The following is a 48,711-nucleotide window of genomic DNA, read 5'->3' as shown; positions in this document are numbered from 1 at the left end:
AGCTGGGAGAGCGCTTGCATGGCATGCAAGAGGTCGACGGTTCGATCCCGTCTAGCTCCACCAATTTACACTTCAAGGCCTGGCCACACCGGCCTTGAAGTTGTAGGAGCCGGCTTGCTGGCGATGATATCGATACGGTGTTCTGTTGAGCCGCGTCGCCTGGGTCGCCAGTAAGCTGGCTCCTACAGTTGTATAGAAGGGTTTGCGTCCCCTTCGTCTAGTGGCCTAGGACACCGCCCTTTCACGGCGGTAACAGGGGTTCGAGTCCCCTAGGGGACGCCAGTTTTACAGAAGCGATGTTGCAGGTTGATGTCGTTCCGCCTCCGAGGCGAAAAATCCGGGGCTATAGCTCAGCTGGGAGAGCGCTTGCATGGCATGCAAGAGGTCGACGGTTCGATCCCGTCTAGCTCCACCAATTTACACTTCAAGGTCTGGCCACACCGGCCTTGAAGTTGTAGGAACCGGCTTGCTGGCGATGATATCGATACGGTGTTCTATTGAACCGCGTCGTCTGGATCGCCAGCAAGCTGGCTCCTACAGTTGTATAGAAGGGTTTGTGTCCCCTTCGTCTAGTGGCCTAGGACACCGCCCTTTCACGGCGGTAACAGGGGTTCGAGTCCCCTAGGGGACGCCACGATTGCCCGCTCTGCGGGATTTTATAAGGGTCATTCAATTATTGAATGACCCTTTTGTTTGTCTGGCGTTTGACCCTTTTCCCGGCCATCCATTTTTAATACCCATGCTTTGATAGCCAGGGCTCGGACCAGCGGTCAAAATAAAGCCTTGCGGAAAAATATTATGCGAATAATATTTTCTGTGTGATGTCTGGAGGTGGCAATGAACGACAAGAAAGCGCAAACCCGCGAGCGCATCCTGCAGGCGGCGAGTAACGCGCTGATCCAGCGCGGCCCGGTCGAGCCGAGTGTCAGTGAGGTGATGGGCGCCGCCGGGTTGACCGTGGGCGGTTTCTACGCGCACTTCGAGAGCAAGGACGCGCTGATGCTGGAGGCGTTCAAGCAATTGCTCGCCCAGCGTCGGACGAAGATGAGCGAGGTCGACAGCCAGTTGCCGGGTGAGGAGCGGCGGGCCCTGTTCGCGGCCTTCTATTTGTCGCGCAAGCATCGTGATGCGGTCCAGCAGGCCTGTCCGATCCCGTCGATCGTCGGGGAAATGTGCAACTTGCCGGAGTGCTTTCGCGAAGCTCTGAACGAGCATGTGGAACTGATGGTGGTGCAGCTGGCGTCGAGCCCCGAGGACACCGACAAAGCCCTGGCCGATATCGCCCTGATGGTCGGCGGCCTGGCCGTGGCCCGGGCGCTGGGTCCCGGCGAATTGTCCGACCGGCTCCTGCGGGCGGCCAAAACGGCGGTCATCTGAGGGTTGTTCCGTTACACTGCCCGGGTCTTTGATTTGACCGGGAGCGGTACATGAGTTGGGATCTGGCGACACCCTTCATCCTCGATTTGCAGGTGGCCGACGAGGATATCGACGGTCTCGGGCATGCCAACAACGCGGTGTATGTCAGTTGGCTGGAGCGTTGCGCCTGGCGTCACTCGCAGCGCCTGGGCCTCGACCTTAGCGAATATCGACGCCTGGACCGGGCCATGGCGGTGGTCCGCCATGAGATCGACTATCTGGCCGCCGCCTATGAAGGCGACGAATTGCAGTTGGCGACCTGGATCGTCGACTGGGACCAGCGCCTGAAGATGACCCGGCGTTTCCAGCTGGTCCGTCCCAGCGACAACCTGACCCTGTTGCGCGCGCAAACCACCTTTGTCTGTATCGAGCTGTCCAGCGGCAAGCCCAAGCGCATGCCGGCGGAGTTTCTCGAGGGTTACGGGCCGGCGCTGCAGTCGGTCTGAGGGCGTACCGGTTTGCGCCGGAACCCCGTAAACTGCCGCACTTTTTCGTTCGATGGTCGCTTTTTTCGATGACCGCTTTTTTCTATGAGAGTACCCATGCAAATTGCCCTGGCACCCATGGAGGGGTTGGTCGACAACATCCTGCGTGATGTGCTGACCCGAGTCGGCGGTATCGACTGGTGCGTCACCGAGTTTATCCGGATCAATGACTCGCTGTTGACGCCGGCCTACTACCACAAGTTCGCCCCCGAACTGCTGACCGACGCCCGCACGGCCGCCGGTGTACCGCTGCGGGTGCAACTATTGGGCTCCGACCCGGTGTGCCTGGCGGAAAACGCGGCGCTGGCCTGTGAGCTGGGTTCGCAGGTGATCGACTTGAATTTCGGTTGCCCGGCCAAGACCGTGAACAAGTCCCGGGGCGGGGCGGTGCTGCTCAAGGAGCCGGAGTTGCTCAACGCCATTGTCGAGCAGGTCCGTCGCGCGGTGCCGGCGCATATCCCGGTGACGGCGAAGATGCGCTTGGGTTTCGACAGTCCGGACGGGGCACTGGTCTGTGGTACGGCCTTGGCTGAAGGTGGTGCCTCGCAAATCGTCGTACACGCCCGGACCAAGGTCGACGGTTACAAACCGCCGGCCCATTGGGAGTGGGTGGCGCGGGTGCAGGAAGTGGTCAAGGTGCCGGTGTTCGCCAACGGCGATATCTGGTCCGTGGACGACTGGCGGCGCTGTCGCGAGATCAGCGGCGCCGAGGACATCATGCTCGGTCGCGGGCTGGTGTCGCGCCCGGACCTGGCCCGGCAGATCGCCGCGGCGCGGGCTGGCGAAGAGGTGGTGGAGATGACCTGGGCCGAGCTGCAACCGCTGCTGCGCGATTTCTGGGCGCAGGCGGTGGCGCAACTGACGCCACGCCAGGCGCCGGGCCGTTTGAAGCAATGGCTGGCGATGTTGACGCGCAATTATCCGCAGGCCGTGGAGCTGTTCACTCACCTGCGCCGCGAGACCGATTGCGACGCGGTCGGGCGCCTGCTGAATGGACCGTTGTCTGAAGCGGCCTAAAAATTTCACGGCAATCTCTTGAAATGCGTGGGCGAGTTCCTATCTAGGGAGTACGCGATGCCGAATTCGGGTCGCGGACTAAATCACTCGCTGAATCTCAGGAGATTGACATGACTACCGCATTTTCGCTGGCGCCGCTGTTCCGTTCTTCCGTCGGTTTCGATCGTTTCAACGATCTGTTCGAAACCGCACTGCGCAATGAACCGGGCAGCAGCTATCCCCCCTACAACGTTGAAAAACATGGCGACGACCAGTACCGCATCGTCGTGGCCGCGGCCGGTTTCCAGGAAGAAGACCTGGAGCTGCAGGTCGAGAAAGGCGTGTTGACCGTCAGTGGCGGCAAGCGCGAACCCAAGGCCGAGAACGTCAGCTATCTGCACCAGGGCATTGCTCAGCGCGGGTTCAAGCTGTCCTTCCGCCTGGCCGACCATATCGAGGTCAAGGCCGCGGGCCTGAGTAACGGCCTGTTGAATATCGACCTGCTGCGGGTCGTACCGGAAGAGGCCAAGCCAAAGCGCATTGCCATTAATGCCGGGCAAAAGCCGGCGCTGCAGCACTGATCTGACGCTGCATCAACTGAAAACCCCGCCTTCGAGGCGGGGCTTTTCGTTGTGGCGCGGCCTCGGGCGTTTACTCAGCCGCCTGACTGACACCGAGCCTGTAGGAGCCGCGCAACCCCAGCCTGTCGGCTGATCGCCAGCAAGCCGGCTCCTACAGGTCGGTGGTGTGTTCAGTCGTGGGTGATTCCAAGAGCTTTTTGAACTCTTCCAAAGGCAACGGCCGACTGTGCAGATAGCCCTGGTACAGATGGCAGCCCAAGCCCTCCAGGAATACCAGCTGCTCCGGCAACTCCACCCCCTCGGCAATCACCGTCAGCCCCAGGCTGCGGGCCATGGCGACAATGGCGCGGATGATTTCCGCGTCGTTGGGGTCGTGGGTCGCATCGCGCACGAACGACTGGTCGATCTTCAAGGCGTCCACCGGCAGGCGCTTGAGGTAGGTCAGCGACGAATAGCCGGTGCCGAAATCGTCCATGGCGAAACTGACGCCGAGTTTGTTCAGGCGGCGCATCTTGCTGATGGTGTCCTCCAGGTTCTGGATCACGATGCCTTCGGTGATTTCCAGTTTCAGCATCGAGGACGGGACGTTGTAGCGAATCAGCGTGCGTTCCACCCGTTCGACGAAATCGATCTGGCGGAATTGCCGCGGACTGATATTCACGCACAAGCTGAAGGCATGGCTGATCAAACCGTCGCCGAGCAGGATGCCGAAGGCCTCGCAGGCATGGTCGAGGATCCAGGTGCCGACCTCGAGGATCAGCCCGCTGTCTTCCAGGACCTTGATGAACTCGGTCGGCGATTGCGCGCCGAGTTCCGGGTGGTGCCAGCGCACCAAGGCTTCGGCACCGATGATGCTGTTGTCGCGGGCGTCCACCTGGGGCTGGAAGTGCAGGCTGAATTCGCCGCGGGAAAGCGCCTGGCGCAAGTCGTTTTCCATGCGCAGGCGTTCGCTGGCGGCTTTCTGCATGGTGCTGTGGAACAGCTGGGTGATGTTGCGCCCGGAATCCTTGGCCCGGTACAGCGCGATATCGGCGCGCTTGAGCAGGTCGGCGGGGGTGGTGCCGTGGTCGGGAATCAGTGCCACGCCGATGCTCGGGGTCACCTGCAGGCGCTGGCCGTCGAGGAACATGGGTTCGGCCAGCAGTTCGCGAATGGTGTCCGCCAGTTCGCGGACTTTGTGCGTGACCTCGCTGCGTGAACCGTCCAGGCCGCTGAGCAGCACCACGAACTCGTCGCCACCCAGGCGCGCCACGGTGTCCTCGGTGCGCACACTGGCTTCCAGGCGGGCGGTCACCACCTTGAGCACGGTGTCGCCCACCGGGTGGCCGAGGGAGTCGTTGATGTGCTTGAAGTGATCGAGATCGAGGAACAGCAGGGCGCCGCGCAGGTTGTGGCGCTTGAGCAGGGCGATCTGCTGGCTCAGGCGGTCCATCAGCAGGGCGCGGTTGGGCAGGTTGGTCAGCGGGTCGTGATAGGCCAGGTGGCGGATCTGCGCCTGGGCGTTCTTCAATTGGCTGATATCCCGGGCGGTGAGCAGCAGGCACGCGGTTTCATTGAGGATGATCGGTTCGACCGATACCTCGACGGTGAGCACATCGCCGCGTTTGTTGCGCCCGAGCATGTCGCGGTGTGGGACATGGCCCTTTTCCTTCAGCTCCGCCAGCAGTGCGCTGCGCTGTTTGTGATCGGCCCAGACGCCGATTTCATACACCGTGCGGCCGATGACTTCGCTGCTGGTGTAGCCGGTCAGCCGGCAGAAGCCGTCGTTGACCTCCAGGTAGCGCCCGCTGTCGCGCTCGGTGATGGTGATGGCGTCGGGGCTGGAGTGGAACGCCTTGGCGAATTTTTCCTCGCTGGCCTTGAGCGCGGCCTCGGCCCGTTGTTGCTGGGTGATGTCACGCAAGGTGGTGACGATGCAGGGCTGCTCCTCGACCACGATCTGCCGGCTGGTAATCACGCAGGTCAGGGCATGGCCGCGCTTGTGATGCACGATCACCGCCACATTGTTCAGGGCCTGGTCGCGGATCACCTGCTGAATACGCTGCAAGCGCTTGGCCGTGTCGTCCCACAGGCCGATCTGCTCGGCACTGCGATTACGCACCTCGTCGATGCTCCAGCCAAACACCTGGGTAAAGGCCGGGTTGATCTCGATGAATTGCCCGGTGTCGTAGCGGGTGACGCAGATCGGGTCGGGACTGGCCTGGAACAGGCTGGCGAATTTCTCTTCCGAGGCCACCAGGCGTTGTTCGCGCTCCACCTGCTCGGTGATATCCAGCAGGGTGCCGGCCATGCGCAGCGGATTGCCCTGTTCGTCGCGGTAGAGGCGGGCACGGCTTTCCAGGTAGCGCGAGATGCCGTTTTCCAGCTGCACCCGATAGGTCAGTTGATAGTTGCCTTCGGGGCCTTCGCGCAGGCTGCGGTAGGCGTGACGCATGCTTTCGCGCTCGCTGGTGGGCACACCGTCGAAAAAGGCCTCGAACGACTCATGGAAGGGTTGCGGCTCGAGGCCGTGCAACTGCGCGGCCCGCGCCGAGCCATAGAGCATGCCGCTGGGGATATGCCAGTCCCAGGTGCCCAGTTGCGCCGAGTCCAGGGCCAGGTCGAGGCGTTCCTGGCTGTCCTTGAGGGCCAGCTCGGCATGCTTGCGTTCGGTGGTGTCGAGAAAGGTGCTCAGCAGATAGGCCTGGCCTTCCAGTTCGACCCGCTGGGCGCTGAGGATGCCGACACGAATTTGCTCGTTGCTGGCCCGTAGTTGCACCTCCTGGCTGACCGATTCGCCCTTGGGTCCCAGGGCGTCGATCAATCGCCTGCGCTCCTGCGGGTCGACCCATAGACCCAGTTCCAGGGTGGTGCGCCCTATTACCTGGAGGGCCGGCCAACCGAACAGACTTTCGAAGCACTGATTGGCCTCGCTGATCAAACCGTCTTCCTCGCGGGTCAGCAGGACCATGTTGGGAGACAGGTGAAACAGCGTGGCAAAGCGTTTTTCCGAGCTGCTGAGGGCATGCTCGCGCTGGCGCTGGTGGGTGATTTCGCGAATGACGCCGATCATCCGTGGCTTGCCATTTTTGTCCGGCAACAGACTGCCATTGATTTCCAGCCAGTGCAGGCTGCCGTCGGGCCAGCGGATGCGGTGATGCATGGCCTGTTCGACGGGCTCACCTTCCAGTACCGCATGAAAGGCTCGCAGGGTGCGCGCACGGTCCTCGACCGGTAGCAGGTCAAAGTAGTCGATGTCCTTGGGCAGTGGCTGGTATGGATCGAAGCCGAACAGCGCCTGGGTCCCCCGGGACCAACTGACCTGCCCGCTTTCGATATCCCAGCACCAGGCCCCCAGGCGCGCGCCATTGAGGGCGGCAAGCAGTTGCGTGGCACTTTCCCAGCTCTGTTCCGACGCATGGGGATCAAGTGCGTGAATGCGTGGCAGGGGTGGAATACGGCTGGCGTGCTTGGGCATTTACAGCTGTCCTTGGGATGAAAGGAACGTTGTGCCGCAAAAAGCTGTTTGGAATAAAGCAGGCTTGACTTATGTCGTCAATACCGCTCTATCGCTCTGTGCATCCAGTAAAGCCATGAAAGCTCGCGCGGCATTCGACAGTGTCCGTTCGGTATGCAGGATATAGCCTAGCTGGCGAGTCAGTTGTATGCCCGGTAAAGGAATGCGTGCCACCTGCTCATCGAGCATGGTTCGCGGCAGAACGCTCCAGGCCAGGCCGATGGAGACCATCATCTTGATGGTTTCCAGATAATTGGTACTCATGGCGATGTTCGGCGTCAGCCCCTGGGCTTCGAACAGGCGCTGGACGATATGGTGGGTAAAGGTGTTGCCACCCGGAAAGACCGCCGGGTGATGGGCGATGTCCTTGAGGCTGACCGGGCCGTGGCTGACCAACGGATGCTCGAGGGCGACGACGAAATCCAGCGGGTCGTCCCACACCGGCACGGCGCGTACCAGACCGTGGGGCTCCGGCGCCAGGGTGATCACCGCCAGCTCGGCGCGACCGTGGAGGATTTCCTCATAGGCGACTTCCGAGTCGAGGAACTGGATATCCAGCGCCACCTGCGGATAACGCCGGGTAAAGGCACGCAATAGCGGTGGCAGGCGGTGCAGGCCGATGTGATGGCTGGTGGCCAGAGTCAGCCGGCCGCTGACTTCGCCGGTGAGATTGGTCAGCGCCCGGCGGGTGTCGTCCAGCACGTTGAGAATCTGGTAGGCGCGTGGCAGCAGGGCCCGGCCGGCCTCGGTCAGGCCGATTTCGCGGCCCAGGCGGTCGAACAGGCGGACATTGAGTTGCTGCTCGAGTCCAGCGATACGTTTGCTGATCGCCGGCTGCGTCAGGTGCAGGCGTTCCCCGGCGGCGGAAAAACTGCCGGTCTCGGCGATGGCAATAAAAGCATTGAGGTTAGCCAGATCCATGCGCTGTATTCCAGATGGTTATCCAAAGCATAAAAAATATGAATTTGAGTTATTCACTCTAACGCCATAGCATCGACCTCACAAGCCAAGGGGTTATTGAGAACAGTCATCAATAATCCGGGGCATAGAAACAAGCTGATGAGGAAACGTCTGATGGCCGGCAAAACGCTTTACGACAAGCTCTGGGAATCTCATGAAGTGAAACGGCGCGATGATGGGTCGTCGCTGATCTATATCGACCGTCACATCATCCATGAAGTGACTTCGCCCCAGGCTTTCGAAGGCCTGCGCCTGGCCGGGCGCAAGCCTTGGCGTGTTGACTCGATCATCGCCACCCCGGACCACAACGTACCGACCACCCCGGAGCGCAAGGGTGGGATCGAAGCGATTGTTGACCAGGTGTCGCGTTTGCAGGTGCAGACCCTCGACGATTACTGCGATGAATATGGCATCACCGAATTCAAGATGAATGACGTGCGTCAAGGTATCGTGCACGTGATCGGCCCGGAGCAGGGGGCGACCTTGCCGGGCATGACCGTGGTCTGTGGTGACTCCCATACTTCGACCCACGGTGCCTTCGGTGCCTTGGCCCACGGTATCGGCACCTCCGAGGTCGAGCACGTGTTCGCCACCCAGTGTCTGGTGGCCAAGAAGATGAAGAATATGCTGGTGCGGGTCGAGGGCACCTTGCCGTTTGGCGTGACCGCCAAGGACATCGTCCTGGCCGTGATCGGCAAGATCGGCACCGCCGGCGGCAACGGCCATGCCATCGAGTTCGCCGGTAGCGCGATTCGTGCCCTGTCGGTCGAAGGCCGCATGACCATCTGCAATATGTCCATCGAAGCCGGTGCCCGCGTGGGCCTGGTGGCTGCCGATGAAAAAACCGTGGCCTACGTCAAGGGCCGTCCTTTTGCACCGAAAGGCGCGGAGTGGGACCTGGCCGTCGAGGCCTGGAAAGACCTGGTGTCCGATGCCGATGCGCAGTTCGACCGCGTGGTCGAGCTGGATGCCGCGCAGATCAAGCCGCAGGTCAGTTGGGGCACCTCGCCGGAAATGGTCCTGGCGGTTGATCAGAACGTGCCGGACCCGGCCCGCGAGACCGACCTGGTCAAGCGCGGCTCGATCGAGCGTGCCTTGAAGTACATGGGGCTGACCGCCAACCAGGCGATCACCGACATCCAGTTGGACCGGGTCTTTATCGGTTCCTGCACCAACTCGCGGATCGAAGACCTGCGTGCCGCGGCGGTGATCGCCAAGGGCCGCAAGGTCGCCTCGACCATCAAGCAGGCGATTGTCGTGCCGGGTTCGGGCCTGGTGAAAGCCCAGGCCGAAGCCGAAGGCCTGGACAAGATCTTCCTCGAAGCCGGTTTCGAATGGCGCGAGCCGGGTTGCTCGATGTGTCTGGCGATGAACCCGGACCGCCTGGAAAGCGGCGAGCATTGCGCCTCGACGTCCAACCGTAACTTCGAAGGACGCCAGGGTGCCGGTGGTCGTACCCACCTGGTGAGCCCGGCCATGGCCGCCGCCGCCGCCGTGAGCGGTCGTTTTGTCGACGTTCGTGAATTGATCTGAGGAGCGCAGCATGAAAGCCTTTACCCAGCACACCGGTCTTGTCGCGCCTCTGGATCGTGCCAATGTCGACACCGACCAGATCATTCCCAAGCAGTTCTTGAAGTCGATCAAGCGCACCGGTTTCGGTCCCAACCTGTTCGACGAATGGCGCTACCTGGACGTGGGTTATGCCTACCAGGACAACTCCAAGCGACCGTTGAACAAGGACTTCGTGTTGAACGCCGAGCGTTACCAGGGTGCCAGTGTGTTGCTGGCCCGGGAAAACTTCGGTTGTGGTTCCAGTCGTGAACATGCGCCATGGGCTCTGGAGGAGTACGGCTTCCGCAGCATCATTGCGCCGAGCTTTGCCGATATCTTCTTCAACAACAGCTTCAAGAACGGCCTGTTGCCGATCATTCTCGACGACAGCGAAGTCGACGAGCTGTTCCAGCAGGTCGAGGCCACCCCGGGTTATCAGTTGACGGTCGATCTGCAAGCACAGACCGTGACCCGTCCGGACGGCAAGGTCTACCACTTCGAAGTCGATGCGTTCCGCAAGCATTGCCTGCTCAACGGCCTGGACGATATCGGTCTGACCCTGCAGGACGGCGAGGCGATTGCCGCGTTCGAAGCCAAGCACCGGGCCAGCCAGCCATGGTTGTTTCGCGACGTTTGATTTGAGGTAGGCAGGGAGGGCCTCTTCGCGGGCAAGCTCCGCTCCCACAGGTTTTTGAGCGTACACAAAAATGTGGCTCGACTCGGTCCTGTGGGAGCGGAGCTTGTCGGGGCGCCGCATCGCCGCGAAGACGGCCAATTCAGCGACACAGAACTCTCGGCAAAAAGGAAATCCCCATGACCGGCAAGGCTCATACCGCAGTCGTTCAAAAGCAATTCGGCGAACAGGCCAGCGCTTATCTGAGCAGCACCGTGCACGCCCAGGGCACCGAATTCGCCCTGCTCCAGGCCGAACTGGCCGGGAAGACCGACGCCCGGGTCCTGGACCTGGGGTGCGGTGCCGGTCACGTAAGCTTTCATGTCGCCCCGCTGGTCAAGAAAGTGGCCGCCTACGACCTCTCGCAGCAGATGCTCGACGTGGTCGCGGCGGCCGCTACCGAGCGCGGCCTGAACAATATCACCACAGTGTGTGGCGCGGCCGAGCGCCTGCCGTTCGCCGATGGAGAGTTCGACTACGTCTTCAGCCGTTACTCGGCGCACCACTGGAGTGACCTGGGGCAGGCCTTGCGGGAAGTGCGCCGGGTCCTCAAGCCCGGTGGCGTGGCGGCCTTCATCGACGTCATGTCCCCCGGCAGCCCGTTGTTCGACACTTACCTGCAAAGCGTCGAGGTTTTGCGCGATACCAGTCATGTCCGCGATTATTCGGCAGGCGAGTGGCTGCGTCAGGTCAACGAGGCCGGGCTGAGCGTGCGCAGTACCCAGCGTCAGCGCCTGCGCCTGGAGTTTGGCTCCTGGGTCGAGCGCATGCGCACCCCGCAACCGCTGCGGGTGGCCATTCGCGATTTGCAGCAGGCAATGGGCGCGGAAGTGCGAGAATATTTTGAGATTGAGGCCGATGGCTCGTTCAGTACCGATGTCCTGGTGCTGTGGGCCGAGCGATAGACTTTTTCCAGGCGCGCCCGTGACCACGGGCGCACCGACAGATGACATGAGGAAAGCATGAGCAAGCAGATTCTGATTCTTCCAGGCGATGGTATTGGTCCGGAAATCATGGCCGAGGCGGTCAAGGTGCTGGAACTGGCCAACGACAAGTACAGCCTCGGTTTCGAGCTGAGCCACGACGTGATCGGTGGCGCGGCCATTGACAAGCACGGCGTGCCCCTGGCTGACGAGACCCTGGACCGCGCCCGCGCCGCCGATGCCGTGCTGCTGGGCGCTGTCGGTGGGCCGAAGTGGGACAAGATCGAGCGGGATATCCGTCCTGAGCGTGGCCTGCTGAAAATCCGCGCGCAACTGGGCCTGTTCGGCAACCTGCGTCCGGCGATCCTCTACCCGCAACTGGCCGACGCTTCCAGCCTGAAGCCGGAAATTGTCGCCGGCCTGGATATCCTGATCGTCCGCGAACTGACCGGCGGCATCTACTTCGGCGCGCCGCGTGGCACCCGCGAGTTGGAAAATGGCGAGCGCCAGTCCTACGATACCCTGCCGTACAGCGAAAGCGAGATCCGTCGCATTGCCCGGGTCGGCTTCGACATGGCGCGGGTCCGCGGCAAGAAGCTCTGCTCGGTGGACAAGGCCAACGTCCTGGCCTCCAGCCAGTTGTGGCGTGAAGTGGTTGAGCAGGTCGCCCTGGATTACCCGGACATCGAGCTGAGCCACATGTACGTTGACAACGCCGCCATGCAACTGGTGCGGGCGCCGAAGCAGTTCGACGTGATCGTCACCGACAATATGTTCGGCGATATCCTCTCCGACGAAGCCTCGATGCTCACCGGCTCCATCGGCATGCTGCCGTCGGCCTCGCTGGATGCCAACAACAAAGGCATGTACGAGCCGTGCCACGGCTCTGCGCCGGACATTGCCGGGCAGGGCATCGCCAACCCGCTGGCGACGATCCTGTCGGTGTCGATGATGCTGCGTTACAGCTTCAATCTGCACGACGCGGCGCAGGCGATCGAGACCGCGGTCAGCCGTGTGCTGGACCAGGGCTTGCGCACCGGCGACATCTGGTCGGCCGGTTGCACTAAAGTCGGTACGCAGGAAATGGGCGACGCAGTAGTCGCCGCGCTGCGGAATCTGTAATCTCTCGGGCCCACCGCCTCTTCCATCCCTGGAGGCGGTGACCCACTTTTGTAAAAGGTGTAGTTGCGATGAAACGTGTAGGTCTGATCGGTTGGCGCGGTATGGTCGGTTCCGTGCTCATGCAGCGGATGCTGGAAGAGCAAGATTTCGACCTGATTGAGCCGGTGTTTTTCACCACTTCCAATGTTGGTGGCCAAGGCCCGTCCGTGGGCAAGGATATTGCTCCGCTGAAGGACGCCTACAGCATTGAAGAGCTCAAGACCCTCGACGTGATCCTGACCTGCCAGGGCGGCGACTACACCAGCGAGGTTTTCCCCAAGCTGCGCGAAGCCGGCTGGCAGGGTTACTGGATCGATGCTGCTTCCAGCCTGCGTATGCAGGATGACGCGGTGATCGTCCTCGATCCGGTCAACCGCAAGGTCATCGACCAGCAGCTGGACGCCGGGACCAAGAACTACATCGGCGGCAACTGCACCGTCAGTCTGATGCTGATGGGCCTGGGTGGCCTGTTCGAGGCTGGCCTGGTGGAATGGATGAGCGCCATGACCTATCAGGCGGCCTCGGGTGCCGGCGCGCAGAACATGCGCGAGTTGATCAAGCAAATGGGCGCGACCCACGCCGCTGTCGCCGATCAACTGGCCGACCCTGCCAGTGCCATCCTTGACATCGACCGCCGTGTCGCCGAAGCCATGCGCAGCGATGCCTACCCGACCGAGAACTTCGGCGTGCCGCTGGCCGGCAGCCTGATCCCGTGGATCGACAAGGAATTGCCGAACGGCCAGAGCCGGGAAGAGTGGAAGGCCCAGGCCGAGACCAACAAGATCCTCGGTCGCTTCAAGAGCCCGATCCCGGTGGACGGTATCTGCGTGCGCATTGGCGCCATGCGTTGCCACAGCCAGGCGCTGACCATCAAGCTGAACAAGGACGTGCCGATCGCCGATATCGAAGGGCTGATCAGCCAGCACAACCCCTGGGTCAAGCTGGTGCCGAACCAGAAAGAGATCAGCATGCAGGAACTGAGTCCGACCAAGGTCACCGGCACGCTGAATATCCCGGTGGGCCGTCTGCGCAAGCTGAACATGGGTTCGCAGTTCCTCGGTGCCTTCACCGTGGGCGACCAACTGCTGTGGGGGGCGGCCGAGCCGTTGCGGCGCATGCTGCGTATCCTGCTGGAGCGTTGATCCGCTGAGACTTTGAAAAAACCCGCGTCTCGTCAGATTCGCGGTTTTTTTTTTGGTTTTCAGAGAGTTGCCGGATTACTTTGTGGGAGCGGAGCTTGCCCGCGAAGAGGGCCTTGAGATCGCTGAAAGCTTCGCGGGCAAGCTCCGCTCCCACATTAGGGGGGGAGGGCGGCCTTCAGTGGAGCAAACGGCGATAAATTGCCTGACCGCCGCGTCACGGGTAAAGTGCCGCTCCCCCCCCGTTCCGCCTGAGGTCATCCCATGAGCCAGTCCTTTGATATTGCCGTGATCGGCGCCACCGGCACCGTCGGCGAGACACTGGTGCAGATCCTCGAAGAGCGCGATTTCCCGGTGGCCAACCTGCACCTGCTGGCCAGTAGCGAGTCGGCGGGGCACTCGGTGCCATTTCGGGGCAAGAACGTGCGGGTGCGCGAAGTCGACGAATTCGACTTCGGCAAAGTCCAGCTGGTGTTCTTCGCCGCCGGTCCCGCGGTGACCATCAGCTTTGCCCCGCGCGCGACGGCGGCGGGTTGCACGGTGATCGACCTGTCCGGTGCCTTGCCCGTGCCCCATGTGGTGCCGGAGGCCAATCCCGAGGTGCTGGCGACCCTGGGCAAGCCGGTACAGGTCAGCAGCCCCAGCGCCGCGGCCACTGCATTGGCGGTGGTGCTGGCGCCGCTCAAGGGCCTGGACATCCAGCGGGTCACGCTGACCGCTTGCCTGGCGGTATCGAGCCAGGGGCGCGAGGCGGTGACCGAACTGGCCCGACAAACGGCGGAGTTGCTGAATGTTCGCCCGCTGGAGCCGCGCTTTTTCGACCGGCAGATGGCCTTTAACCTGTTGGCCCAGGTCGGTAAGCCGGATGCCCAGGGGCATGTGTCGCTGGAAAAACGCCTGGTCAGTGAACTACGTGAGTTGCTCGCGGCACCTTTGTTAAAAATTTCAGTGACTTGCATTCAAGCCCCGGTGTTTTTCGGCGATAGCTATAGTGTCTCTCTGCAAACCGCCACCGAAGTTGATCTGGCCGCTGTGAACGCTACGCTGGATGCGGCGCAGGGGATCGAGCTGGTAGAAGCGGGCGACTACCCGACGGCGGTGGGTGACGCGGTGGGGCAGGATGTGGTTTATGTCGGACGGGTGCGTCGCGGTGTGGACGACCCGTGCGAGCTGAATCTGTGGCTGACAGCCGACAATGTGCGCAAAGGTGCGGCATTGAACGCTGTGCAACTGGCAGAGCTGTTGATAAAAGACCTGCTGTAAAAGATACTTGGCGGCAATTTGCAGAATGATTCTAGCCTGACGCTATGCTCAGGCTGGTTGCTGGAGGTGAACCTGTCCTCGGGCATTTGCAAGGGCGTCGGCTGAAACCGCGCGCTGCGGCGATGATTTCAAGGGCGCGCACACTGCCGCAAGGCGGGCGACACCACCTTCTCGCTAGCCGAGGAATGCACAAACAAAGGAAGAGGCTATGGTTCAAGTTCGCAAACTGGTGTTAGCAATAGCGGCCGCTTCGGCGCTGTCTTCCGGTATGGCACACGCGCTTGGGCTTGGGGAAGTGACCCTCAAGTCAACTCTGAACCAGCCGTTGCTGGCGGAAATCGAATTGCAGGATGTCAGTGGCCTCAGCGCCTCGGATATCGTTCCGAGCCTTGCCTCGCCCCAGGCCTTCGCCGACGCCGGGGTCAGTCGCCAGGACTTTCTCAACGACCTGACCTTCACACCGGTGATCAACCCCAGCGGTCGCAGCGTGGTGCGGGTCACCTCGAGCAAGCCGCTGTCCGAAGCCTATGTGCGCTTCCTGGTGCAGGTGCAGTGGCCCAACGGTCGGCTGATGCGCGACTACAGCGTGCTGCTCGATCCGTCGAAATACACGCCGTCCGCCGATGCCGCCAAGCCCGCCGCCGCTGCCGCAAATGCGCCGGCCACGCCTGTCGCGCCGGTCACCGCGCCGACCAAGGCCAAGCAATACACCACCGGCCCCAAGGACACCTTGTGGGACATCGCCTTGAAGGAGAGCAACGGCGCTTCCGTGCAGCAGACCATGCTGGCGATCCAGGCGTTGAATCCGGGGGCTTTCCTTGACGGCAACATCAACCGCCTGAAGACCGGCCAGGTGCTGCGCCTGCCTGATCGCGTCGAAAGCCGCGCGTTGGCGCAGCCCAAGGCGATTGCCGAAGTGGCCGCGCAGAATGCCGCCTGGCGTGCGGGACGGCGCTCGGTGCATGCTGGCAAGCAACAGATCGATGCCACTCGGCACAAGGGCGCCGAGGGGGGGCCGGCCAAGGCCGCTGGCAAGGATAATTTGAGCCTGGTCTCCGCCGAGTCCGGGAAGAAACACGGCAAAGGCGCCGCTGGTGACAACAAGGCCTTGAACAACAAGCTGGCGGTGACCCAGGAAAGCCTGGACAGTACTCGTCGCGACAACGCCGAACTGAAAAGCCGGATGGAAGACCTGCAAAGCCAGCTGGACAAATTGCAGCGCCTGATTCAGCTGAAGAACGACCAGTTGGCCAAGCTGCAGGCCGAAGGCTCGACTGCCGCGCCAGCGGCCGGGCAACCGGCCAATGCCATGTCGGCCCAGCTCGCCGCCAAGCCGGAGGCAGTACCTGCCGCGCCTGTGGTGGCGCCGGCCGCCGATGCGGCCAAGCCACCGGTTGCAACGCCGATCCAGCCTGACACCGCCGTGCAAGAGCGCAAGCTCGATGATCTTCTGGCCAGTCCGATCCTGATGGGGCTGTTGGCCGGTTCCGTGGTGCTGGTGTTCCTCCTGCTCCTGCTGTTCCTGGCGCGTCGCCGCAAGGCCAAGCTGGAAGCGGAAAAGCACCTGCGTATGGCCCGGGCGTTAAACGAGGAAAGCGGCTTTTCCGAAGAGCTGGATATGCCTGAAAGCAGTTTCGAGGGTCTGGAGGTCCCTCCGCCCAGCGTAAAGCTGGCACCCGCTCCGGCCCCGGTCCCGGCCGCTGAGCGTCCTACCGATGTACTGGACCAGGCTAACCTGCATATCCAGCGCGGTCACCTGAATCAGGCGGCCGGCTTGCTCGAAGAAGCGGTGAAGTACGAGCCGCAGCGTACCGATGTGCGCCTGAAACTGATGGAAGTCTACGGCCAGCAGGGCGATCGTGATGCCTTCATCGCCCAGGAGCGGCAGTTGCCTGCCGGTCAGCACCTGGCCGAGGTCGAGCAGCTCAAGAGTCGCTTTCCGTCGATGATCGCCGTTGCCGCGGTGGCGGGTCTCGGGGCGGCGGCCGTAGCGGCTGAGTTGAGCGAGGACTATGTCAAGGAGTTGCTGGCCGATGAACCGCCGGCTCCAGCTCCAGCTCCAGCTCCAGTGCCAGCACCCGTGCCCGCTCCGGTTGCGGCGCCGGCACCCGTGGTGGCGGCGGATGATCTCTTCGACAGCGATTTCGACCTGAGCCTGGATGATCTCGAAGCGGTCTCGCCGACGGTGGTTGAGCTGACCAAGGTGGAGCTGGATGACCTGCAACTGGACGACGACCTGAGTTTCGAGTCGATTCTGGGGCAGCAGGCCGGGGCCACGCCGACCCTGGATGACGATTTGAGTTTCGAGTCGGTCCTGGAACAGCAGGCACCGGCCAAGCCGGTCCTTGACGATCTGTCGGATTTCGATCTGGACCTGGATGGGGAAGCACCGCTGTCGACTTCGGCGGACGAGGACTTCCTGTTGAGCCTGACCGAAGACCTGAAGGACTCCGATGCCGAGGTCCCGACCTTGGGCGCGGGCGGCCTGGACGATCTGGACCTGCCGGCGGATTTCGATCTGGCGCTGGCGGACGAATTGGAGGCACACTCCGGCCCGAATGCCTTCACTGACGAACTGGATGACGTCAATGCCGAGCTGGATCGTCTGTCCCAGAGCCTGGAGCAGCCGCCACTGGCGACGCCAAGCCTGGCGGCTGACGAATTGCCCGAGGACGAGTCGTTCGACTTCCTGTCGGGTACCGACGAAGCGGCCACCAAGCTCGACCTGGCCCAGGCTTACATGGACATGGACGACAGCGACGGTGCGCGGGATATCCTCGCCGAAGTGCTGAGCGAAGGCAGTGAAGCGCAGAAAGCCGAAGCGCGGGAGATGCTCAAGCGTCTGGCTTGATCGACGCCTCAACAAAAAACGGCAGCCCCAGGGCTGTCGTTTTTGTTTGTGCTCAACGCGGTCGTTGTGGGAGCTGGCTTGCCGGCGATGGCGTCCGTAAGGTCAATGCAAGACTCGCCGGCCTTATCGCCGGCAAGCCGGCGCCTACAGGGGGCGCTTCAGGCCAGCAGGTCCTCGTAAAAAGCGCCGAACGGTCGGGTCGGGTGGGCGATCTGGATTTCCAGGATCCACAGCCCGACATTTGGGCACGCCTCGAAATTACCCAGGTCGCCAGCCCGGTAGATCGCATGGGGAAATCGCTGACCCGATGGCCCTTGATCTCCAGGTTCAGCACCCAGCCCAGGGCCTCGGATTCACGCATGCCGGGCTTGATGCGACGGGCCATTTCCTCGACGGTCTGCCAGGTCATGTGGCGGGCGTGCAGCATGCCTTCCAGGCTATAGGCCTGGCCGACGGCTTCCTTGTGGATCGCGTTCATTCATCAGGTCTCGGTAGAGAGGTTGTCGTTATTTACTTTTCTATATAGCGATAACCGGTCAGTCAGAGAATATCCGCCCGTGGGGTGAACTAAAAGTCCCTTGCGCATGGCGTCTCGGCTGGCTGGCCTTATAATGCCCGCCTTTGCGTCAACCAGCAGGCTGTGAGTTCTTGGCAAATATAGATAACCCGGCCGCCGAAATGGCGGCCGATGGCTTTTTCAGGATCGCCCTGGGCGTCGAGTACAAAGGTTCCCGCTATTGCGGCTGGCAGCGTCAGGCGTCCGGTGTGCTGACGGTGCAGCAGACCCTGGAAGAAGCTTTGTCGAAAGTGGCGGACTCGCCGGTTTCGCTGATGTGCGCCGGGCGCACCGATGCCGGCGTGCATGCCTGTGGCCAGGTGGTGCACTTCGATACCCGCGCCGAACGCTCGCTGAAGGCCTGGGTCATGGGCGCCAATATCAATCTGCCCCATGACGTCAGCGTCAGTTGGGCACAGGTGATGCCGGCGCATTTCCATGCGCGTTTCAAGGCGATCGCCCGGCGATATCGCTACGTGATCTACAACGACCAGATCCGTCCGGCCCATTTGAACCAGGAGATCACCTGGAACCACCGCCCGCTGGATGTCGAGCGCATGGCCGAGGCCGCCCGCCACCTGATCGGCACCCATGACTTCAGTGCGTTCCGTGCCGGCCAGTGCCAGGCCAAGTCACCGATCAAGGAAGTGCACCACCTGCGGGTCACCCGCCACGGCAAGATGATCGTCATCGATATCCGAGCCGGGGCCTTCCTGCATCACATGGTGCGCAATATCGCCGGGGTGCTGATGACCATCGGTGCCGGCGAGCGGCCGGTGGAGTGGGCCAGGGATGTCCTGGAAAGTCGGGTCAGGCGCACCGGCGGCGTCACCGCGCATCCATTCGGCCTGTATCTGGTGCAGGTGGAGTACCGCGACGAGTTCGCGCTGCCGCAGCGTTACATCGGGCCGCACTTTCTCACCGGCTTCTCGGAACTTGACGGCTGACGCCTGGAAAAGCATTTGTTACCATCCGGGACTTTCTCGGAAAACACCTGGGGTTGTTTACGACATGTCCGCCGTTCGCAGCAAAATCTGCGGGATTACCCGCATTGAAGATGCGTTGGCCGCCGTCGACGCCGGGGCCGACGCCATTGGCTTGGTGTTTTACGCCAAAAGCCCGCGGGCGGTGACGATCCAGCAGGCGCGGGCGATTATTGCCGCCTTGCCACCCTTCGTGACCACCGTCGGCCTGTTCGTCAATGCCAGCCGCTGCGAGTTGGGGGAGATCCTCGATGCGGTGCCGCTAGACCTGTTGCAGTTCCATGGCGATGAAACCCGCGAGCAATGCGAAGGTTATCACCGTCCCTATATCAAGGCGTTGCGGGTCAAGGCTGGTGATGATATCGCCGCGGCCTGCGCGGCTTACCCGAGTGCCAGCGGGATTCTCCTCGATACCTATGTGGAAGGAGTTCCCGGGGGAACTGGCGCGGCATTCGACTGGTCTCTGGTACCACCGGGCCTGGGCAAGCCGATCATTCTCGCCGGCGGCTTGACCGCCGACAACGTGGCCGAGGCCATCGCCCGGGTCAAACCCTATGCCGTGGATGTCAGCGGCGGGGTGGAGCAGGGCAAGGGCATCAAGGATCGTACAAAGATCGAGGCGTTCATGCGGGCCGTACGCGGTTGCGCGGCGCCAATGTGACGGCTGGCAGCCTGCCGCCGTCCATGCATACCGCCGCAGAAAACAGGCGGGCCCGGTTGTCCGACGGGCCGAAAACGAATTGGAGAAAGAAAGCATGAGCAACTGGTTAGTAGACAAACTGATCCCTTCGATCATGCGTTCCGAGGTGAAGAAAAGCTCGGTGCCTGAAGGTCTGTGGCACAAGTGCCCATCGTGCGATGCGGTGCTCTATCGTCCGGAGCTGGAAAAGACCCTGGACGTCTGCCCCAAGTGCAACCACCACATGCGCATTGGCGCCCGTGCCCGTATCGATATCTTCCTCGACGCCGAAGGCCGCGTCGAGCTGGGTGCGGACCTGGAGCCGGTGGACCGCCTGAAGTTCCGTGACGGCAAGAAGTACAAGGACCGCCTGAGCGCGGCCCAGAAGCAGACCGGCGAAAAAGACGCCCTGGTCTCCATGAGCGGCACCCTGCTGGGTATGCCGGTGGTGGTTTCCGCCTTTGAATTCTCGTTCATGGGTGGCTCCATGGGGGCCATCGTCGGCGAGCGTTTCGTACGTGCCGCCAACTACGCCCTGGAAAACCGTTGCCCGATGATCTGCTTCGCCGCTTCCGGTGGTGCGCGGATGCAGGAAGCGCTGATTTCCCTGATGCAGATGGCCAAGACTTCGGCCGTGCTGGCGCGCTTGCGTGAAGAAGGCCTGCCGTTCATCTCGGTGTTGACCGACCCGGTCTACGGCGGTGTTTCCGCGAGTCTGGCGATGCTTGGCGATGTGATCGTCGGCGAACCCAAGGCGTTGATCGGCTTCGCCGGCCCGCGCGTGATCGAGCAGACCGTGCGCGAGAAGCTGCCGGAAGGCTTCCAGCGCAGCGAGTTCCTGCTGGAACACGGTGCCATCGACATGATCATTGCCCGCCAGGAGCTGCGTCCACGCCTGGGCAATTTGCTCGCCCAGATGATGGGCCTGCCGACGCCCGAGTACATCGCCCTGCCTGTTGAGCCTGTCATTGTCCCGCCGGTGCCTGCAAGCCTATGACCGAACGTACCCTGGGCGAGTGGCTCGCCTACCTGGAGCAATTGCACCCATCGGCTATCGACATGGGGCTGGAGCGCTCGCAAGAGGTAGCGAACCGCATGGGGCTGGGCAAGCCGGCGCCTCGGGTAGTGACCGTGACCGGGACCAATGGCAAGGGTTCGACCTGCGCCTTTGTCGCTTCGTTGCTGCAAGCGCAGGGGCTCAAGGTCGGCGTCTATAGCTCGCCGCACCTGCTGCGCTACAACGAGCGTGTGCAGATCAACGGGGTCGAGGCGACGGACGCGCAGCTGTGCGCGGCCTTCGCTGCGCTTGACGCCGGACGTGGCGAGACTTCCCTGACCTATTTCGAGATGGGCACTCTGGCCGCGCTCTGGCTGTTCGAGCGCTCGGGCCTGGATGTGGTGGTGCTGGAAGTCGGCCTGGGCGGACGCCTGGACACGGTCAACGTGGTCGATGCCGACCTGGCGCTGGTGACCAGCATCGGTGTGGATCATGCTGACTACCTGGGTAACACCCGTGAGTCGGTGGCCTTCGAAAAGGCCGGGATCTTCCGTCCGGGCGCGCCTGCGCTGTGTGGTGACCTGAGCCCGCCGCAACCGCTGCTGGACAAGGCCCGCGAGCTGGGCAGCCCGTTCTTCCTGCGCGGTCGGGATTTCGATCTCGGCCTGACCGATGCAAACTGGCAGTGGCGTGGCGTTGATCGTCAGGGCCAGGTCGTCGAGCTGCGCGATTTGCCGCTGCTTGACCTGCCCATGGAAAACGCCGCCCTGGCCCTGCAGGCCTACCTGCTGATGGATCTGCCCTGGCAGCCGGAGCGGATTGCCCAGGCGCTGCAAGACACCCGTATGGTCGGTCGGCTGGATCGGCGTAAGCTGACCTGGCAAGGCAAGTCCCTCAGCCTGATGCTGGACGTGGGGCATAATCCCCATGCCGCGGAATACCTGGCCGAGCGTCTGGCGCGCAGTCCCCTGAAGGGGCGGCGCCTGGCGGTGTTCGGGCTGTTGTCGGACAAGGACCTTGAGGGTGTGGTTGCACCGCTTGAGCGACATGTCCAGCATTGGGCGGTGACGCCGTTGCAGACTCCGCGCAGTCGCCCGGCCATTGACCTGCAGGCCGCCTTGGCGGCCCGTGGTGCGTCGCTGAACGTTTACGAGAGTGTCGCCGCTGCGCTGGAGGGGCAATGTGCCCAGGCCACGGCCGATGACGAGATTCTGTTGTTCGGATCGTTTTTTTGTGTTGCCGAGGCGCTGGAGTGGCTGGCCCGGCGCGCCACGGAGGAGGCTGCCAATGGCAATGCTGGATAAAGCGTACAAGCAACGGATGGTCGGCGCGCTGGTGCTGGTGGCGTTGGCGGTGATCTTCCTGCCGATGCTGTTTTCCCGCCAGGACGAGCAGCGCCAGGTTCGCGTCGAGGCACCGACGGCTCCCCAGCTCTCGGCGTTACCGCAGGTCAAGGTCGAGCCGGTGCCGGTTCCCGAGCCACAGGCATTGCCCCAGGAACCGGTTCCGGGCGATGACGAGGAGACCCCGGTGCCTGTCGCACCAGCACCGGCAGCCAAGTCCGTCGCTCCAGTCGCGGTGGCCAAGCCCGCGCCTGCCCCCGCTGCTGTCGCCAAGCCAGCTCCGGCACCGACGCAAACGCCGGCCCAGGTGGTCGCGGTGGCGCCGTCCAAGCTCGATACCACGCAAAATCGCGTGGATCCCAACGGCCTGCCGATCAGTTGGTCGGTGCAGTTGGCCAGCTTGTCCAGTCGCGACAGTGCCGAAAGCCTGCAAAAGACCCTGCGCAGCCAGGGCTACAACGCCTATATCCGTTCTTCCGATGGCAAGAACCGGGTCTTTGTCGGTCCGCTGATCGAGCGTGCCGAGGCCGATCGGCTGCGTGATCTGCTGGGCCGTCAGCAGAATCTGAAGGGTTTTGTCGTGCGTTTCCAACCAGAACGCGGTTAAGTCCGCGGCTTTGTATCGAAATGCTCTGACAATCGCCTTACCAGTGGGGCGGCGCTCTGCTAAAATGCGCCGCCTTATCCGTCTGTAGGCTGCACTGTGCCATTTACCTGGGTTGACTGGGCGATTATTGCGATAATCGTCGTTTCTGCGTTGATCAGCTTGAGCCGTGGTTTCGTCAAGGAAGCCCTGTCCCTGCTCACCTGGATCATTGCCGGCGCGGTCGCCTGGATGTTCGGTGGCTCGTTGTCCGTGTACCTGACCGACTATATCCAGACACCTTCGGCGCGCGTGATCGCGGGCTGTGCAATCATGTTCGTTGCCACCCTGCTGGTGGGTGCCATGATCAACTACCTTATCGGCGAACTGGTTCGCGTCACCGGCCTGTCCGGGACCGATCGCTTCCTCGGCATGGCCTTCGGCGCCGCGCGTGGCGCGCTGCTGGTGGTGGTGGCCGTCGGGCTGCTGAGCCTGGGGCCGGTCCAGCAGGATTCGTGGTGGCGCAGCTCGCAGCTCGTGCCAAAATTTCTATTGGTCGCCGACTGGTCCAAGAACCTCATCCTGGGGTGGAGCAGTCAGTGGCTAGCCAGCGGAATCAGCGTACCCGCTGACCTTCCGTTCAAGGAACATCTCTTGCCGGCCAAAACGCCTCAGTAAGGGCTGTTCAGTTCAGATTCATTAAGTAGGGGTTGCGTCGCATGTGTGGCATCGTCGGTATCGTCGGTAAGTCGAACGTCAATCAGGCGCTGTATGACGCGCTAACCGTGCTCCAGCACCGCGGCCAGGACGCTGCCGGTATCGTGACCAGCCATGACGGCCGGTTATTCCTGCGCAAGGACAACGGCCTGGTCCGCGATGTATTCCATCAGCGGCACATGCAGCGCCTGGTCGGACACATGGGTATCGGCCACGTGCGCTACCCGACAGCCGGCAGCTCGACCTCGGCTGAAGCTCAGCCGTTTTATGTCAACTCGCCGTATGGCATCACCCTGGCGCACAACGGCAACCTGACCAACGTCGAACAGTTGGCCAAGGAAATCTACGAGTCCGATCTGCGCCACGTCAACACCAACTCCGACTCGGAAGTGTTGCTCAACGTGTTCGCCCACGAGTTGGCCCAGCGCGGCAAGCTGCAACCGACCGAAGAGGATGTGTTCGCCGCAGTGACTGACGTGCACAACCGTTGCGTTGGCGGCTATGCGGTGGTGGCGATGGTGACCGGCTACGGTATCGTCGGTTTCCGCGACCCCCATGGCATCCGTCCGATCGTGTTCGGTCAGCGTCACACCGACGAAGGCGTCGAATACATGATCGCCTCCGAGAGCGTGTCCCTGGACGTACTCGGCTTCACCCTGATCCGCGACCTGGCACCGGGCGAAGCGGTCTACATCACCGAAGACGGCAAGCTGCACACCCGTCAGTGCGCGACCAACCCGTCGCTGACCCCGTGCATCTTCGAACACGTCTACCTGGCGCGTCCGGACTCGATCATCGACGGCGTGTCGGTGTACAAGGCGCGTCTGCGCATGGGCGAGAAGCTGGCGGAGAAGATCCTGCGCGAGCGTCCGCAGCACGACATCGACGTGGTCATCCCGATCCCGGACACCAGCCGTACCTCGGCCCTGGAACTGGCGAACCATCTGGGCGTGAAGTTCCGCGAAGGCTTTGTGAAGAACCGCTATATCGGTCGGACCTTCATCATGCCGGGCCAGGCCGCGCGGAAGAAATCCGTGCGCCAGAAGCTCAATGCCATCGAGCTTGAATTCCGTGGCAAGAACGTCATGCTGGTGGACGACTCCATCGTTCGCGGCACCACCTGCAAGCAGATCATCCAGATGGCCCGCGAAGCCGGCGCGAAGAACGTCTACTTCTGCTCGGCGGCCCCGGCGGTGCGTTATCCGAACGTCTACGGCATCGATATGCCGAGTGCCCACGAATTGATCGCGCACAACCGCACAACCCAGGATGTGGCTGATCTGATCGGCGCCGACTGGCTGATCTACCAGGACCTGCCGGACCTGATCGAGGCCGTCGGTGGCGGCAAGGTCAAGATCGAAAATTTCGATTGCGCGGTGTTTGACGGCAAGTACGTCACCGGCGACATCGACGAGCATTACCTGGCCAAGATCGAGCAGGCGCGTAACGATGCGTCCAAGGTCAAGACCCAGGCGGTCAGTGCGATCATCGACCTGTACAACAACTGAGTGAAAGCCAGCTCCGGGGTTGGAATGCGCTCCTGATAACACTGCAACCCGTGTAGGAGCCGGCTTGCCGGCGATGGCGATGCAGGATTCAGCACCGCTATCGCTGGCAAGCCAGCTCCTACAGGACCTCATCGCCCCCCCGGCGGTTTTGTATCCTCCAAAAAATCGAACAAGGAGTGGCAGCATGAGTCAGGAATGGGATGCCGGTCGGCTGGACAGCGATCTCGAAGGCGTGGCCTTCGACACCCTGGCCGTCCGTGCCGGTCAGCACCGCACGCCGGAAGGCGAGCACGGCGACCCGATGTTCTTCACTTCCAGCTACGTGTTCCGCACCGCTGCCGATGCGGCGGCGCGTTTCGCCGGGGAAGTGCCGGGCAACGTCTATTCGCGCTACACCAACCCCACCGTGCGTTCGTTCGAAGAGCGTATCGCGGCCCTGGAAGGGGCTGAGCAAGCAGTTGCCACCGCCACCGGCATGGCCGCCATCATGGCCGTGGTCATGAGCCTGTGCAGTGCTGGCGACCATGTGTTGGTCTCGCGCAGTGTGTTCGGCTCCACCATCAGTTTGTTCGAGAAGTACTTCAAGCGCTTCGGCGTTGAAGTCGACTACGTGCCATTGGCCGAGCTGTCCGGCTGGGACGCGGCGATCCGGCCGAATACCAGGCTGCTGTTCGTCGAGTCGCCGTCCAATCCGTTGGCCGAGCTGGTGGACATCGCCGCCTTGGCCGAAATCGCCCACGCCAAGGGGGCGATGCTGGTGGTCGACAACTGCTTCTGCACGCCGGCCCTGCAACAGCCGTTGAAGCTGGGCGCGGACATCGTCGTGCATTCGGCGACCAAGTTTATCGACGGCCAGGGCCGTTGCATGGGTGGCGTGGTCGCCGGGCGTGGCGAGCAGATGAAGGAAGTCGTCGGTTTCCTGCGCACCGCCGGGCCGACCCTCAGCCCGTTCAACGCCTGGATCTTCCTCAAGGGCCTGGAAACTCTGAACCTGCGTATGCGCGCCCACTGTGCCAATGCCCAGGCTTTGGCCGAGTGGCTGGAGCAGCAGGACGGCATCGAGAAGGTCCATTACGCCGGTCTCAAGAGCCATCCACAGCACGAACTCGCCCAGCGTCAGCAACGCGGCTTCGGTGCGGTGGTGAGTTTCGAGGTCAAGGGCGGTAAAGAGGGCGCCTGGCGCTTTATCGACGCCACTCGACTGATCTCGATCACCGCCAACCTGGGGGACAGCAAGACCACCATCACTCACCCGAGCACCACCTCCCACGGCCGTCTGGCGCCGCAGGAGCGTGAAGCCGCGGGGATTCGCGACAGCCTGATCCGTGTCGCCGTCGGCCTTGAAGATGTAGCCGACCTGCAAGCCGACCTGGCCCGCGGGTTGGCGGCCTTGTGATCGAGTGGTCCCTGGACGCGGCCGTTGCCAACAACGGCCGCGTCGCCCTGGTCACGGGCGCGGCGCGCGGCATCGGCCTGGGGATTGCGGCCTGGTTGATCAGTGAAGGCTGGCAGGTGGTGCTCACCGATCTCGATCGTGGTCGTGGCGCCAAGGTCGCCCGGGTCCTGGGTGAGAATGCCCGTTTCATTGGCATGGACGTGGCTGACGAAGCCCAGGTGATCCAGGGGGTCGCCGAAGTACTGGGGCGTTTCGGCCGGATCGATGCCCTGGTGTGCAACGCGGCGATTGCCGATCCGCACAACATCACCCTGGAAAGCCTCGACCTGGCGCACTGGAATCGTGTGCTGGCGGTCAATCTCAGTGGGCCGATGTTGCTGGCCAAGCACTGTGCGCCTTATCTGCGTGCCCACTGCGGTGCGATCGTCAACCTGGCCTCTACCCGTGCGGCACAGTCGGAGCCCGACAGCGAAGCCTATGCCGCGAGCAAGGGTGGCCTGTTGGCCCTGACCCATGCCCTGGCCATCAGCCTCGGCCCGGAGATTCGCGTCAATGCGGTCAGCCCGGGCTGGATCGATGCGCGTGATCCTTCGCGGCGTCGGGCCGAGCCGTTGAGCGACGCCGATCATGCCCAGCATCCGGCAGGCCGGGTCGGGACGGTCGAGGATGTGGCGGCGCTGGTGGCGTGGCTGTTGTCGAGGAGTGCGGGGTTTGTCACCGGCCAGGAATTTGTGGTCGACGGCGGCATGAGCCGCAAGATGGTCTACCGCTAGGAGCGAGCGTGCTCGCGATGGACGTCAACGATAACGCGGGAAGTCTGCTAGCCCGCAGTGTTTGGGCTACCATCGCGAGCAAGCTCGCTCCTACAGAGAGCAGGGCTTGATGGCCTTGGCTGTGACACGAATCGGTCTTTTTATGAAAAACTTCAAGCAGGCTATTGACTTAGGTCCGCTATCTGCGTAAATTTCGCGGCCTCAACGAAGCAAAGGGTGATTAGCTCAGCTGGGAGAGCATCTGCCTTACAAGCAGAGGGTCGGCGGTTCGATCCCGTCATCACCCACCAATCGTTGAGCTTCTCGCAAGAGATGCGGATGTTCCGCAAGGAGCTTCCAACCGACGCGCAGCGGTAGTTCAGTCGGTTAGAATACCGGCCTGTCACGCCGGGGGTCGCGGGTTCGAGTCCCGTCCGCTGCGCCATATTCGATGATCTGGACCACTGAACGCCAGGTCATCACAGAAAGCCCGCCTTGTGCGGGCTTTTTGCTGTGCGGCTGTTCGAGAAATCGATGCGCTGAAAAAAGATTATTTAAATCAGTGCGTTATGAATTTTTTGTGGCATAATGCGCCCGCACCGAAACGAAAGGGTGATTAGCTCAGCTGGGAGAGCATCTGCCTTACAAGCAGAGGGTCGGCGGTTCGATCCCGTCATCACCCACCATTTCGCTTCAACGCTACGCGCAGCGGTAGTTCAGTCGGTTAGAATACCGGCCTGTCACGCCGGGGGTCGCGGGTTCGAGTCCCGTCCGCTGCGCCATCTTCAAATGATCTGGACCGCTGAACGCCAGGTCATCACAGAAAGCCCGCCTTGTGCGGGCTTTTTGTCGTCTGGGGTTTATTGAGCCGTGCCAGTGATGGCGGTGGTGAATCTCACATCGCTATCGCCGGCAAGCCGGCTCCTACAGGTTTTTTGTCGTCCCCAAGATTTGTGTTCGATGCGGACCACTGTGGGAGCCGGCTTGCCGGCGATGGCGCCCGAGTGGACGCCACAAGACTCAGGCTTTGACGCTATTGCTCGGCGTTGCGGCTATGCCGGTAATCGCTGACCGCGTCATACACCGCCTTGCGCAACCGGTTGATTCCCCCAATCGGCCGGTGCGCCTCCAATCCGTGCCAGGGGCTGAACGACTGGTTGTCACAGGCGATGTTTTGCTCCAGCGTATCGAAATCCTGGGCCGGAATCCGAATCCGCGCCACGGTCTGGAACGGCGCATCGCTCTCCTTCCACTCGATGCTGGTGTCTTCGATCGGCATATACAGATGGGCGTTCTGCCGCTGGATCTGCAAGACAAAACAGGCCGGGACGCGGTCTGTGGATAACTGTTGGCCGAGGGCGCCGCGGAGGAAGTTCGGCAGGTCCTCATTCTGCTTCGGCAAGGCATATTCCGGGCAACTCTGCGGATCGGGAGCCACGCGGAACTTGGCGTTGTCATTGCCGAACTTGTACGGCGAGACCGAGAAGTAAGTGGTCTGCGTCGGACTGATCGGCGCCGGCGCCAAGGTCGCCAGGGCAATAAACAGATGGCGCACCTGCCAACGGGTCGGATTCCAACTCGGGAAAAACGCCAGCACCTGCTTGCCGTCCGCCTGGGCCCCGATGTTCTGCTGGTACTCGGCAACGTCACTGACGAAAAAGTTCGGGTGGCTGAACATCACGAAATCCTGCTCATTGCGCCCCTGCTGTCCCGGTAGCAGTTGCTTGCCCGGTACATCGAGCAACTTCAGCGCCATGCCACGGGCATCGCGAATACTGTCGAACTGCGGATACGCGTTGCCGTTGGACAGGCGTATCAGCGCCTGCCAGGTCTTGCCCGGTTCGGCAAAGACACCCTGGCGCAACTCACTGCTCAGGTCGGCAGGCACCTGGACTTCGGCCTTCACGCAACCATGGGCCTTGGCATGGGCATCACGCAGGTAGCGCGTGCCCTCGCGGTGCTGGTCGACGATCCGCACGGCGGTCTGGATGATGTCCTGGGTCATGGCCGATTCGTCGGCTGGAATCTGTTCCTCGGCGGACACCGGGCCACTGTGGCGCCAGGCGTACCAGCCGCTGGCCAGAGCCCAGGCGACCAGGCCGAGGCCGATCAGGATCAACAGGCTCTTGCCCAGAAAGGCGCCGAGGCGCAGCCAGAGTCGGGTCAGCATGTAGACATCCTTTTAAGGTGAACGCGAAGGGGAGGGGTCATGGCAGTTGCGACTCCAGCGGGCCGCCCAGTACTTTCAGGTATTCGAGCAGGGCCCAGCGTTCCTCGGGCTGCAGCAAACGACCGATCACACCATTGCCACGCTTGCCGGCACGGAATTCGTGGCCACTGTTGTGGTTGCCGCTGATCCGGGTGTCATACAGGAAACCATCGGGGAAGGCTTCCGGGCGATAGCCCAGATGACGCGGATCGTATTCGAAGGTACCGCGATAGAAGCTGCTGGCGCGCTCATCCTGGGGCGAGAGCAGTTGGTACAGCGATGGCACCGAGCCGTTGTGCAGGAACGGCGGGGTGGCCCACACGCCGGCCAGCGGCCGGGCCTTGTAGGCGCGTTGTTCGAGTACGCCGATGGGCAGGCCGAAACCATCCATCGCCGGGCGTTCTTCAGGCGTGACCTTGGCTTCACGATAGGCGCGCTCTTCGACGAAGGCGGTGACGTAGGCCAGGCCCTTGGCCACCGACAGTTGCGTCATGTCCAGCGGCGCATCGGGCGTCGGGTGTAGATGCACCGGCAGCTTCGCCAACTCGGCCGGGTTCCATTGCAGCGCACTCAGGTCGTAACGATTGTCGGCGATGTTGTTGGCGGTGTTCGGGTCGGTGCCAATCGTCGCGAGCGGAATGGAAACCAGATGTTTCACCGGGCGCCCGTTTTCCATGGTCACCGGCGGCACATGGCAGCCGGCGCAGTTTTCCGCGAACAGCCCGCGCCCTTTGGCGGCCAACGGCAGGTCGACCTTGCCGAACAGATCCTCCGGCCAGTGGGGCGGCTGCAGGCGTTTGAGGGTTTCCTCGATGCGTTGCAGGTCACGCACCCGTACGCCGGAAGGGTAGCGATCCGCGCCTTGTAGCGGCTGGCTGTTGCTGTCGAAGAAGTTCAGGGTCGCGCCGACCCCCAGCGCTTCGCCGATATTGCGCGCCATGGGTTGCTGGGCCGAGGCGGTCCACTGCACCCAGTCGAAGGTCCAGATATCCCAGAGTTGTGGGTAATCCACGGGGGCATTGGCGATGCGGTAGTTCTTTTCGGAAATGGCATCGCCGAAGCTGGCGTTGGCGATGCGGCCGAAGGCGTCGGTGCGGCCCGGACCTTCCTGGGTCGGATAGAGGCCGCGATGGGTGTCGTTCCAGGCCGTCTTCAGGAAGATCTCCAGCGACTGCTTGAAGTCCCCGCGCAACTGCTCGTACTGGGCGTCATAGTTATCGCCGAGGACCTTGTGGGCAAAACGCTTGAACTTCCAGGGGTTGTAATAGGTGGCGGCCAGGCTTGCCACCATGGCCTGACCGAAACTGCCACCGCGCACCGTCGGGACGCTGGAGGGCAGCACATGCTGGGCCGAGCCGCCGTCGATCCGCAGCGCCTGGCCTTTATAGCGCAACTCACCGGTATGGCAGGCGGCACAGGTGATGTCCAGGTACTGCTCGTTGCTGCCGGGATTCTGATGACGGGCGAAACCCACCGGTAGATTGCCGGGGTTGTTCGCGCTGGCCGGCTGCCTTGGATCGGTCAGAAAGCCGAAGCGCGCCAGATACGCGGGCTCGGCAAAGCGTTGTTCGGAAAACGGTAACTCCAGGGCCGTGAACCACTCATAACGCAGGCCTTTGACCTGGGTCCCCTGCGGTGTGTAGTAATAGGTCTGGCGGTCGGCCTCGCTCCATTGCTCCAGATAGCGCACCTGGGCCGGTACGTAAGTCGGCAATTTTGGATTGATGACGTAGTACAGGATCACCGCGATGCCGAGGCAAAGCAGAAGAAATGCTGCCAGTAATACACGGTAAAAAATGCGCAAGATAACCCTCCTTGTCGAGTCGTTTCCTTCTTATGCCTGAGCGGTTGCCTGGCATCAAGTAGCCATGATGGCCGTGACTACTGGCTCGTGGTGCTCCGGTCGTGTCCGTGCAGACGTAAGCAGACTGTCAGGGTTTTGTAAAATGCCGCAAACACCTGAACTTATTGGCTGTTTGCCCCTCTCATGCCGGTAGCCATTGGTCGTGGCGGCCTGATAAGCTCGCGGCTTTATACGATTGCCCTTTAGGCGCATGAACAAGGAAATAGCATGAAACAGCATCGGTTGGCGGCGGCGGTGGCCCTGGTAGGCCTGGTACTCGCGGGTTGCGACTCGCATTCCAGCGTAGAGCTGAAAACCCCGGCGCAAAAAGCTTCCTACGGTATCGGTCTGAACATGGGCAAGAGCCTGGCTCAGGAAGGTATGGACGACCTGGACTCCAAGGCCGTGGCCCAGGGTATCGAAGATGCCGTCGGCAAAAAGCCGCAGAAGCTCAAGGACGACGAACTGGTCGAAGCCTTTGCTGCCCTGCAGAAACGCGCTGAAGAGCGCATGGCCAAGTTGAGCGAAGAGTCGGCGGCTGCCGGCAAGAAATTCCTCGAAGAAAACGCCAAGAAGCCGGGTGTCGTGACGACCGCTTCGGGCCTGCAGTATGAAATCGTTAAAAAAGCCGACGGTCCTCAGCCCAAGCCGACCGACGTGGTGACCGTTCACTACACCGGCAAACTGACCAATGGCACCACCTTCGACAGCTCCGTGGAGCGTGGCAGCCCGATCGACCTGCCGGTCAGCGGTGTGATTCCGGGTTGGGTCGAAGGCCTGCAACTGATGCACGTCGGCGAGAAGTACAAGCTGTACATCCCAAGCGACCTGGCTTACGGCGCACAAAGCCCAAGCCCGGCGATCCCGGCCAACTCGGTGCTGGTCTTCGACCTGGAACTGCTGGCCATCAAGGATCCAGCCAAGGCAGACGCCGCCAAGTAAGGCGCGCGCTGATGACAACGCCCCGTGATCGGGGCGTTGTCGTTTCTGGGTGTTGCGGGCTGTAAGAAAACGAACATCTATAGGTCGGTATAGTCTTAATACTCAGCTAACCGGCCTAATCGTAGACTGATGCCAAGTCAATGAAATAATGGCTTTTTTTCAGTGAGTAAAAAACGCCCGATCTGAGCTGGGCCCTTGTAACGCGGGGCTTTCAGCGTCGAAAAGTGGCTCTGTTCACAAGGTTATCCACAATTTGTGTGGATAACCTGGCGTCGCTGTCGATTGGAGTGATGATGAAAGCACCCTGGAATTTCACGCGCTTCCTGCCCCTGGCCCAACGTGTGTTGCTGCGCGGCCGTCTGCCCACCCTGTTGTTCGCCGTGGCCAGTAAAAGCGCCCATCAAGGCGGCCGGCTGGGCAAGCTCAGGGAGGACCTGAAGCTGTTGCAGGTCCTGTGCCTGGCCTACTGGCGCGGCGAGTACCGGGCCATCAGCGTCAAGTCGATGATCACCGTGGTGGCGGGCTTGATGTACTTCCTCAGTCCGATCGATGCCATCCCCGATTTTATCCCGGTGTTCGGCATGCTCGACGACATCGCGGTACTGGCCTGGGTGATGAATACCCTGGATCAGGAACTGACGGCTTTCCGCAGTTGGCTCGAACGCCAGGCGCCGGAACAACTGCGGGCGATCGAGCATTTGCCGGACACACCCGAGCAGTTGCAACTGCAACGTCACGAAAAGGATTGATCTCGATCCATTCCCTTGAAGAACACACACCCTAGCGACCTTGGTGGCTGTTAAGATTAAGCTACAAGGAAAGCGCCGACTCGCTATGTGTAAAAGTCCTACGGGGTGTGGTGATGGATCTTCAAATAATTACACGTGACGGAGAACCGGAATATGCGGTTCTGCCTTGGGCTCAGTATCAAGCGTTACTCAAGGCTGCCGGTTTGAGCAGCCAGCCTCCTCCTCAATCCCCCTCTGTCAGTCCGCCGCCGCCGGCCGCGGCCTTGCCGGCGTTCGAGCAGTTGCGCAGTCTGCGCGAGGCCAAGGGCCTGGCGCTGGAGGCCCTGGCACGTACGGTGGGGATCAGTCCGTCGTACTTGGGGCTGATCGAAAGCGGTGAGCGTGAGCCCGACGCTGCGATTCGTCGCAGCCTGGCCTGGGAATTGGGTGTGGCGGGTTGGAGGGAAGCATCGTGAGCGTGCGCATCAGTCGTCAGCACTGGGATGGGCTGCTGGGTGAGCTTGACCAGGCGCGTCGCCAGCGTCATCTATTGACTTATCGTGCCTTGCTGGAGCGTTTGCAGTTGCCCAGCCCGGCCATGCAGACCTTGACGGCGGCGCTGGAGCATTTGGCGGCCCTGGATGCCAAGGCCGAACAGCCGCTGCGCAGTTCACTGGTGATCAGCCAGGGTGCGAGCCGTTTACCGCGTACCGGTTTCTTCGAGTGTGTCGAGCGCCTGGGGCGTTTTTCCGGCCCGTCCGACGGCGTGGCCGCGGCGTCCTGGCATGCCTCGGAAGTGGTGCGGGTGTTCGAGTACGATTACCCTGAGTCGGCCGAGGCCTGAGAGGTCTCAGTGCTGGAATGGGATCTTGAAAACACCGCATAACCTTGTTGTAGGAGCCGGCTTGCCGGCGATGGCGTCCGCAAGATCGAGACAAGACTTACCGGCCTCATCGCTGGCAAGCCAGCTCCTACAGGTATCGGCGTCGGCGACTAGGACTTGGCCCAGGTCGGCGCAGCGTCCGCGCCCGAGACGGGCAGGGCGCTGTCAGGCGTGGCGGCGGTAATTGCCTGGCTGTCGATCACATGAATGCTGTACCCCGGCACATTCTTCGCGTGATGTTTGGCTTGCGAGGCCAGCTCGGCCAACTGCGCGGCATCCAGTGAAACGCAGGATTCGGGTTTCAGATGCACCACGCCGATGGACAATGACAACAACGGAAACTCCTGCCGCTGGCCCTGGCGGTTCGAGGCGATAAAGCGGCCGGCCTCCAGGTGCTCGGCGCGGTAAAAGCGCCGACACTGGTTCTGGAAGTCCTCCAGCAACTGATTCAGACGCTTGCGCCAATCCTCCTCGCTCAGCACTAGCAGAAAGTCGTCGCCGCCGATATGTCCGACGAAATCCCTGCTCGGATCGACGCGATCGTTCAGGCACTGCGCCAGGCACAGCAACACCTCATCCCCGCGCCCATAGCCATAGATATCGTTGAATGGCTTGAAACTGTCGATATCCACATAGCAGATCACCGACTCCCGCGCCTGTTGCAGCAACCGGGTCAGGCATTGCTGGATCGGCACATTGCCCGGCAACAGGGTCAGCGGATTGGCATAGCGGGCCTGCTGGATCTTCAGTTCGGTAATCAGTTTCAACACATCGATGACCCGCCCCAGGCCCAGGTACTGGCCGTTCTGGGTGATGATGAAATCCTCCTCGATACGCTGCCGGGCGCGGCTGGTGAGCAAGCGGCTGACCTGCTGCAAGGACTGGCTCGACTCCACCGCCAGGAAGTCATTGCTCATCAGCCGGCTGATCGGCTTGCGCGCGAACAGCTCGGTGGCGAAGGGCTTGAGCAGGGCCTCCGAGAGCGAATGGCGGTGCACGATGCCGCACGGGTGATTGTGCTCATCGAGCACCGCCAGCGAGTTGAGGTTGGCCTGGCGGCGGAAGGCTTCCAGCACGTCCGCCGTCGAGGTCTTCAGGGCCACCGCCGGTTGTACGCTGAGCAGGGCGCCGAGGTCGCCGGCCTCTTCGTTGAGGGCCAACGAGGTGGCCTCGAGCTTGGGCAACAGCGTGCGTGCTTCCTGTGGCGGCTGTTCCTGGGGCCGGCAGAGCAGGTAGCCCTGGACCAGGTCGACACCCATCTCGGTCAGCACCGCCAGCTCCTCCGGCAGCTCGATGCCTTCGGCAATCACCAGGGCCCGGGAGGCCTTGGCGATTTGCAGGATCGAGCCGACGAACTCGCGCTTGAGCCCGTCCTGGTGGATACCGTCGATAAAGTGCCGGTCGATCTTCACATAGTCCGGGCGCAGCTCCGACCACAGGCGCAAGCTCGAATAGCCGGCCCCCAGGTCGTCCAGGGCGATGGAGAAGCCCATGGCGCGATAGTGATGCAAGGCGTTTTGCAGCAGTTGGAAATCGTCGGTCGGGGTCTGCTCGGTGAGTTCGATCACCACATTGCTCGGGTCGATGCCGAAGTCCTGCAACAACTTCAGCGTGCGCCCGGGCTGGTGAGTCGGCTCCAGCAAGGATTCCGGCGAGACGTTGAGAAAGAGTTTGCCCGGCAACTTCTGTTCGCTGAAGCGGCGGCAGGCACTGAGGCGGCAAAGCATTTCCAGCTCGCTGAGGCGACCGGCCTGACGGGCCACGGCGAACAGGTTGATGGGCGAGTGCAGCGGACTGTTGGAAGGGCCGCGGCTGAGCGCCTCATAGCCGATGATCCGTCGTTCGGACAGCGAGATGATCGGTTGGAACAGGCTGTGCAGACCATTCTGAGCCAGGATTGAACTCAGGGCGTTCAGCTGTTCGGTCATGGTCATGGCTGTCTCGGTCGATAAAAAAAGGACCGGGCCCGACTCTCTGTACAAGAGCCAGGCCCAGTCCTTTATTTCACGACAGAATGATGACTATTTGATGACGCTCCAAAGCGCCTTCAAATTAAATTGCCATCATCTATCAATGTTTCGCCACCGCCGTGTTCAAACGCAGGTAGTCCAGCAGAATCCGCCCGGTCTCGCTCAGGTAGGCGTCGTCTTCCGGCTTGGTTTTCTTGTCCGGGTCTGGCGGCAAGGCGTCCTCGTCTTCCTTCTTCAATTCCTTGAGCGGTTCTTCGCCCTTGGCCTTGCGACGGGCGTTCTCCATGGCCAGCTGCTTGCCGTCGATATCGGTGCGCTGGGCACGCCGCTCGGCCTCGTTCAGGCTCACGGTTTTTTCCTTCATCAGCTTCTCGGCCAGGGCCAGCTTGTCGCGAATGAAGATGAACTCCGCATCCTTCGACGCGCGCGCCTCGTGGTCAGCCTTGAGCTGGGCCAGGAACGGCTTGAACGGATCCACCGCCGGCTTGATCGAAGGACGGATGGTGTCCCACGGCATGGCTTCCGGCAGCGCGCTCTCGCCGATTTCCTTGGTGTCGATGATCGACGGGAAATCCACGTCCGGCAATACGCCCTGGTGCTGGGTGCTCTGCCCGGAAACCCGGTAGAACTTCGCCAACGTCAGTTTCAGCTCGCCATGGTTGAGCGGCTGGATGGTCTGCACGGTGCCTTTGCCGAAGGTCTGGCCGCCGATGATCAGGGCGCGGTGGTAGTCCTGCATGGCACCGGCGAAGATCTCCGACGCCGAGGCGGACAAGCGGTTGACCAGCAACGCCATCGGGCCTTTGTAGAAGGCGCCCGGGCTTTCGTCTTCGAGCACGTCGACCTTGCCTTCGGCGTTACGCACCAGCACGGTCGGACCCTTGTCGATAAACAGGCTGGTCAGCTCGGTGGCTTCCTGCAGGGAACCGCCGCCGTTGTTGCGCAGGTCGATGACCACGCCGTCGACGCCCTCCTTCTGCAACTCTCCGAGCAGTTTCTTCACATCGCGGGTGGTGCTCTTGTAGTCTGGATCGCCAGCGCGGAACGCCTTGAAGTCCAGGTAGAAGGCCGGGATATCGATCACCCCGAGCTTGTATTCCTTGCCATCCTGCTTGAGGTGCAGGATCGACTTGCTCGCGGCCTGATCTTCCAGCTTCACCGATTCGCGGGTGATGGAAACGATCTTGCTGGTCTGGTCGTTCGGCGCATTGCTGGCCGGAATCACTTCCAGGCGCACCACCGAGCCTTTCGGCCCGCGGATCAGCTTGACCACTTCGTCCAGGCGCCAGCCGATCACGTCGACCATTTCCTTGTCGCCCTGGGCGACACCGACGATCTTGTCGGCCGGAGCCACCTGCTTGGTTTTGTCCGCCGGGCCCGACGGCACCAGGCGCACGACCTTGACCAGGTCATTGTCACTCTGCAGCACGGCGCCAATGCCTTCCAGGGACAGGCTCATATTGATGTCGAAGTTTTCCGCGCTATCGGGAGACAGATAGTTGGTGTGCGGGTCGTAGGACATCGCAAAGGTGTTGATGTAGGCCTGAAAGATATCTTCGGAGCGGGTCTGGTCCAGGCGCGTCAGCTGATTCTTGTAGCGCTTGACCAGCAGGTCCTGGATCGCCTTGGGCTCCTTGCCGGCAATCTTCAGGCGCAGCACTTCGTCCTTGACGCGTTTGCGCCAGAGGTCGTCGAGCTCGGCGGTGGTTTTCAGCCACGGGGCGTCCTTGCGATCGATCAGCAAGGATTCCTGGGGGGTGAAGTCCATCTTGTCGACACCCTTGTTCAGCTCGGCAAGGGTGAAGTCCAGACGCGATTTGACCCGGTCCAGGTAGCGCTTATAGATGGTGAACCCGGCATTCAGGTCGCCGCTTTTGAGGAACTCGTCAAATTGGCTTTTCCATTTGTCGAATTCGGCGATGTCACTGGCCAGGAAATAACTGCGCGACGGGTCGAGCAGCTTGAGATAGCTCTCATAGATGATCACCGAGCGCGCGTTGTCCAGCGGCGGCTTGCTGTAGTGATTACGCTTGAGCAACTCGACGACGTTCAGGCTGGCAATCACCTCGTCATGGTCGGGCTGAAGATTGTCCCAGCTGTTGGCTGCGAACGTATTGGCCGCGAACGTGGAAATGCCAAGGCCAATGAAAAGAGCGAGTGCGGTGCTGGGGAACAGATGCTTCATGCTGATTCGACGCGGGGGCAATTGATAACGCATATTAGGCCGTCTTTAAAGTCGCCGGTTCCGTGGGGCGCTGTACCAAAACTGCGTTTGCGAGTTTTCGTACAAGCCTCGGGCCGGTCGCATAATGCAAAAAGCCCGCTGCTACAGCTTCGGGCTCAGTCCAGACTCACTATGGAGGCACTGTGAAAGCATTGCAAGGCGTTGACGGTCAAGTGGAGTGGGTTGAAGAGTCGAGTCCGACCTGCGATGTGGGGCAGGTGCGGATCCGGGTGGCGGCCGCGGGACTCAATCGCGCCGATCTGTTGCAGAAAGCCGGGCTCTACCCGCCGCCGCCGGGGGCCAGTCAGGTGCTGGGCCTGGAGTGTTCCGGGGTGATCAGCGAAGTCGGGCCGGGGGCCGCCTGGCAGGTCGGCGACCGGGTCTGCGCGCTGCTGGCCGGCGGCGGCATGGCCGAGGAAGTGGTGGTCGACGGGCGGCATGTGCTGCCGGTGCCGGAAGGCCTGAGCCTGGTTGAAGCGGCCGCGCTGCCTGAGGTCTACGCCACGGCGTGGTTGAATCTATTCCAGTTGGCGGCGCTCAAACCCGGTGAAAAGGTGCTGTTGCATGCCGGGGCCAGCGGCGTCGGTTCGGCGGCGATCCAGCTGTGCAAGGCCTTCGGCAACCCCTGCTGGGTGAGTGTCGGTTCGGCCGATCGGCTGGCCTATTGCGAGGCGCTGGGGGCCCAGGGTGGGGTGGTGCGGGGTGACGATATCGAGGGCTTGAGCGACTTCGGGCCCTTCGATGTGATCCTCGATCCGGTGGGCGCGAACTACGCGGCGCTGAACGTGAAACTTTTGTCAGCTGACGGGCGGTGGGTGCTGATCGGCCTGATGGGCGGCCGCGAAACCCAGTTGGACCTGGCCAGGATCCTCGCCAAGCGCATCCAGTTGCTGGGCTCGACCCTGCGTAGTCGCGATGATCAGTTCAAGGCCGATCTGCTGCGTGACCTGGGCGAGCATGTCTGGCCGTTGTTTGCCGAGAAGCGCTTGAGTCCGCAGTTGGCAAAGGCCTTCCCGATCAAGGATGCCGAGGCGGCGTTTGAAGCGCTGGCGAGCAATCAGGTGGCGGGGAAGCTGGTGCTGGTGATTGATGAACAGTTGGTTTAAACGTTAAGGCGATTTGCCATCTTCTTGACTTTTAATGAGCGCATTTTTTGCGCTCATTTTGTTTGCTCTTGGCAGAACGCAGTTTCTGCTGTTTTCAACCCTCTTAAGCCTCGGATAAACCGACGAACGGTGCGCGGACCTGTCATTTCTGACAGTAGGCGAGCGTCGAAAATGGGTGTTGAATAACCCCAGCGCTTTACATAAACGGTCAATTGATTCGGGCATTTAGTTCGCGGTTAAGTGCGCCCAGTCAATGCTTAATCCAGGGGCATGCATAATGGCTCTTCAACGGAAAACTGTTTCTAAAGGAGCGACAGGCAGTCCGCTAATGAATATTCAGGCTGATTTCGAAAGGCCTGAGGTGCCCGCGATTATCACCAATGACGATGGTACCCAACGCGCGGATGGTTTGTTACCGATTACTGCGTTGGTTAATAATTTGGTGGTTATTATCCCTGAGTGGGCCGGTGACCCGAATTTCACTCATTTTGTGGATGTTGGGTGGCGCTTGGCGGGGGCTCCCTTTGTATCAGTCCGTCGGTTCCAATTTGACCAGCCGATCAGCCCGGGAGATAAAACGGTCTTCGTTCCCATGGATAAACTGTTACATGGCGTTTATGAGCTGTCCTACATAATTACAGTTGTCAATCCCGCTGCAGAGTCTCTGAAGCGGCTGGTCACAGTAGACACTGAACCCCCTAACTATAATCAGCAACCCGGAATAATCATATTTCCCTCGGAGCTTAATGGCGTGATCACTGAAGAGTACCTGGGCCGGGAGGGACAAGTACGCGTTCAGATTCGACGTTATTTTGGAATCGCTCCCAAGGACCGGGCTTTTTACTACTGGTCCGACTTGGAACTGCCTCCGGACGGTTATGGCTTTATCCGTGAGCAAGAGTTCAGTCAGGAGGATATCGATAATGATCAGTTGATTATTACTTATACCGAGGACACTATTCGCCAATCGGGAGCGGGTAAGCGATGGGCTTATTATCGGTTGAAAGATTTGGCCGGCAATACCGGGCCAAGATCGGAAGTGTCGCCCATTTTGGTCGACTTGACGCCCGCTCCCGGAAATCTCAAACCACCGCGGATCCCATTATCGAGCAGAGGCTTGATTGATCGTGAGCATGCCCGTGAGGGCGCGACGAATCAAGGCGGTGTGACGGTCGAAATCGATGACTATGACAATTCAGACGGCACCCAGAGGATCGTTGTCAATTGGGATGGTACAGACCTGAATGAACACCCTGTCGATCCGACGCAATGGCCTCAAGTGATTTATGTCCCTTGGCCGACCTTGACTGCCCGGGGGTTAGGGCCCTTGACCGTGCAGGTGGATTATCGGGTGCGTAGCGGGTTGCCATGGTCACAGCCTTCCCAACCGACATCGGCCCCTGTCGATTTCACCATCGCCGGGCAGGATCACGTCAATGCTCCGGCGCTGCTGAATACCACATTGGCCAAGATTGAAGTGCGAGGGGCCGTATCCGGTCTTCTAAACCAGTTGACTGCCCTGGATGACGGGCTGGCAGCTCCGGCAACGCTTGAGCTTTACGATAATCCACAGCCTTCGGAGCGTATCGAAGTGTACTGGGGCGGTATCGCTACCCCCGTGGATAGTTACGACGTTCTGCCGGGTGATGTGGCAGGGAAACTTGTTCCTTTCCTGATCCCCTGGTCGGCGATCGAACAGGACAAGAATAACCGGGCCCTACCGGTTTATTACACCACTGATAATGGGGTGAATCAGCAAGTGTCGCGGATCACCGAGGTGGATGTTGCCATTGTCTTTATTGAAAATTTGAAAGAGCCCTTGTTTCCTGATGCCGCTCAGAACCTACACGGTTATCTGAATTGTTGTACGGTACCCAGATTGTGGGAGGGCGTGAGGGTGAGAATCGACGGTGACCCTAATTTTAATGCGGGCGACACTATTATTTTGACGTGGCAGGGTTGCTACAACTTGAACGGTACGGACCCTATTCCGGGAGTCACAGATGATTTTCGTAAACAATTGTCAACGGACGAAGCAGCCAATGGCTTTGAGATCGTGATTCTTCCCTATGAAACACTGATTGCTCCCATGGTCAATGAAAACTCTGGAATGGCTTATTATCGATTGGAAAAGCTCAATGGTCGCGTGGGGCGATCGAAGAGAAATTTTGTAAAAATCAACAGAACGCTCGCGGGCGGGCGGGTTTGCTCTCCCGATGATGATCTTTGCTTGTCGGATGGGTAGGAAGTGGTCGGCGTGAAGTTCAAGGACGCATTAGGGTAATCCGTCAGGTGACTGGAGTTGTCCATGAGATAAACGTGCGATTGAGAGCGTTGCTGAGTTGAAGTTTTATTTTTTTGAAAAATAGCTGAATTTTGTGGCGCTTTGTATCGACGGCTTGGGCTTTGAGTGCGCTTCAAAAAAACAGAACCCATTGGTTTTATGGAGGTGTAAAGTGTCAAAAGTAAAAAAAACCGTCACGGCCGAGCAGGCGCGCAGCGATTATTTGAAGTTGCGCCGTGATACCTCAAGAGCTGAAGTTTCAGCGCCTTATTTTTCTAGCGAAAACCCACTGCTTGACGACGTCCCGGGTGATTTTCCTAATATGCTACCTAGAGTCCATCAGGGGCAACCGTTGAAACTTCTTCTGGATGCCTTTGATATTGACAGTAATCCGGGTGTTGACGGATATGCGCAGTTATCATGGATGGGGCTGGGCGCCGGACAGAAACGTTTTTACGTAACGCCTATCCCTCCTGGCGATTTTCCCTTTGAACTCGAGCTGCCTCCTGGATATACATCCGTGGCAGGTGATTTTACGTTGAGTTGCATTATTGATACCGGAGGGAATTTAACACCGCCGCCGACCCCGACAGTAATACATATTGACAAGATGCCGCCCAATAATAATGCCCCGGGTGATTATGTTAAACTCCCTCCTGAGGTCGAGAGCGCGGGTGCCATTACCTTGGATTATTTAAACGGGGCACCCGGTTACGTGTTGGTCACCGTACTTGGGAACTACGCAGATGCGAAAATCAATGATGAGGTCCAGTTGTTTTATGGCTCGGCTGTTGGTCAGGCTGAGAAAATCGGTACCTTTATCCGGACAGACCTTGCGCTTCCGATAACCTTTCAGCTGACTAAGGACGTCATAGTTGCTGAGGGGGGAGGGGAAAAAATAATTTATTACAGGTTGAGTGATCGATCGGGGAATCCCGGTCCCGACTCATTGTACAAGCATATTGATGTCATTCTAACCGAGTCGCCGACGGGACTGCAGGCACCCGTTGTGCCGTTGCATGCCGATGGTCTGATTGACCTGGAGGATGCTTATCTTGGCGTGACAGTAGAGCTGCTGAATTACACGACGCCCTTGCCGGGTGACAAATTTCGGGCTGTGTGGGATGGAACCTCTCTTGCGGATGTGGACATTACGGAAATACCAACGTTTAGTGGTCGTGTACCTCTTTCCATTTTGCGGCAGGGAGGGGATGGGGTTAAAACGGTGCCTGTTACCTATTCAATCATTCGCGAGGAGAGACCTTATAGATATAATCCGCCAATAGATATAACGGTCGACTTGCGTACTCCAGGTCCAACACCCGGAGAGGACCCAGAAAACCCATTATTGGATTTGGTGACTGTTCAGGCCAGGGTAACGACAGATCCTGATAAAATTGACCTCCCAGATGTCCCTCAGGATGCTGACGCTTCGGTGAGGATTTATGACCTGTATAAGGCGGATGATATCGTTCAGCTGTATTGGCAGGGCGTTGCCGTTCCTGGCGATCCGGATGACCCGACCCCCGATGGTGTTTACAAGGTGACAGGGCTGGAAGCGCCGACCTTCGATATTCCATTTGTGATCCCTTGGGCGACTATTGCCGCGGGGGGGAATAATTCAAAGTTACCCGTGCACTATACAATCGCACATCCGGACATCAACGATAATGTCAATACTTCCCTTGCGAAAGAGGTTAATGTATTCATTCTAGAAAAAAGTATTCCTGCTCCCCTGTTCTTGCACCTTGATCCGAACTTCGGTTACTTGAACTGCGGTGCTATACGTGATGTGGCTGGACGAGGCTGGGTTGCCACGATCCAGGTCGCTGGCGGCGAACCTCAGCTAGCCAATCAGGAACTGACGTTTACTTATCAGGGGTGGTCGGATGCTGCGGGGAGTGTGGAAATACCAGGCACGGAAGCTGAGTTTACCTTTACACCGACTACAGAAGAGGCCACTAACGGATTTATTGCGTACTTGGACTATGAGCCTCTCCGGCTGACGCGAGATGGATGGGGTTCCATTACCTATAGCGCAGTGATCGATGGATTCACTGTTCCGGCGGTTCGTCATCTTGTCAGGGTTTACATGGCGGTGGCGGGGGAAGGCAGCCCGACGTGTGTGATCATTGGCCCATAACTCGCTCTCGCGAGATTGTAGAAACGAAGTGCCAGGAAGGAGGAAGGTGAGCTTTCCCCTTTCTGGATGTCTGATTGGTTGGTTTTGTTGATGCCTTGAGGGAGTAATCCTTCTTTCAAATGGGAAAATCCCTACATATGTGTGCAGGTTATCTCCGTATCGTTCGCTGCTTTAAGTGACTGCGTCCAGCGGCAAATACTCTCAATGAAAGGAGAAGAACGGCATATGAACGAATCAGCCATGCTTCCAAATGTTGCACTCACCCCCTTGTTTCGCCATCTGTCCTTTGCTTGTGCGTTACTGGCGAGCCCCTCGTTGGTATTGGCCGCTACTATTGTTGACAACGGTGATACGTTGGATATCGGCTCTGCTACCCCAACGGATGTTTATCTGGTGCTCAACGGCAGCACCCTGAATGCAACCAATGCGACTACCGGGACTATTTCCGTTCAATCCGGGTCCACGCTCACTATTAATGGTGGTTCCGTCAGTGGTGATGGCGTGACGGTCACCAACAGTACCGGCACCATCACCGGTGCCGTCATTTCTGGTGATTTTCTCGGCCTGTCCGTCAACCGGGAGATCGGCACGACCACCGGTTCGCAAGTAGGGGTCTCCAACAGTCAGATCACCGGTGTCACTGCGGGCGCCCAGGTCACGGGCGCCAGCACCCTTGAGCTGACCAATAGCATTGTCAGCGGTACCGGGGCTGGCAGCACCGGACTGAGCATCCGCGACGGCGCCGTGACCGCTACTGGCAGTACCATCACCGGTGCGCTTCAGGGGATTCGGATGGTCCAGGATGCCCAGGGAGTCGGTAGCGGCAGCCTGGTACTCAACAACACCAGCGTGCACGGTCAGACCGGCGCGGCAGTCAACGTCAACAATGGTGTCGATGTCAGTATCGACGTCTTGAACGGTTCGACGCTCACGGGCGGCAACGGCAACATCCTCGAAGTCCAGGGCGCTTCCACCGCCAACGTCAACGTCGCCAACAGCGCCCTGACCGGCAATGTCGACGTCACTGGCAATAGCACCGCTAACCTGAATTTCAACGGCGGTCATATGACCGGCGATTTCAACGTCGAAAGCGGCAGTACCGGCAATCTGGCGTTGGCCAATGGCTCGGTGTTCACCGGCAGCCTGAACAATGTCAGTGGTGTCACCATCAACAGCCATTCAAACTGGAATATGACGGCCAGCAATACCGTCGGCTCGCTGGCAATGGACAACGGCCAGGTCACCATGGGCCAGGGCAGTAACTTCTACCAGTTGAACGTGGGTAGCCTGTCCGGTAATGGCACCTTCGCCATGAATGTGGACTTTGCTACCAACCGGCATGATGTGCTCAATGTGACCGGTGCCTCCAGCGGTAACTTCAATCTGCTGGTGGCCGGTTCCGGTGTCGATCCGCTGTCGCCCGAGGCGCTGACCCTGGTGCACACCGCTTCCGGGACGGCGGCCTTCGCCCTGTTGGGTGGGCACGTGGATGTCGGCACCTACTCCTATGGCCTGAGTTCGAGCAGCAACGGCAGCGGCGGCACCGACTGGTTCCTCGATCCGGACAAGAAAACCGTCAGCCCCAGCACCCGCTCGGTACTGGCCCTGTTCAACACCGCCCCGACCGTGTGGTACGGCGAGTTGACGTCCCTGCGTACCCGCATGGGTGAGCTGCGCTTCAACGATGGCCAGTCCGGCTCCTGGGCGCGGGCTTATGGCAACAAGTACAACGTGGCCGACAGCTCCGGCGTGGGCTATTCGCAAAACCAGCAGGGCTTCACCCTGGGCGCCGATGCGCCGCTGTCGATGGGCGACGGTCATTGGTTGATCGGTGCCATGGCCGGGCATAGCAATTCGGATCTCGACCTCAAGGGCGGCACCACCGGTAATGTGAAGAGCTACTACGTGGGTGGTTACACCACCTGGCTGGATCCGGACACTGGCTACTACTTCGACGGCGTGGTCAAACTCAACCGTTTCGAGAACGAAGCGAAAGTCACCATGAGTGACGGCACGCAGTCCAAGGGTAACTACGGCAATACCGGTATCGGCGGTTCCGCCGAGTTTGGTCGCCATATCAAGCTGGATAACGATTACTTCGTCGAACCGTTCGGGCAACTGTCGGCGGTGACGATCCAGGGCAAGAACTACAACCTGAACAACGGCCTGCAGGCCGAGGGTGACCAGACCCGTTCGTTCCTCGGCAAGGTGGGGAGCACGGTCGGTCGTAACCTGACCCTGGACAGCGGCACCGTGGTACAGCCCTACCTGCGCGCGGCGGTGGCCCATGAGTTCGCCAAGAACAATCAGGTCAAGGTCAATAACACCGTGTTCAACAACGACCTGTCCGGCTCGCGTGCCGAGTTCGGCGCCGGTGTGGCGGTGAAATTGTCCAAGGACCTGCAGGTGCATGCCGACTTCGACTATGCCAATGGCAAGTCCATCGAGCAGCCGTTCGGCGCGAATGTGGGGTTGCGGTATAGCTGGTAAGTCAGACGGACAACTCTGACGATTTTATAAACGCCCGGTGCAGTGCGCCGGGCTTTTTTTCGAAGGGACAGCAGTGGGCCGCTGGTCGGGTTGGCATACCTTCTGCTCATTCGACTCGCACCTGCTTGAGTGCTGCCGCGTAGAGTTGTGATAAGGTGAATACATGTATTACACAGGAGCCTCAGACATGGCCACTTCCATTCGCCTGGCACCCGAAATCGAGCAGCGCCTGGATTTTTTGGCGACCAGTACCGGGCGTACCAAAGCGTATTATCTGCGTGAAATCATTGATCATGGCCTGACTGACCTTGAGGATTACTACCTCGCGGCTGAAGTCTTGGAGCGTGTCCGAAAAAATAAAGAAGTCGTTCACTCTGCTGCGGACGTAAGGAAAGACCTTGGTATGGACGATTGATTACACCGACACGGCCAAAACGCAATTGCGCAAGCTCGACAAACAGTCAGCGAGGCGCATTCTGGATTTTATGGATGAGCGGGTATCCAGCAGGGATGATCCGAGAACCACTGGCAAGGCGTTGACAGGCCCATTGGGTGGCTTGTGGCGGTATCGCGTAGGCGACTTTCGAGTCATCTGTGAAATCCAGGACGGTGCATTACGGATATTGGTTGTACAGCTTGGCAATCGCCGAGAAGTTTACCGCTGAACCCAACATAATCCGCTCCCACGTCCATGATCTCGACACCCAAAGCCCGGTGCATTGCACTGGGCTTTTTCGTCATGTGTCCCGTCCTGAATAAGGTTTGCGCTTGCTTCGAGCCGGGAGAATGATTGGTAACAATTCCCCGCATTGATTCCTCGGAAGTCAGCGGTTTATAGTCCTTTGATCGCCTTCATTGGTGATACGGGTTTGGCGACTCGTCGATAAAATGTGCTGAGGCTTCCTGAGTGAGCTTATTGCAGGGATACTTGTACCCGCAAAGCTGCGTTATGGCGGCTGTGCGCGGGAGACCTTCGGGTCTGCCGGATTTTGCTCGTTTTATCCCGGTTCGCCAACCTGCGTACAGCTGCCACCCTTCTTTCGTTTGGCGACGATTGAGTGATGGCTCTCATTTAACAAACGAGGCCTTACCCATGTCTAAATACATACCCCTCACAGCCATCGACTGCCTGATCCCCAGCCTGTTGATCGACGCCGAAAGCCCCGCCGATGTCCTTCACGCCAATGCCGCCGCTCGTTTCCTCGCGGCAACGCAAATGCTCGAATCCCTGTCCCGTATCGAACTGCACAACGCCAATGACGTTGACTTCCAACACATCATCCAGGTCCCCGCGATGGTGATGCGCGATGGCTGCGACCTGATGGATGTGCTGGGTTGGCGGCTACGGGTCTGACCGCTGAAAAGCTTCGCGGGCAAGCACCGCTCCCACAGGTTTTGAGCCGGATGTAATGGTTGCGCACGACAAAAAAACTGTGGGAGCGGTGCTTGTCGGAGCGCCGCACGGCCGCGAAGAGGGCCTTGAGAGCTAAATAAATCTAGGCTTCGCCTCACATACCCAGCGCTATGGTGTGGACTCCTTTGCCTCTTTACGCAGGATAAACGCACTGAACGCCAGAAAGTCACCCAGGTGTTGGGTAATGATAGCGACCATGATGGGCAGTTGCAGGGCTTGATAGTCATGCACGGCGATATTTCTGAAGCCCACCATGTTTTTTAGATTTTTCATCAGGTCTTCAGCAACCCAACCCCCTTTAAAAAGCAACTCGAACACATCCCGGGCACTTTGCGGGACGCCCAGTCGCTCACGACGAATCAAGTGCTGCCCCATATCCAGCGCGGCTTCACATGCACGCTGGATATTCAGAATGGCTGAGTCCTGGCGAGTGAAATCAGTGCCGAAGGTAGCGGGATCCTTCTCGTATTCCTCCCGTACCCTGGCGACGCAACGTTCAATACTCGCCGCCTTGTTGATCAGTACATCATCGACCATACACGATGCCTTCTTCTTGAATATCCTTGAGCAAGCCTGCTCGGGCGGTGTCCAGGGCGGTTTTTTCGCTGAGAATAAAACTCTCGAACAGCCCCGCCTGTACATCTTTGGCCCACAGTCGCCGCCCCCGGGTCAGGATCTGGTACTGCATCACGGTCGTTGCCGCACGCAAATCCACAAGATCGACCTCTCCCCCCACTATATCCGCCAAGCCCCCCGACAGTTGCCATAACAACACAGGGTCAACCTGACCGGGCAAGAGCACCGCCAGATCGACATCACTGTCAGGTCCGGCGGTGTTCTGTGCATGGCTGCCGAACAGGTAGACCGCCAGTAAATCAGGCAAATGGTTTTGCAGATGAGTCAACAATGCTTGAATGTTCATGCTGCCTATCCTAGCTGCTCGTCCTGGCAGCGGGTCAATAATTTAGGTGTGCGCCCACATCTGTACTGCGCCGTCGGTGGTTCCCCCTTCGCTGGGAATGTTGACGTTTGCCGCGGTGGCGGTCCTTGTTATGGCCGGTGCGTTGTTGGCCGCGCGGACCGTACCATATAAGTGCGCAGCGGAAAGGTCTGTGCATTGGCTTCATTGGTGGTCTTGCTGAAGTCGGCCTTGAACTCCATGGTCAGGGTGCTGCCGTCCTTCAGCTCTTTCAGATAACCGTAGGCGACGGGAGTGTTGTAGTAACCTTGGTCTATCCAGATCGTACTGGTGATCGGGCCCCGTGGCGGCGGTGCCCAGATATTCAGGTTATAGGGGGAAGTCCCGTCGGCCTTGGTACCCTTGAGGCGCAACCACACGTCCTGTCCCGGCGCAATCAGCGACCAGATGCCCACCTGGCAGGTGGCGTCGGCGCTGATGGTGTTCAGGTCCAGCTCGCTGCCTTCACCGCCGTTTTCGGCTTGCAGGATCTTCGGCCTGGCGTCCT

The 48,711-nt window shown here is 60.4% G+C and carries 39 protein-coding genes, 8 tRNA genes and 2 pseudogenes (1 of these 49 only partly in view); 39 read left to right on the top strand and 10 right to left on the bottom strand.

Translation table 11 applies throughout. The features are described 5' to 3' along the window. The 8 genes from AC07VG_RS19570 to AC07VG_RS19535 all read left to right on the top strand — a co-directional run. Nucleotides 1–63, top strand: a tRNA-Ala gene (locus tag AC07VG_RS19570); it begins 113 nt to the left of the window's first position. 143 nt (nt 64–206) lie between these two features. Next, nucleotides 207–282 (top strand) — tRNA-Glu (locus tag AC07VG_RS19565). Nucleotides 283–339: 57 nt separating this feature from the next. Continuing rightward, nucleotides 340–415: transfer RNA gene (locus AC07VG_RS19560), tRNA-Ala, on the top strand. A gap of 143 nt (nt 416–558) precedes the next feature. Further along, nucleotides 559–634 (top strand) — tRNA-Glu (locus tag AC07VG_RS19555). A 203-nt stretch (nt 635–837) separates the two neighbouring features. Continuing rightward, a complete protein-coding gene (locus AC07VG_RS19550) occupies nt 838–1,377 on the top strand; it encodes a TetR/AcrR family transcriptional regulator (protein WP_495004774.1) in 540 nt (179 codons plus the stop codon). A 50-nt stretch (nt 1,378–1,427) separates the two neighbouring features. After that, nucleotides 1,428–1,862, top strand: coding sequence for an acyl-CoA thioesterase (locus AC07VG_RS19545; protein WP_495004773.1), 435 nt, complete (start codon nt 1,428–1,430; stop codon nt 1,860–1,862). Nucleotides 1,863–1,958: 96 nt separating this feature from the next. Next, nucleotides 1,959–2,918: a tRNA dihydrouridine synthase gene (locus AC07VG_RS19540; protein WP_495004772.1), complete on the top strand. Its 960-nt coding sequence runs from the start codon at nt 1,959–1,961 to the stop codon at nt 2,916–2,918. Between the two features lie 110 nt (nt 2,919–3,028). Next, nucleotides 3,029–3,478 carry an Hsp20 family protein gene (locus tag AC07VG_RS19535; RefSeq protein WP_495004771.1) on the top strand — a complete coding sequence of 150 codons (450 nt, stop codon included), beginning with the start codon at nt 3,029–3,031 and terminating at the stop codon, nt 3,476–3,478. 151 nt (nt 3,479–3,629) lie between these two features. On the opposite strand, the gene AC07VG_RS19530 is transcribed toward AC07VG_RS19535, so the two are convergent. Next, nucleotides 3,630–6,935, bottom strand: coding sequence for a PAS domain S-box protein (locus tag AC07VG_RS19530; RefSeq protein WP_495021711.1), 3,306 nt, complete (start codon nt 6,933–6,935; stop codon nt 3,630–3,632). A gap of 69 nt (nt 6,936–7,004) precedes the next feature. Beyond that, complete coding sequence (locus tag AC07VG_RS19525; RefSeq protein WP_495004769.1) at nt 7,005–7,895, bottom strand: LysR family transcriptional regulator; 891 nt, start codon at nt 7,893–7,895, stop codon at nt 7,005–7,007. A 153-nt stretch (nt 7,896–8,048) separates the two neighbouring features. Here AC07VG_RS19525 and leuC point away from each other — a divergent pair, with 153 nt between their 5' ends. The 7 genes from leuC (at nt 8,049) to AC07VG_RS19490 (ending at nt 17,495) form a co-directional block, all read left to right on the top strand. Then, the gene (gene leuC, locus AC07VG_RS19520) at nt 8,049–9,467 is read left to right on the top strand and encodes a 3-isopropylmalate dehydratase large subunit (RefSeq protein ID WP_495004777.1); all 1,419 of its coding nucleotides are present in this window, start codon (nt 8,049–8,051) and stop codon (nt 9,465–9,467) included. Nucleotides 9,468–9,477: 10 nt separating this feature from the next. Beyond that, the gene (leuD, locus tag AC07VG_RS19515; protein ID WP_495004768.1) at nt 9,478–10,122 is read left to right on the top strand and encodes a 3-isopropylmalate dehydratase small subunit; all 645 of its coding nucleotides are present in this window, start codon (nt 9,478–9,480) and stop codon (nt 10,120–10,122) included. Nucleotides 10,123–10,298: 176 nt separating this feature from the next. Then, on the top strand, nt 10,299–11,063 hold the full coding sequence (locus AC07VG_RS19510; RefSeq protein WP_495004767.1) for a class I SAM-dependent methyltransferase: 765 nt from the start codon (nt 10,299–10,301) through the stop codon (nt 11,061–11,063). Nucleotides 11,064–11,120: 57 nt separating this feature from the next. Continuing rightward, nucleotides 11,121–12,203, top strand: coding sequence for a 3-isopropylmalate dehydrogenase (leuB, locus tag AC07VG_RS19505; RefSeq protein ID WP_495004766.1), 1,083 nt, complete (start codon nt 11,121–11,123; stop codon nt 12,201–12,203). Between the two features lie 68 nt (nt 12,204–12,271). Then, nucleotides 12,272–13,384, top strand: a complete 1,113-nt coding sequence (gene asd, locus AC07VG_RS19500; protein WP_121138644.1) for an aspartate-semialdehyde dehydrogenase — start codon at nt 12,272–12,274, stop codon at nt 13,382–13,384. A gap of 261 nt (nt 13,385–13,645) precedes the next feature. Continuing rightward, nucleotides 13,646–14,644: an aspartate-semialdehyde dehydrogenase gene (locus AC07VG_RS19495; protein ID WP_495021710.1), complete on the top strand. Its 999-nt coding sequence runs from the start codon at nt 13,646–13,648 to the stop codon at nt 14,642–14,644. A 208-nt stretch (nt 14,645–14,852) separates the two neighbouring features. Then, complete coding sequence (locus tag AC07VG_RS19490) at nt 14,853–17,495, top strand: motility hub landmark protein FimV (RefSeq protein WP_495021709.1); 2,643 nt, start codon at nt 14,853–14,855, stop codon at nt 17,493–17,495. A gap of 158 nt (nt 17,496–17,653) precedes the next feature. Here the strand turns inward: AC07VG_RS19490 and AC07VG_RS19485 are convergent. Further along, nucleotides 17,654–17,973: pseudogene (locus AC07VG_RS19485) on the bottom strand (hypothetical protein). A 200-nt stretch (nt 17,974–18,173) separates the two neighbouring features. Here AC07VG_RS19485 and truA point away from each other — a divergent pair. The 13 genes from truA to AC07VG_RS19420 all read left to right on the top strand — a co-directional run bounded on the left by truA (nt 18,174) and on the right by AC07VG_RS19420 (nt 27,791). Further along, entirely contained in the window at nt 18,174–18,998 is an 825-nt protein-coding gene (gene truA, locus AC07VG_RS19480) for a tRNA pseudouridine(38-40) synthase TruA (RefSeq protein WP_495004776.1), read from the top strand. 64 nt (nt 18,999–19,062) lie between these two features. Continuing rightward, a complete protein-coding gene (locus tag AC07VG_RS19475) occupies nt 19,063–19,695 on the top strand; it encodes a phosphoribosylanthranilate isomerase (RefSeq protein WP_495004763.1) in 633 nt (210 codons plus the stop codon). A gap of 94 nt (nt 19,696–19,789) precedes the next feature. Then, complete coding sequence (gene accD, locus AC07VG_RS19470) at nt 19,790–20,710, top strand: acetyl-CoA carboxylase, carboxyltransferase subunit beta (RefSeq protein ID WP_495004762.1); 921 nt, start codon at nt 19,790–19,792, stop codon at nt 20,708–20,710. Continuing rightward, nucleotides 20,707–22,014, top strand: a complete 1,308-nt coding sequence (folC, locus tag AC07VG_RS19465; protein ID WP_495004761.1) for a bifunctional tetrahydrofolate synthase/dihydrofolate synthase — start codon at nt 20,707–20,709, stop codon at nt 22,012–22,014. The genes accD and folC overlap by 4 nt, the downstream gene beginning before the upstream one ends. Then, the gene (locus AC07VG_RS19460) at nt 21,998–22,660 is read left to right on the top strand and encodes an SPOR domain-containing protein (protein WP_495004760.1); all 663 of its coding nucleotides are present in this window, start codon (nt 21,998–22,000) and stop codon (nt 22,658–22,660) included. Before folC ends, AC07VG_RS19460 begins: the two co-directional genes overlap by 17 nt. A 96-nt stretch (nt 22,661–22,756) precedes the next feature. After that, a complete protein-coding gene (locus AC07VG_RS19455; RefSeq protein WP_495004759.1) occupies nt 22,757–23,314 on the top strand; it encodes a CvpA family protein in 558 nt (185 codons plus the stop codon). A gap of 41 nt (nt 23,315–23,355) precedes the next feature. Further along, nucleotides 23,356–24,861 carry an amidophosphoribosyltransferase gene (gene purF / locus AC07VG_RS19450; RefSeq protein WP_495004758.1) on the top strand — a complete coding sequence of 502 codons (1,506 nt, stop codon included), beginning with the start codon at nt 23,356–23,358 and terminating at the stop codon, nt 24,859–24,861. 184 nt (nt 24,862–25,045) lie between these two features. Then, nucleotides 25,046–26,257 (top strand): O-succinylhomoserine sulfhydrylase, encoded by a 1,212-nt coding sequence (locus AC07VG_RS19445; protein ID WP_495004757.1) that lies wholly within the window; start codon nt 25,046–25,048, stop codon nt 26,255–26,257. An 11-nt stretch (nt 26,258–26,268) separates the two neighbouring features. Next, nucleotides 26,269–27,030 carry an SDR family oxidoreductase gene (locus AC07VG_RS19440; protein WP_495004775.1) on the top strand — a complete coding sequence of 254 codons (762 nt, stop codon included), beginning with the start codon at nt 26,269–26,271 and terminating at the stop codon, nt 27,028–27,030. 214 nt (nt 27,031–27,244) lie between these two features. Then, a tRNA-Val gene (locus tag AC07VG_RS19435) sits at nt 27,245–27,320 on the top strand. Nucleotides 27,321–27,377: 57 nt separating this feature from the next. Further along, nucleotides 27,378–27,454 (top strand) — tRNA-Asp (locus AC07VG_RS19430). A gap of 165 nt (nt 27,455–27,619) precedes the next feature. Further along, nucleotides 27,620–27,695: transfer RNA gene (locus tag AC07VG_RS19425), tRNA-Val, on the top strand. A 19-nt stretch (nt 27,696–27,714) separates the two neighbouring features. After that, a tRNA-Asp gene (locus tag AC07VG_RS19420) sits at nt 27,715–27,791 on the top strand. Between the two features lie 251 nt (nt 27,792–28,042). Here AC07VG_RS19420 and AC07VG_RS19415 read toward each other — a convergent pair. Next, nucleotides 28,043–29,179, bottom strand: a complete 1,137-nt coding sequence (locus AC07VG_RS19415; protein WP_495021708.1) for a catalase family protein — start codon at nt 29,177–29,179, stop codon at nt 28,043–28,045. 37 nt (nt 29,180–29,216) lie between these two features. Then, nucleotides 29,217–31,022, bottom strand: a complete 1,806-nt coding sequence (locus tag AC07VG_RS19410) for a di-heme-cytochrome C peroxidase (RefSeq protein ID WP_495004074.1) — start codon at nt 31,020–31,022, stop codon at nt 29,217–29,219. Between the two features lie 267 nt (nt 31,023–31,289). Between AC07VG_RS19410 and bamJ the strand changes: the two genes are divergently transcribed. The 4 genes from bamJ (at nt 31,290) to AC07VG_RS19390 (ending at nt 33,575) form a co-directional block, all read left to right on the top strand. Next, a complete protein-coding gene (gene bamJ / locus AC07VG_RS19405) occupies nt 31,290–32,003 on the top strand; it encodes a BamJ family beta-barrel-assembly machinery protein (protein ID WP_495004075.1) in 714 nt (237 codons plus the stop codon). A gap of 293 nt (nt 32,004–32,296) precedes the next feature. Further along, nucleotides 32,297–32,752, top strand: a complete 456-nt coding sequence (locus AC07VG_RS19400) for a YkvA family protein (RefSeq protein ID WP_218225263.1) — start codon at nt 32,297–32,299, stop codon at nt 32,750–32,752. 113 nt (nt 32,753–32,865) lie between these two features. Next, nucleotides 32,866–33,207: a helix-turn-helix domain-containing protein gene (locus AC07VG_RS19395; protein ID WP_495004076.1), complete on the top strand. Its 342-nt coding sequence runs from the start codon at nt 32,866–32,868 to the stop codon at nt 33,205–33,207. Then, the gene (locus tag AC07VG_RS19390; RefSeq protein WP_040065236.1) at nt 33,204–33,575 is read left to right on the top strand and encodes a hypothetical protein; all 372 of its coding nucleotides are present in this window, start codon (nt 33,204–33,206) and stop codon (nt 33,573–33,575) included. Before AC07VG_RS19395 ends, AC07VG_RS19390 begins: the two co-directional genes overlap by 4 nt. A gap of 149 nt (nt 33,576–33,724) precedes the next feature. Here the strand turns inward: AC07VG_RS19390 and AC07VG_RS19385 are convergent, their stop codons facing one another. Continuing rightward, nucleotides 33,725–35,548: a bifunctional diguanylate cyclase/phosphodiesterase gene (locus AC07VG_RS19385; RefSeq protein WP_495021707.1), complete on the bottom strand. Its 1,824-nt coding sequence runs from the start codon at nt 35,546–35,548 to the stop codon at nt 33,725–33,727. 136 nt (nt 35,549–35,684) lie between these two features. Beyond that, nucleotides 35,685–37,769 (bottom strand): carboxy terminal-processing peptidase, encoded by a 2,085-nt coding sequence (locus tag AC07VG_RS19380; RefSeq protein WP_495004078.1) that lies wholly within the window; start codon nt 37,767–37,769, stop codon nt 35,685–35,687. A gap of 182 nt (nt 37,770–37,951) precedes the next feature. Here AC07VG_RS19380 and AC07VG_RS19375 point away from each other — a divergent pair, with 182 nt between their 5' ends. From AC07VG_RS19375 to AC07VG_RS19345, 7 genes are all read left to right on the top strand, one after another. Further along, nucleotides 37,952–38,914, top strand: coding sequence for an NAD(P)H-quinone oxidoreductase (locus AC07VG_RS19375; protein ID WP_495004079.1), 963 nt, complete (start codon nt 37,952–37,954; stop codon nt 38,912–38,914). A gap of 328 nt (nt 38,915–39,242) precedes the next feature. Then, a complete protein-coding gene (locus tag AC07VG_RS19370) occupies nt 39,243–41,159 on the top strand; it encodes a hypothetical protein (protein ID WP_495004080.1) in 1,917 nt (638 codons plus the stop codon). A gap of 211 nt (nt 41,160–41,370) precedes the next feature. Then, entirely contained in the window at nt 41,371–43,341 is a 1,971-nt protein-coding gene (locus AC07VG_RS19365; RefSeq protein ID WP_495004081.1) for a hypothetical protein, read from the top strand. A gap of 240 nt (nt 43,342–43,581) precedes the next feature. Next, on the top strand, nt 43,582–45,831 hold the full coding sequence (locus tag AC07VG_RS19360; RefSeq protein WP_495004082.1) for an autotransporter outer membrane beta-barrel domain-containing protein: 2,250 nt from the start codon (nt 43,582–43,584) through the stop codon (nt 45,829–45,831). Nucleotides 45,832–46,018: 187 nt separating this feature from the next. Beyond that, nucleotides 46,019–46,246, top strand: coding sequence for a type II toxin-antitoxin system RelB family antitoxin (gene relB, locus AC07VG_RS19355; RefSeq protein WP_495004083.1), 228 nt, complete (start codon nt 46,019–46,021; stop codon nt 46,244–46,246). Beyond that, a complete protein-coding gene (locus AC07VG_RS19350) occupies nt 46,230–46,496 on the top strand; it encodes a type II toxin-antitoxin system RelE family toxin (RefSeq protein WP_495021706.1) in 267 nt (88 codons plus the stop codon). The genes relB and AC07VG_RS19350 overlap by 17 nt, the downstream gene beginning before the upstream one ends. 428 nt (nt 46,497–46,924) lie before the next feature. Then, a complete protein-coding gene (locus AC07VG_RS19345; protein WP_495021705.1) occupies nt 46,925–47,185 on the top strand; it encodes a short-chain dehydrogenase in 261 nt (86 codons plus the stop codon). Between the two features lie 168 nt (nt 47,186–47,353). Here the strand turns inward: AC07VG_RS19345 and hepT are convergent, their stop codons facing one another. From hepT to AC07VG_RS19330, 3 genes and pseudogenes are all read right to left on the bottom strand, one after another. Next, entirely contained in the window at nt 47,354–47,782 is a 429-nt protein-coding gene (gene hepT, locus AC07VG_RS19340; RefSeq protein ID WP_495021704.1) for a type VII toxin-antitoxin system HepT family RNase toxin, read from the bottom strand. After that, on the bottom strand, nt 47,772–48,167 hold the full coding sequence (gene mntA, locus AC07VG_RS19335) for a type VII toxin-antitoxin system MntA family adenylyltransferase antitoxin (protein ID WP_495021703.1): 396 nt from the start codon (nt 48,165–48,167) through the stop codon (nt 47,772–47,774). The genes hepT and mntA overlap by 11 nt, the downstream gene beginning before the upstream one ends. A 128-nt stretch (nt 48,168–48,295) precedes the next feature. Beyond that, nucleotides 48,296–48,711, bottom strand: a pseudogene (locus tag AC07VG_RS19330) (hypothetical protein); the annotation flags it as partial.

Source organism: Pseudomonas sp. GW821-FHT03C07 (assembly GCF_059420925.1).
Note: the sequence above shows the minus strand (reverse complement) of the source record. Positions and strands in the feature narration are given on the sequence as shown.

What these genes read in the sequence shown, in the direction of transcription:
- AC07VG_RS19550 (WP_495004774.1), top strand. Translation starts at nt 838, where the DNA reads ATGAACGACAAGAAAGCGCAAACCCGCGAGCGCATCCTGCAGGCGGCG.
- AC07VG_RS19545 (WP_495004773.1), top strand. Translation starts at nt 1,428, where the DNA reads ATGAGTTGGGATCTGGCGACACCCTTCATCCTCGATTTGCAGGTGGCC.
- AC07VG_RS19540 (WP_495004772.1), top strand. Translation starts at nt 1,959, where the DNA reads ATGCAAATTGCCCTGGCACCCATGGAGGGGTTGGTCGACAACATCCTG.
- AC07VG_RS19535 (WP_495004771.1), top strand. Translation starts at nt 3,029, where the DNA reads ATGACTACCGCATTTTCGCTGGCGCCGCTGTTCCGTTCTTCCGTCGGT.
- AC07VG_RS19530 (WP_495021711.1), bottom strand. Translation starts at nt 6,935, where the DNA reads ATGCCCAAGCACGCCAGCCGTATTCCACCCCTGCCACGCATTCACGCA.
- AC07VG_RS19525 (WP_495004769.1), bottom strand. Translation starts at nt 7,895, where the DNA reads ATGGATCTGGCTAACCTCAATGCTTTTATTGCCATCGCCGAGACCGGC.
- leuC (WP_495004777.1), top strand. Translation starts at nt 8,049, where the DNA reads ATGGCCGGCAAAACGCTTTACGACAAGCTCTGGGAATCTCATGAAGTG.
- leuD (WP_495004768.1), top strand. Translation starts at nt 9,478, where the DNA reads ATGAAAGCCTTTACCCAGCACACCGGTCTTGTCGCGCCTCTGGATCGT.
- AC07VG_RS19510 (WP_495004767.1), top strand. Translation starts at nt 10,299, where the DNA reads ATGACCGGCAAGGCTCATACCGCAGTCGTTCAAAAGCAATTCGGCGAA.
- leuB (WP_495004766.1), top strand. Translation starts at nt 11,121, where the DNA reads ATGAGCAAGCAGATTCTGATTCTTCCAGGCGATGGTATTGGTCCGGAA.
- asd (WP_121138644.1), top strand. Translation starts at nt 12,272, where the DNA reads ATGAAACGTGTAGGTCTGATCGGTTGGCGCGGTATGGTCGGTTCCGTG.
- AC07VG_RS19495 (WP_495021710.1), top strand. Translation starts at nt 13,646, where the DNA reads ATGAGCCAGTCCTTTGATATTGCCGTGATCGGCGCCACCGGCACCGTC.
- AC07VG_RS19490 (WP_495021709.1), top strand. Translation starts at nt 14,853, where the DNA reads ATGGTTCAAGTTCGCAAACTGGTGTTAGCAATAGCGGCCGCTTCGGCG.
- truA (WP_495004776.1), top strand. Translation starts at nt 18,174, where the DNA reads ATGGCGGCCGATGGCTTTTTCAGGATCGCCCTGGGCGTCGAGTACAAA.
- AC07VG_RS19475 (WP_495004763.1), top strand. Translation starts at nt 19,063, where the DNA reads ATGTCCGCCGTTCGCAGCAAAATCTGCGGGATTACCCGCATTGAAGAT.
- accD (WP_495004762.1), top strand. Translation starts at nt 19,790, where the DNA reads ATGAGCAACTGGTTAGTAGACAAACTGATCCCTTCGATCATGCGTTCC.
- folC (WP_495004761.1), top strand. Translation starts at nt 20,707, where the DNA reads ATGACCGAACGTACCCTGGGCGAGTGGCTCGCCTACCTGGAGCAATTG.
- AC07VG_RS19460 (WP_495004760.1), top strand. Translation starts at nt 21,998, where the DNA reads ATGGCAATGCTGGATAAAGCGTACAAGCAACGGATGGTCGGCGCGCTG.
- purF (WP_495004758.1), top strand. Translation starts at nt 23,356, where the DNA reads ATGTGTGGCATCGTCGGTATCGTCGGTAAGTCGAACGTCAATCAGGCG.
- AC07VG_RS19445 (WP_495004757.1), top strand. Translation starts at nt 25,046, where the DNA reads ATGAGTCAGGAATGGGATGCCGGTCGGCTGGACAGCGATCTCGAAGGC.
- AC07VG_RS19415 (WP_495021708.1), bottom strand. Translation starts at nt 29,179, where the DNA reads ATGCTGACCCGACTCTGGCTGCGCCTCGGCGCCTTTCTGGGCAAGAGC.
- bamJ (WP_495004075.1), top strand. Translation starts at nt 31,290, where the DNA reads ATGAAACAGCATCGGTTGGCGGCGGCGGTGGCCCTGGTAGGCCTGGTA.
- AC07VG_RS19400 (WP_218225263.1), top strand. Translation starts at nt 32,297, where the DNA reads ATGAAAGCACCCTGGAATTTCACGCGCTTCCTGCCCCTGGCCCAACGT.
- AC07VG_RS19395 (WP_495004076.1), top strand. Translation starts at nt 32,866, where the DNA reads ATGGATCTTCAAATAATTACACGTGACGGAGAACCGGAATATGCGGTT.
- AC07VG_RS19385 (WP_495021707.1), bottom strand. Translation starts at nt 35,548, where the DNA reads ATGACCATGACCGAACAGCTGAACGCCCTGAGTTCAATCCTGGCTCAG.
- AC07VG_RS19380 (WP_495004078.1), bottom strand. Translation starts at nt 37,769, where the DNA reads ATGAAGCATCTGTTCCCCAGCACCGCACTCGCTCTTTTCATTGGCCTT.
- AC07VG_RS19370 (WP_495004080.1), top strand. Translation starts at nt 39,243, where the DNA reads ATGAATATTCAGGCTGATTTCGAAAGGCCTGAGGTGCCCGCGATTATC.
- AC07VG_RS19360 (WP_495004082.1), top strand. Translation starts at nt 43,582, where the DNA reads ATGCTTCCAAATGTTGCACTCACCCCCTTGTTTCGCCATCTGTCCTTT.
- relB (WP_495004083.1), top strand. Translation starts at nt 46,019, where the DNA reads ATGGCCACTTCCATTCGCCTGGCACCCGAAATCGAGCAGCGCCTGGAT.
- AC07VG_RS19345 (WP_495021705.1), top strand. Translation starts at nt 46,925, where the DNA reads ATGTCTAAATACATACCCCTCACAGCCATCGACTGCCTGATCCCCAGC.
- hepT (WP_495021704.1), bottom strand. Translation starts at nt 47,782, where the DNA reads ATGGTCGATGATGTACTGATCAACAAGGCGGCGAGTATTGAACGTTGC.
- mntA (WP_495021703.1), bottom strand. Translation starts at nt 48,167, where the DNA reads ATGAACATTCAAGCATTGTTGACTCATCTGCAAAACCATTTGCCTGAT.